This window comes from Kitasatospora sp. NPDC059648 (genome assembly GCF_042734825.1).
In the GTDB taxonomy this organism is placed as follows: domain Bacteria; phylum Actinomycetota; class Actinomycetes; order Streptomycetales; family Streptomycetaceae; genus Kitasatospora.
Window position 1 is genome coordinate 163482 of sequence record NZ_JBHWDU010000003.1, and the last position, 55050, is coordinate 218531.

At 73.5% G+C, this 55050-nt stretch carries 52 protein-coding genes and 1 tRNA gene (1 of these 53 cut by a window edge); 36 read left to right on the top strand and 17 right to left on the bottom strand.

All coding sequences use genetic code 11. The annotated features are described in order from the left end of the window. Positions 1–144 precede the first annotated feature (144 nt). The 3 genes from gcvH to ACFV1W_RS03555 form a co-directional block, all read right to left on the bottom strand. Positions 145–531 carry a glycine cleavage system protein GcvH gene (gene gcvH / locus ACFV1W_RS03545; RefSeq protein WP_380412692.1) on the bottom strand — a complete coding sequence of 129 codons (387 nt, stop codon included), beginning with the start codon at positions 529–531 and terminating at the stop codon, positions 145–147. Positions 532–644: 113 nt separating this feature from the next. Continuing rightward, entirely contained in the window at positions 645–1400 is a 756-nt protein-coding gene (locus ACFV1W_RS03550) for an alpha/beta fold hydrolase (protein ID WP_380412694.1), read from the bottom strand. Positions 1401–1465: 65 nt separating this feature from the next. Continuing rightward, complete coding sequence (locus ACFV1W_RS03555) at positions 1466–2692, bottom strand: FAD-dependent oxidoreductase (RefSeq protein WP_380412696.1); 1227 nt, start codon at positions 2690–2692, stop codon at positions 1466–1468. Positions 2693–2789: 97 nt separating this feature from the next. Here ACFV1W_RS03555 and ACFV1W_RS03560 point away from each other — a divergent pair, with 97 nt between their 5' ends. Together ACFV1W_RS03560 and ACFV1W_RS03565 are read left to right on the top strand one after the other, a co-directional pair. Then, positions 2790–3596, top strand: coding sequence for a TetR/AcrR family transcriptional regulator (locus ACFV1W_RS03560; protein WP_380412698.1), 807 nt, complete (start codon positions 2790–2792; stop codon positions 3594–3596). Next, positions 3593–3736: a VOC family protein gene (locus tag ACFV1W_RS03565; protein WP_380412700.1), complete on the top strand. Its 144-nt coding sequence runs from the start codon at positions 3593–3595 to the stop codon at positions 3734–3736. Before ACFV1W_RS03560 ends, ACFV1W_RS03565 begins: the two co-directional genes overlap by 4 nt. A gap of 90 nt (positions 3737–3826) precedes the next feature. Here the strand turns inward: ACFV1W_RS03565 and ACFV1W_RS03570 are convergent, their stop codons facing one another. From ACFV1W_RS03570 to ACFV1W_RS03580, 3 genes are all read right to left on the bottom strand, one after another. Continuing rightward, positions 3827–5869 carry an LPXTG cell wall anchor domain-containing protein gene (locus ACFV1W_RS03570; protein WP_380412702.1) on the bottom strand — a complete coding sequence of 681 codons (2043 nt, stop codon included), beginning with the start codon at positions 5867–5869 and terminating at the stop codon, positions 3827–3829. A 258-nt stretch (positions 5870–6127) separates the two neighbouring features. Further along, a complete protein-coding gene (locus ACFV1W_RS03575; protein ID WP_380412704.1) occupies positions 6128–6844 on the bottom strand; it encodes an MOSC domain-containing protein in 717 nt (238 codons plus the stop codon). Between the two features lie 85 nt (positions 6845–6929). Beyond that, positions 6930–7679: a cyclase family protein gene (locus ACFV1W_RS03580; RefSeq protein WP_380412706.1), complete on the bottom strand. Its 750-nt coding sequence runs from the start codon at positions 7677–7679 to the stop codon at positions 6930–6932. Positions 7680–7770: 91 nt separating this feature from the next. On the opposite strand from ACFV1W_RS03580, the gene ACFV1W_RS03585 reads away from it, so the two are divergent. The 6 genes from ACFV1W_RS03585 (at position 7771) to ACFV1W_RS03610 (ending at position 13723) form a co-directional block, all read left to right on the top strand. Then, positions 7771–8445 carry a UbiX family flavin prenyltransferase gene (locus tag ACFV1W_RS03585; protein ID WP_380412708.1) on the top strand — a complete coding sequence of 225 codons (675 nt, stop codon included), beginning with the start codon at positions 7771–7773 and terminating at the stop codon, positions 8443–8445. 119 nt (positions 8446–8564) lie between these two features. After that, positions 8565–9023, top strand: coding sequence for an Lrp/AsnC family transcriptional regulator (locus tag ACFV1W_RS03590; RefSeq protein ID WP_030055719.1), 459 nt, complete (start codon positions 8565–8567; stop codon positions 9021–9023). A 3-nt stretch (positions 9024–9026) separates the two neighbouring features. Continuing rightward, positions 9027–9995 carry a threonine/serine dehydratase gene (locus ACFV1W_RS03595; protein ID WP_380412710.1) on the top strand — a complete coding sequence of 323 codons (969 nt, stop codon included), beginning with the start codon at positions 9027–9029 and terminating at the stop codon, positions 9993–9995. Positions 9996–10075: 80 nt separating this feature from the next. Then, the gene (mqnE, locus tag ACFV1W_RS03600) at positions 10076–11239 is read left to right on the top strand and encodes an aminofutalosine synthase MqnE (RefSeq protein WP_380412712.1); all 1164 of its coding nucleotides are present in this window, start codon (positions 10076–10078) and stop codon (positions 11237–11239) included. A 115-nt stretch (positions 11240–11354) separates the two neighbouring features. Continuing rightward, positions 11355–12656: a L,D-transpeptidase family protein gene (locus ACFV1W_RS03605; protein WP_380412714.1), complete on the top strand. Its 1302-nt coding sequence runs from the start codon at positions 11355–11357 to the stop codon at positions 12654–12656. Positions 12657–12778: 122 nt separating this feature from the next. Then, positions 12779–13723 (top strand): beta-ketoacyl-ACP synthase III, encoded by a 945-nt coding sequence (locus ACFV1W_RS03610; protein ID WP_380412716.1) that lies wholly within the window; start codon positions 12779–12781, stop codon positions 13721–13723. Between the two features lie 327 nt (positions 13724–14050). Here the strand turns inward: ACFV1W_RS03610 and ACFV1W_RS03615 are convergent, their stop codons facing one another. Then, the gene (locus ACFV1W_RS03615; protein WP_030284205.1) at positions 14051–14698 is read right to left on the bottom strand and encodes a TetR family transcriptional regulator; all 648 of its coding nucleotides are present in this window, start codon (positions 14696–14698) and stop codon (positions 14051–14053) included. A gap of 416 nt (positions 14699–15114) precedes the next feature. Here ACFV1W_RS03615 and ACFV1W_RS03620 point away from each other — a divergent pair, with 416 nt between their 5' ends. Further along, positions 15115–17535, top strand: coding sequence for a PQQ-binding-like beta-propeller repeat protein (locus tag ACFV1W_RS03620; protein ID WP_380412718.1), 2421 nt, complete (start codon positions 15115–15117; stop codon positions 17533–17535). Between the two features lie 34 nt (positions 17536–17569). On the opposite strand, the gene galE is transcribed toward ACFV1W_RS03620, so the two are convergent. Next, positions 17570–18556, bottom strand: a complete 987-nt coding sequence (gene galE / locus ACFV1W_RS03625) for a UDP-glucose 4-epimerase GalE (protein ID WP_380412720.1) — start codon at positions 18554–18556, stop codon at positions 17570–17572. Positions 18557–18805: 249 nt separating this feature from the next. Here galE and ACFV1W_RS03630 point away from each other — a divergent pair, with 249 nt between their 5' ends. After that, positions 18806–19876, top strand: coding sequence for a S1C family serine protease (locus ACFV1W_RS03630; protein WP_380412827.1), 1071 nt, complete (start codon positions 18806–18808; stop codon positions 19874–19876). A gap of 101 nt (positions 19877–19977) precedes the next feature. Here the strand turns inward: ACFV1W_RS03630 and ACFV1W_RS03635 are convergent, their stop codons facing one another. Continuing rightward, complete coding sequence (locus ACFV1W_RS03635; RefSeq protein WP_380412722.1) at positions 19978–21198, bottom strand: sensor histidine kinase; 1221 nt, start codon at positions 21196–21198, stop codon at positions 19978–19980. A 285-nt stretch (positions 21199–21483) separates the two neighbouring features. Between ACFV1W_RS03635 and ACFV1W_RS03640 the strand changes: the two genes are divergently transcribed. From ACFV1W_RS03640 to htpX, 11 genes are all read left to right on the top strand, one after another. After that, positions 21484–21900 (top strand): NADH-quinone oxidoreductase subunit A, encoded by a 417-nt coding sequence (locus tag ACFV1W_RS03640; protein ID WP_380412724.1) that lies wholly within the window; start codon positions 21484–21486, stop codon positions 21898–21900. Then, a complete protein-coding gene (locus ACFV1W_RS03645; protein WP_380412726.1) occupies positions 21891–22535 on the top strand; it encodes an NADH-quinone oxidoreductase subunit B in 645 nt (214 codons plus the stop codon). The genes ACFV1W_RS03640 and ACFV1W_RS03645 overlap by 10 nt, the downstream gene beginning before the upstream one ends. Beyond that, complete coding sequence (locus ACFV1W_RS03650) at positions 22532–23626, top strand: NADH-quinone oxidoreductase subunit C (protein WP_380412728.1); 1095 nt, start codon at positions 22532–22534, stop codon at positions 23624–23626. The genes ACFV1W_RS03645 and ACFV1W_RS03650 overlap by 4 nt, the downstream gene beginning before the upstream one ends. Then, a complete protein-coding gene (gene nuoH, locus ACFV1W_RS03655) occupies positions 23623–24582 on the top strand; it encodes an NADH-quinone oxidoreductase subunit NuoH (protein WP_380412730.1) in 960 nt (319 codons plus the stop codon). The genes ACFV1W_RS03650 and nuoH overlap by 4 nt, the downstream gene beginning before the upstream one ends. Then, positions 24579–25136, top strand: coding sequence for a NuoI/complex I 23 kDa subunit family protein (locus ACFV1W_RS03660; RefSeq protein WP_380412731.1), 558 nt, complete (start codon positions 24579–24581; stop codon positions 25134–25136). Before nuoH ends, ACFV1W_RS03660 begins: the two co-directional genes overlap by 4 nt. Then, positions 25133–25846 (top strand): NADH-quinone oxidoreductase subunit J, encoded by a 714-nt coding sequence (locus tag ACFV1W_RS03665; RefSeq protein ID WP_380412733.1) that lies wholly within the window; start codon positions 25133–25135, stop codon positions 25844–25846. Before ACFV1W_RS03660 ends, ACFV1W_RS03665 begins: the two co-directional genes overlap by 4 nt. Then, entirely contained in the window at positions 25846–26223 is a 378-nt protein-coding gene (nuoK, locus tag ACFV1W_RS03670; RefSeq protein WP_380412734.1) for an NADH-quinone oxidoreductase subunit NuoK, read from the top strand. Before ACFV1W_RS03665 ends, nuoK begins: the two co-directional genes overlap by 1 nt. After that, positions 26220–28280 carry an NADH-quinone oxidoreductase subunit L gene (locus ACFV1W_RS03675; protein WP_380412735.1) on the top strand — a complete coding sequence of 687 codons (2061 nt, stop codon included), beginning with the start codon at positions 26220–26222 and terminating at the stop codon, positions 28278–28280. Before nuoK ends, ACFV1W_RS03675 begins: the two co-directional genes overlap by 4 nt. A 53-nt stretch (positions 28281–28333) precedes the next feature. Further along, the gene (locus ACFV1W_RS03680) at positions 28334–29962 is read left to right on the top strand and encodes a NuoM family protein (protein ID WP_380412737.1); all 1629 of its coding nucleotides are present in this window, start codon (positions 28334–28336) and stop codon (positions 29960–29962) included. A 56-nt stretch (positions 29963–30018) separates the two neighbouring features. Further along, the gene (locus tag ACFV1W_RS03685) at positions 30019–31596 is read left to right on the top strand and encodes an NADH-quinone oxidoreductase subunit N (protein ID WP_380412829.1); all 1578 of its coding nucleotides are present in this window, start codon (positions 30019–30021) and stop codon (positions 31594–31596) included. Positions 31597–31771: 175 nt separating this feature from the next. After that, positions 31772–32635, top strand: a complete 864-nt coding sequence (gene htpX / locus ACFV1W_RS03690; RefSeq protein WP_380412738.1) for a zinc metalloprotease HtpX — start codon at positions 31772–31774, stop codon at positions 32633–32635. A gap of 55 nt (positions 32636–32690) precedes the next feature. Here the strand turns inward: htpX and ACFV1W_RS03695 are convergent, their stop codons facing one another. Beyond that, positions 32691–34145: a PLP-dependent aminotransferase family protein gene (locus tag ACFV1W_RS03695; RefSeq protein ID WP_380412740.1), complete on the bottom strand. Its 1455-nt coding sequence runs from the start codon at positions 34143–34145 to the stop codon at positions 32691–32693. Between ACFV1W_RS03695 and ACFV1W_RS03700 the strand changes: the two genes are divergently transcribed. From ACFV1W_RS03700 to ACFV1W_RS03710, 3 genes are all read left to right on the top strand, one after another. Further along, positions 34144–35055 carry a DMT family transporter gene (locus ACFV1W_RS03700; RefSeq protein ID WP_380412742.1) on the top strand — a complete coding sequence of 304 codons (912 nt, stop codon included), beginning with the start codon at positions 34144–34146 and terminating at the stop codon, positions 35053–35055. The genes ACFV1W_RS03695 and ACFV1W_RS03700 overlap by 2 nt on opposite strands. Before the next feature lie 136 nt (positions 35056–35191). Beyond that, on the top strand, positions 35192–35617 hold the full coding sequence (locus tag ACFV1W_RS03705; RefSeq protein ID WP_030284173.1) for a BlaI/MecI/CopY family transcriptional regulator: 426 nt from the start codon (positions 35192–35194) through the stop codon (positions 35615–35617). Between the two features lie 3 nt (positions 35618–35620). Then, positions 35621–36580 (top strand): M48 family metalloprotease, encoded by a 960-nt coding sequence (locus tag ACFV1W_RS03710; protein ID WP_380412743.1) that lies wholly within the window; start codon positions 35621–35623, stop codon positions 36578–36580. 92 nt (positions 36581–36672) lie between these two features. Here ACFV1W_RS03710 and mug read toward each other — a convergent pair whose 3' ends face one another. The 5 genes from mug to ACFV1W_RS03735 form a co-directional block, all read right to left on the bottom strand. After that, positions 36673–37215 carry a G/U mismatch-specific DNA glycosylase gene (gene mug / locus ACFV1W_RS03715; RefSeq protein WP_380412745.1) on the bottom strand — a complete coding sequence of 181 codons (543 nt, stop codon included), beginning with the start codon at positions 37213–37215 and terminating at the stop codon, positions 36673–36675. Between the two features lie 17 nt (positions 37216–37232). Next, entirely contained in the window at positions 37233–38231 is a 999-nt protein-coding gene (locus ACFV1W_RS03720; protein WP_380412746.1) for a phosphatase PAP2 family protein, read from the bottom strand. Between the two features lie 139 nt (positions 38232–38370). Continuing rightward, positions 38371–39450, bottom strand: coding sequence for a M24 family metallopeptidase (locus ACFV1W_RS03725; RefSeq protein WP_380412831.1), 1080 nt, complete (start codon positions 39448–39450; stop codon positions 38371–38373). Between the two features lie 131 nt (positions 39451–39581). Then, the gene (locus tag ACFV1W_RS03730) at positions 39582–39716 is read right to left on the bottom strand and encodes a hypothetical protein (protein WP_380412747.1); all 135 of its coding nucleotides are present in this window, start codon (positions 39714–39716) and stop codon (positions 39582–39584) included. A 234-nt stretch (positions 39717–39950) separates the two neighbouring features. Next, on the bottom strand, positions 39951–41264 hold the full coding sequence (locus ACFV1W_RS03735; protein WP_380412749.1) for an MFS transporter: 1314 nt from the start codon (positions 41262–41264) through the stop codon (positions 39951–39953). A gap of 138 nt (positions 41265–41402) precedes the next feature. On the opposite strand from ACFV1W_RS03735, the gene ACFV1W_RS03740 reads away from it, so the two are divergent. The 11 genes from ACFV1W_RS03740 (at position 41403) to ACFV1W_RS03790 (ending at position 52732) form a co-directional block, all read left to right on the top strand. Continuing rightward, positions 41403–42062 (top strand): ArsR/SmtB family transcription factor, encoded by a 660-nt coding sequence (locus ACFV1W_RS03740; RefSeq protein WP_380412751.1) that lies wholly within the window; start codon positions 41403–41405, stop codon positions 42060–42062. Between the two features lie 42 nt (positions 42063–42104). After that, positions 42105–42593: a hypothetical protein gene (locus ACFV1W_RS03745; protein WP_380412753.1), complete on the top strand. Its 489-nt coding sequence runs from the start codon at positions 42105–42107 to the stop codon at positions 42591–42593. A 136-nt stretch (positions 42594–42729) separates the two neighbouring features. Then, positions 42730–43068, top strand: coding sequence for a hypothetical protein (locus ACFV1W_RS03750; RefSeq protein ID WP_380412755.1), 339 nt, complete (start codon positions 42730–42732; stop codon positions 43066–43068). A 429-nt stretch (positions 43069–43497) separates the two neighbouring features. Beyond that, complete coding sequence (locus ACFV1W_RS03755; protein ID WP_380412757.1) at positions 43498–44751, top strand: MFS transporter; 1254 nt, start codon at positions 43498–43500, stop codon at positions 44749–44751. After that, positions 44748–46019 (top strand): ATP-grasp domain-containing protein, encoded by a 1272-nt coding sequence (locus ACFV1W_RS03760; protein ID WP_380412759.1) that lies wholly within the window; start codon positions 44748–44750, stop codon positions 46017–46019. Before ACFV1W_RS03755 ends, ACFV1W_RS03760 begins: the two co-directional genes overlap by 4 nt. Continuing rightward, positions 46016–47236 (top strand): lysine N(6)-hydroxylase/L-ornithine N(5)-oxygenase family protein, encoded by a 1221-nt coding sequence (locus ACFV1W_RS03765; RefSeq protein ID WP_380412761.1) that lies wholly within the window; start codon positions 46016–46018, stop codon positions 47234–47236. The genes ACFV1W_RS03760 and ACFV1W_RS03765 overlap by 4 nt, the downstream gene beginning before the upstream one ends. Positions 47237–47256: 20 nt before the next feature. Beyond that, the gene (locus ACFV1W_RS03770) at positions 47257–47625 is read left to right on the top strand and encodes a cupin domain-containing protein (RefSeq protein ID WP_380412763.1); all 369 of its coding nucleotides are present in this window, start codon (positions 47257–47259) and stop codon (positions 47623–47625) included. Then, entirely contained in the window at positions 47622–48713 is a 1092-nt protein-coding gene (locus ACFV1W_RS03775) for an FAD-dependent oxidoreductase (protein ID WP_380412765.1), read from the top strand. The genes ACFV1W_RS03770 and ACFV1W_RS03775 overlap by 4 nt, the downstream gene beginning before the upstream one ends. 26 nt (positions 48714–48739) lie before the next feature. Further along, entirely contained in the window at positions 48740–50344 is a 1605-nt protein-coding gene (locus ACFV1W_RS03780) for a class I tRNA ligase family protein (RefSeq protein ID WP_380412767.1), read from the top strand. Between the two features lie 26 nt (positions 50345–50370). After that, positions 50371–51606 (top strand): acetyl-CoA carboxylase biotin carboxylase subunit family protein, encoded by a 1236-nt coding sequence (locus ACFV1W_RS03785; protein WP_380412769.1) that lies wholly within the window; start codon positions 50371–50373, stop codon positions 51604–51606. A 64-nt stretch (positions 51607–51670) separates the two neighbouring features. Further along, positions 51671–52732 carry a threonine aldolase family protein gene (locus ACFV1W_RS03790; RefSeq protein ID WP_380412770.1) on the top strand — a complete coding sequence of 354 codons (1062 nt, stop codon included), beginning with the start codon at positions 51671–51673 and terminating at the stop codon, positions 52730–52732. A 90-nt stretch (positions 52733–52822) separates the two neighbouring features. On the opposite strand, the gene ACFV1W_RS03795 is transcribed toward ACFV1W_RS03790, so the two are convergent. Beyond that, positions 52823–53311, bottom strand: coding sequence for a YajQ family cyclic di-GMP-binding protein (locus tag ACFV1W_RS03795; RefSeq protein WP_380412772.1), 489 nt, complete (start codon positions 53309–53311; stop codon positions 52823–52825). A 217-nt stretch (positions 53312–53528) separates the two neighbouring features. Here ACFV1W_RS03795 and ACFV1W_RS03800 point away from each other — a divergent pair. Then, a tRNA-Tyr gene (locus tag ACFV1W_RS03800) sits at positions 53529–53609 on the top strand. 151 nt (positions 53610–53760) lie between these two features. Here the strand turns inward: ACFV1W_RS03800 and ACFV1W_RS03805 are convergent. Next, positions 53761–55050, bottom strand: the 3' portion of a protein-coding gene (locus tag ACFV1W_RS03805; protein WP_380412774.1) for a tyrosine-type recombinase/integrase. The gene runs 102 nt beyond the window's last position; 1290 of the gene's 1392 nt are visible here — the last part of the coding sequence; the start codon falls outside the window, past its right edge — the gene reads right to left on this strand; the stop codon is at positions 53761–53763.

Below are 55050 nucleotides of genomic sequence, written 5' to 3' on the forward strand. Positions count from 1 at the left end.
ACACCACTCCTCGTGGGGGGCTCGTTTCTTTTGTTTTATACTTCTGTGGCCCCCCGTGGCCCCCGGGCGCGCCCGGGGGCCCGCCCCCCCCCCCCCGCGCCCCCCCCCCCCCCGCGCGGCCCCCCGCGCCTCCGGGGCAGGCGGCTACTCCTCCTTGAGGTAGGCCTCGTACTCGGCCGCGGTGAGCAGCCCCCTCAGCTCGTCGGTGCCGCTGAGCGTCAGCTCGATCATCCAGCCGTCGCCGTACGGGTCGCTGTTGACGTCCTCCGGGGCCTCGTTCAGGTCCTCGTTCACCTTGGCGACCGTTCCGGACAGCGGGGCGTAGAGCTCGCTCACCGACTTGACCGACTCCACCGAGCCGAACGGCCGACCGAGTTCGAACTTGTCCTTCTCCTTGGGGAGTTCGACGAAGACGATGTCGCCGAGCTGCTTCTGCGCGTAGTCGGTGATGCCCACGCGGGCGGTCTTGCCCTCCACCCGGACCCACTCGTGGTCCCTGGTGTACTTGAGGTCGGCGGGGACGGCGGACATGGCTTCCTCTTTCGGTCGGGTGGTCGGTCGGGTGATCGGTCGGTTACGGGAGGAGCCTGCTACACATCCCGGCTCCCGACCGTGAACTCACCCGAACGAGTGAAGCCCGCGCGTCAGTTGTGGAGGAAGGACTCCAGCGACGAGGCCAGGGCGACCGGCGCCTCGTACATCGGGTAGTGCCCGCTGCCGCCGAGCTCCTCCAACTCCGCGTTGGGGTAGTGCTCCAGCCAGGTGCCCCGCATGACGTCGGCGGTCAGGGCGAGGTCGTGCTCGCCGACGATCACCTTGACCGGTACGGGGTTCCCGCTGATCCGGCGCTCCAGGTCGGCCGTCGCCCAGTCCCGGACGTACCCGCCGAAGGCCTCGGCGTTCGACAGCCGCAGCGACTGGTCGACCATCCGGTCCAGCCAGACCCGGCCGGCCCGCTGGCCGGTGACCAGGTCGAGGATCGCGTACCGCTTCTCCCGGTCCTCGGCGGCGCCGTAGAACAGCGCGGCCCCGGCCTCGTCCAGGGGGTAGGCCCCGGCCGGGACCGGCGCCAGGCCGACCAGCTTGCGCACCCGCAGCGGAGCCTCGGCGAGGACCTGCTGGGCCGCCTTGCCGCCCATCGAGTGGCCGACCAGCGAGAAGCGGTCCCAGCCGAGCTGGTCGGCGAGGGCGAGCGCGTCGGCGGCGATCTCGGCGAGGGTGTACGCGCCGGTGACGTCCTTGCGCTCGCCGTAGCCGCGGTAGTCGAGGAAGGCGTAGCTGAAGGCCCTGCCGTCGAGGTAGTCGAGGAAGGGGCCCCAGCCCGCGCTGGTGCCGAACCAGTCGTGCAGGACGAGGACGTGGTGGTCGCCGGTGCCGGTCACTCGGTGAGGGATCGTCATGCCGGTGGTCGTTCCCCGGAAACCGCCCGTCCGAACGGCCGGTCCGGGAAGCGCCGTTCGCCGGGTCAGGCGGTGGGCCGCCGGGCGAAGGCCGGGGCGTGTTCGGGGCGCGGCCCGAGGGCGATCAGGCGGGAGAGGGCGAGCCGGACGGCGGGCACCCGGCGGGAGAGCACGGCGAAGCCGGCGGGCGGGCCGGAGCGGCGGCCGGAGAGGACCGGGGTGAACATGACGCCGTGCAGGATCCGCTGGAGCCGCTGCATGACCACGGTGGGCCACCAGCGGCGCCGCTGCACCCGGGCCAGGGCGGCGACGGTCGGGCGGCCGCGCCGGAGTGGTTCGGCGAGCAGGGTGGCGGCGGCGACGGCGTCCTGGACGGCGAGGTTGATGCCGACGCCGCCGGCCGGGGACATCGCGTGGGCGGCGTCGCCGATCAGCAGCAGTCCGTCGGCGTACCAGCGGTCCAGCCGGTTGAGCCTGACGTCGAGCAGGTGGACGTCGTCCAGGCTCGCCAGCTGGTCGACGCGGTCGGCGTACTGCGGCAGGACCCGGGCGATCCGGGCGCGGAAGCGTTCGATGCCCTCGGCGCGCAGCCGGGCGTCGGAGCCCTTGGAGTTGAAGTACGCGATCTGGAAGAAGTCGGCGCGGGTGAGGCTGAGCGCCATCTCGCGGTCCCCGAAGCCGGGGGCGAGGTTGGGCGGCGCGGCCTGTTCGTGGGCGTGCCGCGGGAGGCGGAACCACCAGACGTCGAAGGGCACCGGGTACTCCTCGGGGATGAGGCCGGCCTCCCGGCGCAGGGTGGAGTGCCGGCCGTCGGCGGCGACGGTGAGGTCCGCGCGGATCTCGCCCTCCTCGCCGTCCCGGGTGCGGTAGCGCACGCCGACCACCCGTCCGCCCTCCCGCAGCAGTCCGGTCGCCTCGGTGTTCATCCGCACGGTGAAGGTGGGCTCCTGCTTCGCCTCCTCGGCCAGGAAGTTGAGCAGGTCCCACTGCGGCATCATCGCGATGTAGTTGTACGGCGCGGGCAGCTCGTCGAAGGCGCTCAGCGCGACGGTGCCGACACCGGGCAGCGGCAGCACCAGGTTGCCGAGCCGGCTCTGCGGCAGTGCGGCGAACTTCCGGCCGAGACCGAGTTCGTCCATCAGCCGCACGGTGGAGGCGTGGACGGTGTCGCCGCGGAAGTCGCGCAGGAAGTCGGCGTGCTTCTCCAGCACGGTCACCTCGACGCCCGCGCGGGCCAGCATCAGGCCCAGCATCATCCCGGCCGGTCCGCCCCCGGAGACGACGACGCTCATGGCTTTCTCCCCTCGGTCCCCTTGCCGGTTCCGTTTGGAACTCGTATATAGAGCATCTGTGGAACCGTCTCAGGTGTCAAGTAGTAGGATGTTCCACATGGAGGATCTGGTGGCGGCCGCCCTCGGGGCGGCGAAGGAGCGGGGACAGGACGTCGCGGACGTACCGCTGACGGCGATCGCGACGGCGGCCGGCATTTCGCGCAGCACGCTGCTGCGCCGGCTCGGCGGCTCCCGGGCCGCGCTGGACGAAGCGGTCCGGCGGGCGGGGGTGGACCCGGGCGGGCGGCGGCCGGTGCGCGAGCGCGCGATCGAGGCGGCGGCCCGCCTGGTGGCGGAACGCGGCCTCGGTGCGATCACGCTCGACGCGGTCGCGGACCGCGCCGAGTGCTCGCTGCCCAGCCTGCACGCCGTCTTCGAGGGCCGGGACGGCCTGCTCGCCGCGGTCTTCCTGCAGTACGGCCCGCTGCCCGACCTGGAGGCGCTCGCGGCCGACCCGCCCGAGCGCCTGGAGGACACCGTCCGGGCGCTCCACCGCACCTTCCTCGCGAGCCTCTCCGACGAGCCGCGGATCATTCCGGCGGTCTTCGCCGACCTGCTCAGCCGCCCCGACGGGCCCGCCGCCCGGATGATGGCGGTCCACATGCCGCGGATCATCGACGGCCTCGGCCGGCTGCTGCTGCCACAGGTCGAGGCCGGCCGGATCCGGCCGCTGCCGCTCCCGGTGCTGGTGCAGCTGCTCCTGGGCCCGCTGCTCAGCCGCGTCCTGATGCGCCCGGTGCTCGAAACCGCCCTCGGGGCCGGCCTGCCCTCGCTGGACGAGTCCATCGACCTCTTCACCGAGGCCTACCTGCGGGCGGTCGCCCTGCCCGGCCCGGCCCTGGAAGCACCCGGAGGAGAAGCGTGATCGGCGAACTGCAGTGCCTGGTGCTCGACTGCCCGGACCCGGCGGCGCTCGCCCTCGGTGCCGTACGGCTCCACGACGCCGGCGGCTGGCGGGTCTGCGCCGACCCGGCCGGGCATCCCTTCTGCCTCGTCAGGAGCTGAAGCGCCGCGCCCTCGTCATGGACCGGAAACGCCGAGCCCCGGCCCCGGACAGTGCCGGGAGCCGGGGCTCGGTGCTCTTCGGAGCGGGGATCAGGCGGTGCGGCGGCGACGCGCGAAGAAGATCGCGCCGATGCCGCTGGCGAGCAGGCCGGCCGCGGCCGCCGCGGCCGCCAGCATGCCGTCCGAGCCGGTGTGGGCGAGCGAGCCGTCCGCCACCTGGGCGTCGGTGGTGGTGCCGGTGGTGGTGCCGGCGGCGTCGGAGCCGTCACCGGAGGTGGTGGTGAGGCCGGCCTTGACGGCGCTGGTGCCGCCGTCGGCGGCGCCCTTGTCGGTGCCGGCGGCCGGGGTGGTGTTGACGTCGACCGGGAAGGCCTGGGGGCCGATGGAGGCGGAGTAGCCGCTGTCCTCGCCGAGGACGGCCACGGTGTTCACGTAGGTCCGGCCGAGCGGGGCGCCGTCGGTGAAGCCGAGGCGGACGTGCTTGGTGACGGTGGTGTCGGCGGGCAGGTCCTTGTCCGCGGTGAGGTGGTAGACGACCTGGTCGGCGCCCGGCCGAGGGGTCGGAACGCCGGTGATGTTCTCCCAGCTGCCGTCGGCCTTCTGCACCTGGAGGGTGCTGCGCCGGTCGGTCTGGACGACGGGCGACACGTTGTCGTAGGCCGAGGCGCTGGAGTTGGTGAAGCTGATGTCGAACTCGGCCGGGGCCCCGCCGGGGACGGCGGTGGTGGGCGCGCCCTTGGTCCGCACGTCGAGGGCCTTGAGCGCGACGTCCTTGGTGCTCTCGGCGAGGACGTGCTCACCCGTGTTGTCGAGGACGGCCGAGGCGAGCTTGACGGTGCCGCTCTGGCCGGCCCAGTCGTTGTTGAGCGGGGCGGCGAGGCGCAGCTGGACCGTCTTGGTGCCGTGGGCGGGGACGGTCACGCCGTTGAGCGAGCCGATGAAGTGGAACCCGTCGGGCTGCTGCTTGAAGGTGAGCCCGACCGGCTTCCAGTTGCCGTCGGCGTCGCGGGACTCCAGCGTGATGCGGCCGTCGCTGCGGGCGTTCGGGTTGCTCGCGTCGAGCTTGAGGTTGAACGGCGCGTCGGAACTGCCCGCGTTGGTGACGGTCTCGGTGAACTCGACCGGCTTGCCGCCGTTGCCGATCGACGCCGGCTCCTGCACCGACAGGCCCAGGGCCGAACCGGTGAGGTTGATCGCGATGTACTGGGGGCCGACCGAGACGGGCGAGTAGTTGCTGCCCTGGTCGAGCAGCGCCCGCGGGTGGACGTACGTCGTGCCGACCTTGGCGTCGCCGGTGAAGCCGAGGCGCAGGTGCCGGGTGAAAGTCTCGCCCGGCGCCAGGTTCTGGTCGTCCGCGAGCTGGTAGAGGAGGTCTCCGTCGGCGTGGGGGAGGGAGGTCCCGGTGAGGGTCTGCCAGCTGCCGTCGGCCTTCCGCATCTGGAGCGTGCTGGACTTGTCGGCCTGCAGGACCTTGGAGACGTCGGTGAAGCGGGAGGCGCTGGGGTTCTTGATGGTGACGTCGAACTCGACCGGCGCGCCGCCGATGACGGCGGTGGTCGGAGCGTTCCCGACCTCCAGGGTCACGTACCTGGCCGAGACCTCCTTGGTGTTCTCGGCGAGGACGGTGCCGCCGGTCGCGTCGAGGACGGCGGAGCCGAGCTTGACGGTGGACACCTGGTCGGTCCAGTAGGAGTGGAGCCCGGTGGTGAGGCGCAGCTGGACGGTCCGGGTGGCACCGGCGGCGACGGTGAGGCCGGGCACCGTGTCGGTGACGGGCTTCCAGGTGCCGTCCGCGTCACGGTACTCGACCTTGATGACCTGGTACGCGAGGGGGCTGGCGTCGGTCGTGGCCTTGACCCGCAGCTTGAACGAGGCGTCGGTGGTGCCGGAGTTGGTGACGGTCTCGCTGAACTCGACCGGCTCTCCGCCGCGGCCGACCGTCGCGGGCGCGTCGACCTGCAGCGACAGCTTGTCGGCCGTGGCCTTCGCGGTCGGCTCCGCGGAGGCGGTGGCGGAGGCGGCCGGGGCGTCGGCGGCGTAGGCGGCCGGGGAGGCCACGACGGCGCCGGTCGCCAGCAGGACACCCAGGGTGGCGGCGGTGAGAACGGTGGAGCGGGAACGACGTGCGCGCACGGCGGACATTCTGAATACCCCCCAGGGTGTTGCACCGGCAGCGTCCTGCCGCCGGTCGATCAGTACGGTCATGGTCGGACCCGAGGTCCGGGGTGGTGCCCCCGGTGTCGCCTGCGGGCCGCTCCGGCGGGCTTCCCCGCCGCTCACTCACATAGACGTGCGAGGGGCAGGGGGGTTGCAGGTGGGTTCGAAGTTTTTTCGGAGAATCTTAGAAACCCCTCTGACCTGCGAATTCGTCCCGCGCTCCGCCCCGGCGGATCAGTCCAGCACCAGTCGGTCGCCCAGCCGCAGCCGCCCCGGGGCGGCCACCTCGGCGAGGGCGTCGAGCCGGCCCCCGTGGGCGTGCACGATCGCCTTGAGGATCTCGGGGGCGTGCGGCAGCCCGGGTTGCGGGGCGCCGCTCATCGCGCAGCGCTCGCTGGAGGTGACGAAGGCCAGCCGGGCGCTGTCCGGGGCCTCGCCGTGGGCCCGGCGGCCCAGCCAGGCGTCCTCGACGAAGGGCGGGGTGCCCGGCGGGGTGCGCAGCACGATGTTGGGGCGGAAGCGGCGTTCGTCCACCACGGCGAACGGGACGGCCTCGCGGAACCAGTCCAGGGTGGCGGTGGTGAGCAGGCTGACCGGCAGTCGGTCGACGTGCGGGACGGCGTCCTCGCGGGCGAGTTCGACGTCCTCGCGCTGCAGGTAGGCGCGCAGGAAGGCGGTCGGGTGGTCGACGGGGCGCCCGAGCGGGTCGAACAGTTCGGGGCCGTCGATCCGGTGGCCGAGGCGGGCGGAGAGCCGGAGCAGGCCGTCCATCCGGCGGAAGCGGCGGGTGGACTTGCCCGAGCCGAGCTTGCCGGAGGCGTCGCGGACGGCGTAGAGGCGGTCGCCGGCCAGGCCGCGCAGGTCCACGTCCACGGCGTCGAGCCGTTCACCGCCGGTGGACTTCACGGGGTAGCGCCAGAGTCGCTCGACCACTCCGATGATCTCAGCCATGGCCGGACAGCCTAGTGGCGCCACCGGGGGATGGTCTAGACCAAGTCCCTTGCCGGAGAGGCTCCCCGCGGGACCGGCCCGGCCCTCAGCCCAACCGCGCCACCGCCCGCACCGGCGCCCCGTCCGCCGCCACCAGCCGCAACGGGAACAGCGAGACCTCCACCGGCCGGCCGGCCTCCTGCGCCTCCAGCAGCGCCCGCAGGTCGGTCAGGTTCTCGGCGATCACCCCGCCGCCCTCCGCCCCCAGCAGCACCCGGTGGGCCGCCAGCGTCGGTTCCTCCACCGCCGAGTCGGGCCCGTCGTGCTCGTCGGTGAGGTCGGCGAGCAGCGCGGCCACCGCCCGGTCGTCCGGCCCCGGGTCGGGGGTGGGGTCCACGCTCAGCGCGTCCACGCCGACCGTCCGCACCCCGGCGGCCACGATCGCCTCGGCGGCGACCGGGGTCAGGCTGGGATGGGCCAGGTAGGCGTCGGTGCCCCAGTGCCGGGCCCAGCCGGTGGCCAGCAGCAGGACGGAGCCGTCCCGGCAGCGCTCCAGCGCGGGCGCCAGCAGTGCGGGGGTGACGGCCGTACGGGGCTCCAGCCCGCGCAGGTCGGCCACCACGGCCGGGCCCGTGAACCGCTCCAGCGGCAGCCCGTCCAGGGTCGGCCAGGTGACGTCGACGTGGTACGGCGCGTCCACGTGCGTCCCGGACTGCGAGCCGAGGTGCAGGGCCAGTACGTTCACCCCGGCGGTGGCGGTGGTGAGCGCGGGCTCCAGCAGGACGGCCGGATCGCCGGGATAGACCGGCATCGCGGTGGTCACCTGATGGGTGAGGTCGACGAGGGTCGCTGCCATGGGGCCCATCCTCCCAGGGGGCGCGCCGCCGCGGGCCCGCTCGGCCGTCCCCGGCCCGAAGCCGCAGGTGGGGGCGGGACAGAATTGCCCCATGGGAACTGCGAAGCGTCAGCCGTGGGTGGTCGGGGTCTCGGGAGCGTCGGGGACGCCGTACGCGGCCTCGGTGATCCGGGCGCTGCTCGTCGCCGGTGAGGCGGTGGACCTGATCGTCAGCCGGGCGGCCCGGCTCACCATCCTGGACGAGACCGGCATCTCCTTCCGGGACGCCCACTGGCGCGCCGACCTCGCGCGCTGGCTGGGGACGGAGGACGGCCTGGACGACGTCCGCTACTGGCCGGCCGGGGACTTCGCGGCCGGCCCGTCCAGCGGCTCGTACCCCGCCAAGGGCATGCTGGTGGTCCCCGCGACCACCGGCGCGGTGGCCGGGATCGCGCTCGGCCTGAGCAAGGACCTGCTGCAGCGGGTGGCCAGCGTCACCCTCAAGGAGCGCCGTCCGCTGGTCGTGTGCGTGCGCGAGACACCACTCAACGGGGTGACGTTGAAGCACTTGGTGGAACTGGACGCGCAGGGCGCGGTCGTGCTGCCGGCCTCGCCCGGTTTCTACGCCGGCGGCTCCACCGTGCGCGAACTCGTGGATTTCGTGGCCGGCCGGGTGCTGGACGCCGTCGGCGTGCCGCATTCCCTGTACCTGCGCTGGGAGGGCGAGTTGGGCGCGGCCGCCCGCAAGCCGGAGGGCGGGGAGGGCGATCGGGCTGAGGGGGAGTAAGGAGACCGAGGGCGGGAGAGTATGTTCTCTGCGATATCCGGGTCGGTCAGCGCACGGCGCCTTTGAATCCGGATAATGATCTGTGGGTCTGGTGAGGTTCGGAAGGACGCGGACGGTATATGGACACGGTGGACAGGCAGCTCATCCAGGCGCTCCGGGAGAACGGCCGCGCGTCCTACGCCGAGCTGGGCCGACTGGTCGGACTCTCCGGCCCGAGCGTCACGGACCGCATCAACCGCCTGGAGCAGGCCGGTGTGATCACCGGCTACCGCGCGACGGTCAACCCGGCCTCGCTCGGCTTCGGCGTCACGGCCCTGATCGGCCTTCAGCTCACCGACGCGGCCGACCACGAGGACGTCGCGTTCCGGCTGAAGGACCTCAACGAGGTCGAGGACTGCTGGTTCATCGCGGGTGACGACTCCTACATGCTCAAGGTCCGGGTGGCCGACGTGGCCGGCCTGGAGTCGGTGGTGAAGCGGATCTCGGGCACGAAGGGCGTGGCCAGAACGCGCACCACCGTCGTACTCTCCACGAAGTGGGAGAACCGGGTGAGTGAGCTTCCTCCTGTAGGAGAGTGACGCATGGCACTGGTCGGTCTGGAGGAGCTGCGCGCTGCCCGGCAGCGGATCGCGGGGGTGGCCGTACGCACCCCGCTGGTCCCCGCCCCCTGGGCGTCCGAGGGCGAGCGGCGGCTCTGGCTCAAGCCCGAGAACCTCCAGCCGACCGGGGCCTTCAAGACCCGCGGTGCCTACAACCGGCTGGCCGCGCTGACCGCCGACGAGCGCTCCCGCGGTGTGGTCGCCCAGTCCAGCGGCAACCACGCGCAGGCGGTCGCGTACGCGGCGCAGCTGCTCGGCGTCAAGGCCGTCATCGTGATGCCGGACACCTCGCCCGCGGTGAAGGTGGAGGCCACCCGCTCGTACGGCGCCGAGGTGGTCCTGGTGCCGCCCGCGGAGCGTGACACCCTGCCCGGCGAGCTGGCCGACCGGCACGGCTACGTCTGGGTGCCGCCGTACGACGACCCGTTCATCATCGCGGGGCAGGGCACCGTCGGCCTGGAGATCGCCGAGGACGCCCCGGCCGAGCTGGACACCGTCCTGGTGCCGGTCAGCGGCGGCGGACTGATCGGCGGGACGGCGGCCGCGCTCAAGCTCACCCGCCCGGGCGTCCGGGTGATCGGCGTGGAGCCGGAGCTGGCCGCCGACGCCCGCGCGAGCCTGCGCTCCGGCCGCCGGGTGGAGTGGCCGGTCGCGGACACCTACCGGACGATCGCGGACGGGCTGCGCACCCCCTCGGTCGGCGTGCTGCCGTACGAGCACATCACCACCTACGTGGACGACATCGTCACCGTCACCGAGGACGAGATCCGCGCCACCGTCGCCCTGCTGGCCCGCCGCGGCCGGCTGGTCGCCGAGCCCTCCGGCGCGGTCGCCCCGGCCGCGTACTTCCACCGGGCCGCCGAGACGGGGGGTCAGACGGTGGCCGCCGTGGTCAGCGGCGGGAACATCGAACCCGCGCTGCTGGCCGAACTGCTCTCGGCACAGGTGTAAGCCCTCGCAGAGCTGCCCGCGCCATAGGCGTAACCTCGTCTCCGGCAAGGAATCGAATGTCGGAGGAGGCGGGTCACCGCATGGACGCAGGGCTCAAGCGAGAGCTGGAGGCGAAGGTCTACGCGGGTGAGCGACTGACCCGCGAGGACGGGATCGCGCTCTACGAGAGCGACGACCTGGCCTGGCTGGGCGGGCTGGCCCACCACGTGCGGACGCGGAAGAACGGCGACGTCGTCCACTTCAACGTCAACCGCCACCTCAACATGACCAACGTGTGCAGCGCGTCCTGCGCGTACTGCTCGTTCCAGCGCAAGCCGGGCGAGAAGGACGCCTACACGATGCGCATCGAGGAGGCGGTCCGCCTCGCCAAGGCGATGGAGAGCGAGTCCCTCACCGAGCTGCACATCGTCAACGGCCTGCACCCGACCCTGCCGTGGCGCTACTACCCGCGGTCGCTGCGCGAGCTGAAGGCGGCTCTGCCGAACGTCTCGCTGAAGGCCTTCACCGCCACCGAGATCCACTGGTTCGAGAAGATCAGCGGCCTGTCCGCGGACGAGATCCTGGACGAGCTGATCGACGCCGGCCTGGAGTCGCTGACCGGCGGCGGCGCGGAGATCTTCGACTGGGAGGTCCGTCAGCACATCGTCGACCACGACACCCACTGGGAGGACTGGTCCCGGATCCACCGCCTCGCCCACAGCAAGGGCCTCAAGACGCCCTGCACCATGCTGTACGGCCACATCGAGGAGCCCCGCCACCGGGTCGACCACGTGCTGCGGCTGCGCGAACTGCAGGACGAGACCGGCGGCTTCCAGGTCTTCATCCCGCTGCGCTACCAGCACGACTTCCACGACTCCAAGGACGGCGTCGTGCGCAACAAGCTGATGGCCCGTACCGAGATGGCCACCGGCGCCGAGGCGCTGAAGACCTTCGCGGTCTCCCGGCTGCTCTTCGACAACGTCCCGCACGTCAAGGTCTTCTGGGTGATGCACGGCGTCACCACCGCCCAGCTGGCGCTCAGCCACGGCGCGGACGACATGGACGGCTCGGTGGTCGAGTACAAGATCACCCATGACGCGGACAACTTCGGCACGCCGAACAAGCTCGGCCGCGAGGACCTGCTCGGCCTGATCCGGGACGCCGGCTTCCGCCCGGTGGAGCGCAACACCCGCTACGAGGTCATCCGCGAGTACGACGGCCCGGACCTGACGCGTCGCGAGACCCCGCAGGCGATGCGCCTCTGACCTGCGCACTCCCCGCCGCCCGGCCCGCACCCGCGGCCCGGGCGGCGGCGTCTTCACGGGCCCCGCACGCGACCCGGGTTTACCAACGGGTACGGCGTTTGGCAGGATCGACGGCATGTCCGGTTCTCATCGCGCCACCGAGTACCCGCCGTACGAGCCGATGCAGGAGCCGGTGCACGGGGTGCCGCAGCAGTCGCACGACGCGCCGTACAGCCCCTACGAGCCCTACCAGCAGGGCTACCGGGGCGAGTACCGGCAGCAGCCCTCCGACGGGTACGACGGGTACTTCGGGGCGTACGACCAGCCGTTCCAGGCGTACCCGGCCGATACCCAGCCGGTGTACCAGGCGGACCCGGAGTACCAGGAGCCGGTCTACGAGCCGTACCCGGAGCCGGCCCACGAGCAGCAGCCGGCCCACGAGGTGCACGGCTACGAGGAGCGGGCTTACGAGGAGCGGGCTTACGAGGAGCGGGCCCACGAGGAGCTCGCGCCCGTGGTGCCGCTCGCCTCCGTCACCCCCGCCGTGAGCCCCGCCCAGGGCGGTCGGGCCGCAGCCCGGGGCCGACGGCGCAAGGCCAAACAGAAACGTCACGGCAAGGCGGTGATGGCCGGCACCGCGCTGCTGGTCGCGGCCGCCGCCGGTTGGTACACCGTCGGCCAGGACGGCGCCAGGTCCGTCGCCGCCGCGGCCGACGGCCCCGGGCCGGAGGGCGTGAGCAAGCCCGACCACCCCTCACCGCCCGCCCCCGCCGCCGTCCAGGCCGCCACCGACCGGCAGTCCGCGGCCCCGGCCGCCGGCCGGAGCGAGACCCGCCCGGACGGCTCGCTGGCCGCGATACCCGGCCTCGGTGCCGCCTTCACCGCGAAGATCCCCGCCGCGACCACCCAGGTCGTGGTCGCCAGCGGCCAGGGCAAGGACACCGACAGGAACAGCGTCACGCTGTGGACCCGCACCCCCGAGGGCCGCTGGCTGGCCGGGGAGACGTGGCAGGGCCACAACGGCAAGAACGGCTGGACCACCGACCACAACGAGGGCGACCTGCGCAGCCCGATCGGAGTCTTCGACCTCACCGACGCCGGCGGCCGCAACGACAACCCCGGCAGCAAGCTCCCGTACGACAAGGACCCGAGCTTCGTGGTCTCCGGGACTGGCTTCTTCGGCGACCAGCTGGCCGGCTCCTTCGACTACGTGGTCGCGATCAACTACAACCGGGTCGCCGGCAGCTCCCCGCTCGACATGCGCCGCCCGATGGGCGCCAAGAAGGGCGGCGGCATCTGGCTGCACGTCGACCACGACGGCCCGACCCACGGCTGCGTCTCGATACCCGAGGACAAGATGGCCCAGTTGATCCGCACGCTGGACCCGGCCGCCCACCCGGTGATCGTGATGGGCGACGCCGCCTCGCTGGCCGCCTGACCTCGGCGGACGCCCGGACCCAGGCGCCCCAAGGCCCTTGTGGAGCTTCTACAGATCGGCGGTGCGGATCCTGTAGCCGGTCATGCCCGGCTGACCAGCGGGTAACCCGGTTCCATGGCAGCATGAGCGGTTCGCGCATTGTGGCACTCGGCCACTACCAGCCCCCCAAGGTCCTCTCCAACGACGACCTGGCGGCACTCGTCGACACCGACGACGAGTGGATCCGCACCCGCGTGGGCATCCGCACCCGGCACATCGCCGAGGGCGAGACCCTCGTCGACCTCGCCACCGAGGCCGCCCAGAAGGCCCTGGCCAGGAGCGGCCGGACGGCGGCGGAGATCGACCTGGTCGTCGTCGCCACCTGCACCGCGATCGAGCGCAGCCCCAACACCGCCGCCGCGGTGGCCGCCCGGCTGGGCGTCCGCTCGCCCGCCGCGTACGACATCAACACGGTCTGCTCCGGCTTCTCCTACGCTCTGGCCACCGCCGACCACGCGATCCGGGCCGGAGCGGCTCGGCGTGCCCTGGTGATCGGCGCCGAGCGGATGTCCGACACGCTCGACTGGACCGACCGCTCCACCTGCGTGATCTTCGGCGACGGCGCGGGTGCCGCGGTGGTCGAGGCCCAGGAGGAGGGCGCCGAGCCGGGCATCGGACCGGTGGTCTGGGGCTCCGAGCCGGAACGGGGCGACGCCGTCGTGATCACCGGCTGGGATCCGGTGATCAGCCAGCAGGGCCAGTCGGTGTTCCGCTGGGCCACCACCCAGCTCGCCCCGCTGGCCCGCGAGGCCTGCGAGCGGGCCGGGCTCGACCCGTCCGAGCTGAAGGGATTCGTCCCGCACCAGGCCAACCTGCGGATCATCGACGCGATCGCCGCCAAGCTGGGCCTCGCCGACGCGGTGGTGGCCCGGGACGTGGTCGACTCCGGCAACACCTCGGCCGCCTCCATCCCGCTCGCCTTCTCCAAGCTTGTCGAGCGCGGCGAGCTCTCCCCGGGCGACCCGGTCCTGCTCTTCGGCTTCGGCGGAGGCCTCGCCTACGCCGGCCAGGTCGTCCGCTGCCCCTGATCCGCCCGCTACCCCTGGTTCGCCCGCTCGTTTCCGGGGCGCTCCGGACCCGGTGCCGACGGTCGGCGCTCCCTCGCTCCTCCGTCGCTCCCTCGCTTCTCCCTTTCGGCACGGGCGAGCCCCTTCGGCTCGGGGCGGGGATCCCGCTGGCTGGGGCCGCACATGCCGGTGGGCGGGCACCCTCACACAGGGTGCCCGCCCACCGGCATGTCTGGCGCGCGTGCGGTACGTCGGCGGACCTCCCCCGAGGACACGGCCGCCGTCCGTCGGTCCCCGGACAGGAGGCCGGGGCTGCGCGCGGAGCGGATGGTGGATCGAACGGAGGTTTTACTTGGGCGCCTTCTTCCCGGTGACGCCCAGGTACACCAGGGGAGCGAGGTTGGGCTTGAGGTCCTTGACCTTGACGCCCCAGGAGGTGAAGGCCTTCTGATGCTCGGCCGCCGAGGCGAGCAGCGAGACCAGGGCTCCGGAGACGGCGTTCGGGTCGAGCGACTTGTCGGCCTGACCCTTCGCCTGGAGTTCCTTGACGGCCTCGGCGAGCGGCTTGGCGACCGAGTTGAGGACGGTCATGCGGATCTTGAAGAACCGCTTGTCCCCTTCCGCGGCACCGAGCGTGACCACTCGGAGAATGGCGTCGTTCTTGCGCCAGAAGGCGAGGAATCCGTCGACCAGTTCTTCCGAAGTGGTCGGTCCGGACTTCCCTGCCCAGGACTTTCCGGCCACCAGCTCTTTGAGGGTGTCGGAGTCCTTGGCCATTTCCTCGGCGATTTCGAGGACTGCGCCCTCGACATCCGGGAAGTACTGGTAGAAGGTCGCGGGGGAGGTACCCGCCATACGGGCGACGTCGATGACCTTGACGTCCCGATACGGCGACGTGCTGAGCATCTCGCGGAGGCAGTCGAGCAGCTTCTGCCGCGTCTCCTGTCCGCGTCGCCCGGCGACGCGACCGTCGACGGTGCGAACTTGTCCTGTCATGCCGTCAGCTTACCGTGGCAAGATCTTGGCGCGATTCGGTGATGCGACTATTACTCCGCACGGGGGGCTGCTATAGGGCTCCGAAGCACTTCGGACGGATATTCACCGGGCCTCGAAGCCGCTGTTGAAGCCCCCCCGTGTGCTTTTGACCCCATAGCGTGACGGCGAGTCCGCTGAGGGTTGGTTGGGTGACAGAGCGTGACCGGCTGGACGGTTTGACGAGCCGACGGTCCGGGCCCCGGGGTGCAAGCCGCGGCCGGAACGGGCGTCAGAATCCGGCCGTTCCGTCATCGCTGACCAGCGGAGCGTCCGGCGCCCGTCTCCCGGTGGGGGAGGTTGGAGATGCGCCGGGCGGCATTGGAGAATCGGGTCCGGCACCACGCGGCGGGTGCGGACAACGGGGAGGTGGCTGCGGAGTGGACCAGCTGACGGCGCACGATCCGAGGCGGATCGGGCCCTTCGAGGTGCTGGGGCGGCTCGGCGCGGGTGGGATGGGGCTGGTCTACCTGGCGCGCTCCGCCTCCGGGCGCCGGGTGGCCATCAAGACCGTCCGGGGGGAGCTGGCCGAGGACGAGCTGTTCCGCGTCCGCTTCGCGCGCGAGATCGCGGCGGCCAAGACGGTCGGCGGCTTCTACACCGCGGCCGTGGTGGACGCCGACGCGGACGCCCGGGTGCCCTGGCTGGCCACCGCGTACATCCCGGCGCCCTCGCTGGAGGACCTGGTCGAGGAGTGCGGCCCGCTGCCGGTGGAGGCCACCCGCTGGCTGGTCGCCGGCATCGCCGAGGCGCTGCAGTCCATCCACGCGGCCGGGCTGATCCACCGCGACCTCAAGCCCTCCAACGTCCTGGTGGTCGAGGACGGCCCCAAGGTGATCGACTTCGGCATCGCCTCCGGGGTCTCCAGCACCCGGCTGACCATGACCAACGTCGCCGTCGGCACCCCCGCCTACATGTCCCCGGAGCAGGCCCGGGACAGCCGGACCGTCCGGGGCGCCAGCGACGTCTTCTCGCTCGGCTCGCTGATGGTCTTCTGCGCCACCGGGCACCCGCCGTACCGGGGCTCCAACCCGGTCGAGACGGTGTTCCAGCTGCTGCGCGAGGAGCCGGACCTGACCGGCATGGCGCCCGAGCTGATGGACCTGGTCCGCGCCTGCATGCAGCAGGCTCCCGAGCGCCGGCCCACCCCGGCGCAGATCCAGGCGGAACTGGCCCCGCACCTGTTCTCCCGGGACGACGCCTCCGGTGAGGCCGGCGACTGGCTGCCCGCCCACGCGCTGGAGCTGATCGAGCGCAAGCGCGGCCGCCGCCCGAGCGCACCGGCGCCCCGCCCGTACCTCGGACCGGCCGAGCCGCCGCAGCAGCCGCCGCTCCAGGCCCCGCCGCAGCAGCCGCCCGCGCCGCCGCAGCCCGTCGGCGCGGACGACCCGCGCACCTATCCGGGCGCCGGACACGCGCCGCCGGCCGGGCCGGTGCACGCCGGGCCGCGCCCCGGGGTCGGGGACGGCGAGATCCCGACCGCGAAGATCCCCTCCAAGAACAAGCACCGGGCGCCCACCGGCGGCGTGGCCGTCGAGGTGCAGCTGTCCGGTGCCTCGGTGCGGATAGGCCCGGGGCCGCGGGCCGAGCACGAGCAGCCCGGTCCGAGCACCGCCCCGGCCGCGACCGACTGGGTCCGCCGGGCGGCGCCGACCCCGCCGCCGGCGCCCCCGCTGGCCCCGGCCCCGCAGCCCTCTCCGGCTCCGGCAGCCCGCTGGCGCCCGTGGCGGTTCCGGATGTCCAACGACGTCTGGGGCACCCCGGTGGTCGCGGACGGCACGCTCTTCGTCTCCAGCTTCGAGGTGCACGCGCTGGACATCGGCTCCGGAGAGCGCCGCTACAAGACCCGGGACGTCGCCTGGGCGCTCGCGGTGGACGCCGGCCGGGTGCACGCCGCCGACGGGCCGCACCTGTACACCGTGGACGTCGCGGACGGCACCGAGCGCTGGCGCACCTCGCTGGACGGCTGGGTCTACTCGCTGTCCGCCGCCGACGGCGTGCTCTGCTGCGGCGTGCGCGGCGGCGGCGTCCAGCTGCGCGCGGCCGCCACCGGCGCGGAGCTGTGGCGCGCCGACGACGCCCAGCAGGACTACGAGAACCCGCAGTCCGGCCCGGTCCTGGTGGGCGGCTCCGCCTACTACTACGGCGCCGGGCGGCTGCGCTGCGTGGACCCGCGCGGCGCGGGCCTGCGCTGGTCCTTCCAGGTCGGCGAGGACGTGCCCTCGCACCCGGTCGAGCGCGGCGGCGTGCTGTACGTGACGTCGGGCACCCGGGTGTACGCGCTGGACGCGGCCAGCGGCGCCGAGCGCTGGCGCTTCGACGCGCCGGTGGTGCTGTTCACCCCGCCGGCGCTGGACGGCGACGCGGTCTACGTGGCCGACTACCTGGGCACCGTCTACGCGCTGGACGCGGCCACCGGCCTGGACCGCTGGCGCGGGGTCACCGGCAGCCGCCAGGGCGCCGAGCCGGTGGTGGTCGGGGACGGCATGGTGCTGGTGGGCAGCGGCGAGGTGCTGTACGCCTTCGAGGCGGCGACCGGCCGGGAGCGCTGGCGCTACACCGCGCGCGGCGAGATCGTCGGCTCCCCGGCGGTGGCCGACGGCCTGGTGCACCTGGGCAGCCGGGACCACTCCCTGCACACCCTGGACCTGGCGACCGGTCAGCTGCGCTGGGAGCTCGGCACCAAGGGCGAGCTCACCGGCTCCCCGGTGGCGGTCGGCGGCCGGGTCTTCGTCGGCTCCAAGGACCGCTGCGTCTACGCGCTGGACGCCTACTACGGCACGGCGGTGCCCGCCCGCTGAGCGGGGCGGACACCGCCGTGCCGGTGGTGGGACGTCAGGCCTTGCGGGCCCCGGGGTGGCGGCTGCACCAGCCCTCCCAGGCGGAGGAGACCATGTCGGCCACGTCGTGGCTCGCGCTCCAGCCCAGCTCGCGGTGGATCAGGTCGGCGGAGGCCACCACCCGGGCCGGGTCGCCGGGGCGGCGCGGGGTCACCGCGGCGGTGGTGTCGTAGCCGGTGACCTTGCCGATGACCTCGATCATCTCCTTGACGCTGACGCCCTCGCCGCGGCCGATGTTGAGCACCAGCGCGGTCTCGCCGGCCGGGTCGGCGGCCAGCCGCTTGGCGGCGGCGACGTGGGCCGAGGCGATGTCGGAGACGTGGATGAAGTCGCGGACGCAGGTGCCGTCCGGGGTCGCGTAGTCGTCGCCGAAGATCCGCGGCGCCTCGCCGGCGGTCAGCCGCTCGAAGACCATCGGGATCAGGTTGAACACCCCGGCGTCGGAGAGCTCGGGCGAGGCGGCGCCGGCCACGTTGAAGTAGCGCAGGGCCACGGTGGACATCCCGTACGCCTTGCTGGCCGCGGCGACCAGCCACTCGCCGGCCAGCTTGGTCTCCCCGTACGGGCTCATCGGCGCGCAGGGGGTGGACTCGGTGACCAGGTCGACGTCCGGCATGCCGTAGACGGCGGCGGAGGAGGAGAACAGGAAGCGCTTGACGCCGCCCCCGGCCGCGGCCTCCAGCACCGTCTGCAGGCCGATCATGTTCTCGCGGTAGTACAGGAACGGCTGCTCGACCGACTCGCCGACCTGCTTCTTCGCGGCGAAGTGCAGGATGCCCTCGATGCCGTGCTCGCGGATCGCGGCGTCCAGGACGGCGCGGTCCAGGGTCGAGCCCTCGATCAGCGGGACGCCGGCCGGCACCCGGGAGACGTCGCCGGTGCTCAGGTCGTCCAGGACGGCGACGCGCTCACCGGCGTCGAGCAACTGGCGGACGACGTGCCCACCGATGTAACCGGCACCGCCGGTGATCAACCAAGTCATGGGGCAATCCTAGGCGTTCGAATTCGGGCCACCCGGTGCGGGCGAGTCGGGACGGTGATCCGGACAAATCGGTGAAATGCTGACAAAGATTCCCTTGCTCTCATGCCCGCGCCCTCGGCGTGGTGACGAACCGGAGGCAGCCAGGTGAGCCGCACGAAGGAACACGACCGCCCGCTGCCCGCCGGTCCCCGGCCGACCGGCCCCGGACCGGCGCGGGGCCGGCCGTCCGCGCCGGTCGTGGTCGCGGTCATGACGGTGCTGGCGCTGGCCGGGTGCAGCAGCTCCGCCGCCCCTCTCTCCTCCTCGGCCGCCTCTCCCGCGGCCGGCTCCCCGTCCGGCACCACCAAGCAGCCCTCCTCCGCCCCCGGCGCCCAGCCGGGCGGTGACAACCAGCTGCAGGACGCGTACCAGAAGGTGATCCGCGACGTGCTGCCCTCGGTGGTCCAGATCACCACCGGCGAGAGCCTCGGCTCCGGGATCGTCTACGACGACAAGGGCGACATCGTCACCAACGCCCACGTGGTGGGCTCCGCGACCACCTTCACCGTCACCCTGGCCAACAGCACCAAGGCGCTGGACGCCAGCCTGGTCGGCAGCTACCCCGACGCCGACCTCGCCGTGATCAGGCTCAGCAGTCCGCCGAGCGGCCTCAAACCGGCCACCTTCGGCGACTCCGGCAAGGTCCAGCTCGGTCAGATCACCCTCGCCATGGGCAGCCCGCTCGGGCTCTCCAGCAGCGTCACCCAGGGCATCGTCTCGGCCACCGGGCGGACCGTCTCCGAGCCCAGCGGCAGCGCGTCGCCGGGCGCCACCATCGGCAACATGGTGCAGACCTCGGCCGCGATCAACCCGGGCAACAGCGGCGGAGCGCTGGTCAACCTGGACAGCCAGGTGATCGGCATCAACACCCTCGCCGCGACCGAGCCGCAGTCCAACGGCGCGGCCGCGCCGGGCATCGGCTTCGCCATCCCGGCGTCGACCATCACCAGCATCGCCGATCAGCTGATCAAGCAGGGCAAGGTCACCAACTCCGGCCGGGCGGCGCTCGGCATCACCGCCCGGACCAGCTTCAACCAGCAGTTCCAGCCGGCCGGCGCGGTCATCGTGGCGGTCGTCCAGGGCGGCCCGGCCGCCTCGGCGGGGCTCCAGCCCGGCGACGTCATCACTCAGATCGGCGACACCCCGGTCGACTCGCTGAACGCGCTCACCACCGCGCTCGCCTCGCTCACCCCGGGCACCAAGGTGACCGTCACCTACATCCGGGACGGCAACAGCAAGACCGCCGACGTCACGCTCGGCACGCTGGGCAGCGGCTCCTGACCCGGCTCTCCCTCCGGAGACCCCGGTACGCCGGGCGGCCCCGTCCATCGTGCAAGGGTTCCGCGGGCCGTCCGGCGCACCGGACCGGCGCCGGACAGGCCCTAGCGGCGGGCGGTGCGGGTGCGCCAGGGCAGCTCGACGGTGACGGTGGTCGGGCCGCCCTCCGGGCTGTTCACCAGGAAGACGCCGTCCACCGCCCGGATCCGGTCGGCCAGCCCGCCCAGGCCGCTGCCCGGGTAGGGGGCGGCCCCGCCCTTGCCGTCGTCGTGGACCAGCACCATCAGCTGGTCGTCGGAGCGCCAGACGTCGACCGAGGCGCTCTGGGCGCCCGCGTGCTTGGAGACGTTGGTCAGCAGCTCGCTGACGGTGAAGTAGGCGATGCCCTCGACCGCCGAATCCGGGCGCTCGGGTTCGCCGCCCGGTCCGGCCAGGTCGACGTTCACCTTCACCCCGCCCGGGACGGTGCAGCGTGCCGCGACCGCGGACAGTGCCGCGTCCAGGCCGCGGTCGGTGAGCACCGCGGGGTGGATGCCGCGGGCCAGGTCGCGCAGCTCCTGCAGGGCCAGCTTCACCTCGCCGTGCGCGTTGTCGACCATCCGGGCGGCGGCCGCCATGTCCTCCTGGGTCTCCACCTCGCGCAGCCGCTCCTTGGCCATGCCGAGGTCCATCGCCAGCGCGACCAGGCGGGCCTGGGCGCCGTCGTGCAGGTCGCGTTCGATCCGCCGCAGGTCGGCGGCGGCGGTGTCGACCACCGTGCCGCGGTCGTCCTCCAGCTCGCGCACCCGTTCGGCCAGCGCGCCCGGGAAGAGCAGCGACTCGATCAGGATCCGGTCGACCGCCGCCATCGCACGCACCACCACGGGCAGCACCGGCCACAGCGTGATGACCGAGGTCAGGGCCAGGGTGAAGCTCAGGATGCCCCAGGGCAGCATCAGCACGTTGTAGAGCGCCGAGCGCCAGTTCAGCAGGTCGGTGAGGTGGGCGATGGTGTACGCGACCATGCCCGGGCGGCGCGGCTTCACCGGCTCCGGCTCGTCGATCCGGGAGCCGTACACCGAGCGGGCCCGGTTGCGGCCCAGCGCGCCCAGCGCGCGGGAGCCGGCCAGCCCGGCGGCCAGCACCGGCAGGCCGATCACGGTGACCGACAGGCCCAGGCCGACCGCGAGCGCGGTGACCGAGAGCACGAAGCCGGCGATGCCCAGCGGGAGGTTGAGCATCAGGTGTCCGACCTGGCGCCACATCCGCGCGCCGTACAGCGGCGGGCGTTCCATCCGAGCGTCCTGCTCCCTGATGGCGTCCACGGCGCGGTTCAGCGACTTCATCGGATCATCCGTCCCCTCGTTCGAGCTGGCGGACCAAGCTTCCCGAATCGGGGGCGGGATGTGCCATGGGGGTGATACATCTTCCCGACCGGGGGTTATCCCCACCCCCGGCCGGTCCCCGCGCGTTCATCCGGGTGTCCACGGGACGTCTTGCGGAGCGGGCAGGTTTCGGGGGGAGTGGAGCCGTCCCCTTAGACTCACGCATTGGCCACGGTTAAGACCGTGTGGGTAAAAGTCGTAGAACTGTCTTGAGGGCGGATTCGCGGCCGAGGTGGAGGCGAAGGCATGGAGTGGCAGCAGACGGCTGCCGTCGCGGCCGACCCGGCGGTCGGCAGCGGCTACTTCGACGCGTACGCCGCGATGGGCCTGCTGGCCGTCGTCGGGGTGCTCTTCGTCACCGTGGCGTTCACCGCCAACCGCCTGCTGCGGCCGGTGGTGTACTCGCCGGAGAAACTGCTCGCCTACGAGTGCGGGGTGGACCCGGTGGGCGAGGACTGGGCGCACACCCAGATCCGCTACTACGTGTACGCCTTCCTGTACGTGATCTTCGCGGTCGACGCGATCTACCTGTTCCCGTGGGCGACCGTCTTCGCCAGTGCCGGGTACGGCGCCGGAACGCTGATCGAGATGTTCCTCTTCATCGGCTTCCTCGCGGTCGGACTGCTCTACGCCTGGAAGAAGGGCGTTCTGGAATGGACGTGACGCACACCCACTCGCACGGTGCCCAGGGCGGTCCCGTCCCGCTCGGACTGCCCGACCCCGCGCACCCCGGCGCCGTCGAGCGCCGCGGCCTCGGCCCGCTGGCCCGGCTCGCGCCGGACCCGGTCAAGGTCGTGCTCAACTGGGGCCGCCGCTACAGCCTCTGGTGCTTCAACTTCGGCCTGGCCTGCTGCGCGATCGAGTTCATCGCCGCGTCCATGGCCAAGCACGACTTCATCCGGATGGGCGTCATCCCGTTCGCGCCGGGCCCCCGCCAGGCGGACCTGATGATCGTCTCCGGGACGGTCACCGACAAGATGGCGCCCGCCGTCAAGCGCCTCTACGAGCAGATGCCCGAGCCCAAGTACGTCATCTCCTTCGGCGCCTGCTCGAACTCCGGCGGCCCGTACTGGGACTCGTACTCCGTCACCAAGGGCGTGGACCAGATCATCCCGGTCGACGTCTACGTGCCCGGCTGCCCGCCGCGGCCGGAGGCGCTGCTCCAGGGCATCCTCAAGCTGCAGGAGAAGATCGCCGCCGAGTCCCTGCCCGGCCGCTACGCCGCGCCCGCGGCGGCGCTGCGCCGTCCGCTGGTGCCGGGGCCCTCGGCCGACTCGTCCGAGGGAGGGGTCTCGTGACCACGCCTGAGCAGTACGCGGCGTCGGTCGGGGAGTGGGCGACCGGCGCCGAGGCGTACGGGCTGATCACCGTCGACGTGCCGGCCGAGCGCTGGATCGAGGCGCTCACCAGCGCCCGGGACGTGCTGGGCCTGGGCTTCTTCGACTGGCTGAGCGCCGTCGACGAGCTCGCCGAGGGCTTCTCCGTGGTCGCGCACCTGGCCGCCGCCGAGGCGCCGGGGGTGCGCCACCTCGCGCTGCGCACCCGGGTGCCGCGCGACGGCGCCGCGCTGCCCAGCGCCGTCGCGGTGTACGCGGGCGCCGCCTGGCACGAGCGCGAGACGCACGAGATGTTCGGCATCGACTTCCCCGGGCACCCGTACCTGGCCACCCTGCTGCTGCCGGACGGCTTCGAGGGGCACCCGCTGCGCAAGGAGTTCGTGCTCGCGGCGCGGGTCGCCAAGGACTGGCCGGGCGCCAAGGAGCCGGGCGAGTCGGACCACGGCGGCGGGCCGGCCCGGCGCAAGATGCAGCCGGCCGGTGTGCCGGACCCGAACGAGTGGGGGCCGCTCAAGGGCACCCTGCCGCCGGTCGCCGAGCGGCCCGCGCGCGGTGCGCGGGCGGCGGGCGCGGCGGCTCGCACGCCCCGGGCCGGTGCGGCCGCAGCGGCACCGGCCGGTGCCGAGGGTGCGCCGGCGGTGCGGGCGGACCGGCCGCGGCGGACCCGGTCGGTGTCCGAGGGGTCGGCGAGCCAGGGCGCTGCCGAGGCTCCGGCCGCTCCGGCCGCTCCGGCTGCTGAGGGTGCGCCGGCGGTGCGGGCGGACCGGCCGCGGCGGACCCGGTCGGTGTCCGAGGGGTCGGTCAGCCAGACGGCCGACGAGGCCCCGGCCGCCACCGGGGCTCCGGCCGAGCCCGCGGCTCCGGCACGGCCCCGGTCATCCGACGCGCCCTGGCACAACCCGGTGCCGGCCCACGACGAGAAGCCTCCGGCGGAGCAGCCGTCGGCCGAGGAGCCGTCGGCCGAGGAGCCCCCGGTCGCGGAACCGGGCGGGGCGACGGAGAAGGACCAGAACTCGGCCGGAGCGGCCGACCAGGACGGAGACGGCGCGTGAACCTGCTCGACACGGTGCTCCGCTGCGTCGCCACCCTCGTCGTCTTCCTGGTCTTCCCGCTGGTCATCGGCCAGACCGAGCACAAGGTCATGGCGCACATGCAGGGCCGGCTCGGCCCGATGTACGCGGGCGGCTTCCACGGCTGGGCGCAGCTCGTCGCCGACGGCGTGAAGTTCGCGCAGAAGGAGGACATCGTCCCCGCCGGGGCGGACCGCCGGATCTTCCAGCTGGCGCCCGCCGTCTCGCTGCTGCCGTACCTGTTCGTACTGCTGGCGATCCCGGTCGGGCCGAACGGCTTGGTCGGCCAGGCGATCGACGCCGGGCTGTTCTTCGTGCTGGCCGTGATGGGCGTCGGCGTGATCGGCAAGCTGATGGCCGGCTGGGCCTCGGCGAACAAGTTCTCGCTGCTCGGCGGTCTGCGCACGGCCGCGCAGCTGATGTCCTACGAGCTGCCGATGGTGCTCGCGGCGGCCTCGGTGGCGATGGCCGCGGGCACCCTGTCGCTGCCCGGGATCCTGGACGCCTGGCAGTGGTACTGGCTGCCCTGGCAGATCATCGGCGCCTTCGTGTTCTTCACGGCCGGCCTGGCCGAGCTCCAGCGGCCGCCGTTCGACATGCCGGTCGCCGACTCGGAGATCATCTTCGGCGCGTACACCGAGTACACCGGTCTGCGCTTCGCCCTGTTCCTGCTGTCCGAGTACGTGGGCATCCTGGTGGTGTCGGCGCTGACGGCGGTGCTCTTCCTCGGCGGCTGGCACGGGCCGATGGCCGACCAGCTCGGCTGGCTGTGGATGCTCCTCAAGACCTTCGCGCTGGCCTTCGTGGTCATCTGGCTGCGGGTCACCTACCCGCGCCTGCGCGAGGACCAGCTGATGCGCTTCGCGTGGGTGGGGCTGATCCCGCTCGCGCTCGTCCAGCTGGCCCTCACCGGCATCATCAAGGTGGCGATCTCATGAGTTTTCCCGGTGTCGGTCTGGCGAAGGGCCTGGCCGTGACGCTGCGGACGATGACGAAGAAGAGCGTCACCGCGCAGTACCCCGACGTGCAGCCGGTGCTGCCGCCGCGTTCGCGCGGCGTCATCGCGCTGCTGGAGGAGAACTGCACGGTGTGCATGCTCTGCGCGCGCGAGTGCCCGGACTGGTGCATCTACATCGACTCCCACAAGGAGACGCTGCCGGCCGCCGAGCCGAACGCGCGGGCCCGCACCCGCAACGTGCTGGACCGGTTCGCCATCGACTTCTCGCTCTGCATGTACTGCGGGATCTGCATCGAGGTGTGCCCCTTCGACGCGCTGTTCTGGTCGCCGGAGTTCGAGTACGCGGAGACCGACATCCACGAGCTGACCCACGAGCGGGAGAAGCTCCGGGAGTGGATGTGGACCGTCCCGGCGCCGCCGGCGCTGGACCCGGCGGCCGAGGAGCCCAAGGAGATCACCACCGCGCGCAAGGCGGCGGACAAGCTGGCGGCTGCGGCTGCGGCCGCCGCCGAGGAGGAGGGTGACGACGCATGACGGGCGCTGCCACGCTCCTCGCGGCGACCGGCTCGTTGGAGCCGGCCGCCCGTTCGTTCCTGTCCCCGACCGGCCAGGAGATCGTCTTCCTGCTGGTCGGCATCGCGGTGCTCGGCTCGGCGGTCGTCTCCGTCACCACCAGGCAGCTGGTGCACGCCGCGCTCTGGCTGGTGGTCGCGCTCGGCGGGCTGGCGGTGGAGTTCCTGCTGCTCACGGCGGAGTTCATCGCCTGGGTGCAGGTGCTGATCTACCTGGGCTCGGTGGTCGTCCTGGTGCTGTTCGGGCTGATGCTCACCAAGGCGCCGATCGGGCGCTCGCCGGACGCCGACTCGAAGAACCGCTGGGTCGCGCTGGTCGTGGCACTGGCCTCGGCCGGGACGCTGGTGACGCTGGTCGTCGACGCCTTCCGGACCTCCTGGATCGACCTCGGCGCGGGCGGCGGCTCGGCCGCCGTCACCGGCGCCAGCCTGTTCCGGAACTGGGTGCTGCCCTTCGAGGCGCTGTCCGTGCCGCTGCTGGCGGCGCTGGTCGGCGCGATCGTGCTGTCCCGCGGGTCCCGGCGCCGGGTGCCGGCGCCGCGGGCGGGCAAGCTGCGGGCCGGTCGGCCGGTCGGGTCGAACGGGACCGTCGCCGCGACCGCGCCCCGCACCGCTCCGGAGGCCGCCGACCCGTCCGCGCCGTCCGCGCGGTCCGTGACGGAGGAGAGCTGATGCACCTCGCCTACCCCGTCGTCCTCTCCGCGCTGCTGTTCAGCGTCGGCGTGTACGGCGTCCTCGCCCGGCGCAACGCCGTCCTGGTGCTGATGTCCGTCGAGCTGATGCTCAACGCCGTCAACCTCAACCTGGTCGCCTTCGACGCCTGGCTGCGGGACTCGCTGCACGCCGGGCAGGCGCTCACCCTGTTCACCATCACCGTCGCCGCCGCCGAGGTCGGGCTGGGGCTCGCCATCGTCCTGCTGCTGTTCCGGACCCGGGGCACCGCGGACATCGACCGGGCCACCGCGCTCGGCGACCCGGCCGAGCCGTACGCCACCGTCGAGGAGGAGCCGGCCGCGGCCGAGGCACTGAAGGGCCGGGCCACCGCATGAACCTCGCCCTGCCCGTCCTCGTCCCCGCGCTGCCCGCGCTCGGGGCCGCCGCGACCCTGGCCACCGGCAAGAAGGCGCCCGGGCTGACCCGGCCGCTGGCGATCGTCCCGGTCGCCGTCTCGGCCGTGCTCGCCCTGGTGGTCGCCCTCCAGCTCGGCACCGGCCAGACCCTGGACGCGGCCACCCGGCTCACCCCGACCGGTGGCCCGGACATCTCGCTGGCCGTCCACCTGGACGGCTTCAGCTCGCTGATCTCCGTGCTGGTCGGCCTGGTCGCCACCTGCGTCCAGGTCTACTCGACCGCGTACCTGAAGGAGGACCCGCGCTACCCCTCGTACGCGGCGCTGGTCTCGCTGTTCACCGCGGCGATGTTCCTGGTGGTCTTCTCGGGCGACCTGGTCGTGCTGCTGGTCGGCTGGGAGGTCATGGGCGTCTGCTCGTACTTCCTGATCGGCCACCACTGGGAGACCGCGGACGCCCGCTCGGCCTCGCTCAAGGCCTTCCTGGTCACCAAGCTCGGTGACGTGCCGTTCCTGTTCGGGATCTTCCTGCTCGGCGCGAACGCCCACAGCTTCCGGATCCCGGACGTGCTGGCGGCCGCGGGCGAGGGCAGGCTCGGCCACCCGACGCTGGTCGCGCTGCTGCTGCTCGCCGGCGTGGCGGGCAAGAGCGCCCAGTTCCCGCTGCACACCTGGCTCCCGGACGCGATGGCCGGCCCCACGCCGGTCTCCGCGCTGATCCACGCCGCCACCATGGTCGCGGCCGGCATCTACCTGGTGGCCCGGCTGATGCCGGTGTTCCTGCAGTCGGGTGCGGCCCTGGTCGTGCTCGCCGTGATGGCCGCCGTGACGATGATCGGCTCGGCGCTGTGCGCGCTCGCCCAGGACGACCTCAAGCGGGTGCTCGCCTACTCCACCGTCGGCCAGCTCGGCTACATGGCCGGAGCGCTGGCCAGCGGCGACCGCGAGGCCTCGGTGTTCCACCTGGTCAGCCACGGCGCGTTCAAGGCGCTGCTGTTCCTGGCCGCCGGCGTGGTGATCCACGCCGCGCACACCAACTCCATCTCCGCGATGTCCCGGATCCCGGGGCTGCGCAAGCGGGTGCCGGACGCCTACTGGACGACCGGCATCGCGCTGGTCGCGCTGGTCGGGCTGCCACCGTTCTCCGGCTTCTTCAGCAAGGAGGCGGTGCTGACCGCCGCCGAGCACGCCGCCAACGGCGAGGCGCTGACCAACGGGCTCGGCCCGGTCTCGGGGGTGCCGCAGGCGGCCGGCTGGATCGTGCTGATCTCGGCCGGGCTCACCGCGCTGCTCACCGGCGCCTACGCCACCCGGCTGTTCCTGGTCACCTTCCACAGCCCGGCCGGTGCGGCCGCGGCGGCACCGGAGGTGCTGCCCGCTGCCGACCGGGCGACGGTGGTGGCCGACCACGAGCCCGACGCGCCGTACTCGCCCGAGCTGGACGAGGCCGACCCGGCCACCGCCGAGCCGCCCGCGATGCGCTGGCCGCTCTGGGTGCTGGCCGTCCCGACCATGGGCTTCGGCGTCGCCGGGCTGCGCCCGGACTGGCTGCCCGCGCTGCTGGACGGCGGCTCGCTGCGCCCCGCCGGCGTCACCGCCGTGACCGGCGTCGGGCTCGCCGTGGTCGGGGTGCTCGCCGCCTACGGCGCCTGGCGCTCGGCCACCGCGCGGCTGGCCACCGGCCGTCCCGCCCCGGCCGCCGTCGGCCGGGTGCCCGAGCAGGGCGGGGCCCCGGCTGCCGAGGTGATCGTCGCCGACCCCGGGCGCACCCTGCTCGGCCCGCTGTTCGGCCCGGCCCGGCACGGCTTCGGCGTCGACCGGCTGTACCACGTGCTGTTCGTCCGCCCGGTGGCCGCAGCCGCCCAGCTGGTCCGCTTCCTCGACCGCGAGGTCGTCGAGGGCTACGTCCAGGGCAGCGGGATCGGCGCCAACCTGCTCGGCCGGGCCGTCCGGCTCGCGCAGACCGGCAACGCGCAGACCTACCTCAGCGCGCTGCTCGCCGGGGTCGTCCTGCTCGCCGTCCTGGTGGCGGTGTAGCCGGTGCCGCTGTCCTCCACCCCCGTCCCGTTCACCGCCGCTGGGAGTCCCCGATGAACGCGGTCCTCATCGCCCTCCTGGTGCTGCCACTGCTCGGCGCCGCGCTCACCCTGGCGCCGGTGTTCGGGCCGGACCGGGCCGTCGCCGACCGGCGGGCGCTGCGACTGAACTCCGTGGTCACCGGCACGGTGTTCCTGGTCTCCGTCGCCCTCGCGGCCGGTTTCGACCACGGCTCGCCGGCCCGGATGCAGGCCACCACCGACGTGTCCTGGATCCCGGCCCTGCACGTGCGCTTCCACCTCGGGGTGGACGGCGTCTCGCTGCCGCTGGTCGTGCTGACCGCGCTGCTCACCTTCCTCTGCGCGCTGTACTCGGAGAAGCGGCTGCCGGACGGGGGCGCCCGGGGCGGAGCCCCTGACGAGCACCGTCCCACGGCGCAGGCCTTCGTCGGGCTGTTCCTGCTCCTCGAAGTCGGCATGCTCGCCACCTTCGCGGTCCTGGACCTCCTGCTCTTCTTCCTGGCCTTCGAGATCGTGCTGATCCCGATGTACTTCCTGATCGCCCGCTGGGGGAGCGGTGCGAAGACCCCGGCCGCCAACCGGTTCATCCTCTACACGCTGCTCGGCTCGGCGGTGATGCTGCTCGGCTTCCTGCTGGTCGGCAGCAAGGCCGGCACCTTCGACATGCAGGCGCTGGCCGCCGCGCACGGCAACGGCCTGAGCCACACCACCCAGGTGATCGCCGCACTGGCGATCATGGTCGGACTGGCGGTCAAGGCCCCCGCCTGGCCGCTGCACAGCTGGCTCCCCGACGCGCACACCGCCGCCCCGACGGTGGGCTCGGTGCTGCTCGCCGGCGTGCTGCTGAAGATGGGCACGTACGGCCTGGTCCGCGTCCTGCTGCCGGTCGTGCCGGACGGCACCGCGACACTCGCCCCCTACCTGGGCGCCTTCGCCGCCGTCGGCATCGTCTACGGCTCGCTGGCCTGCCTGGCGCTGGCCCTCCCGTCGCCCACCGCCACCCTTCTGTCGAAGCGCTCCGCGCCCTCTGGCTCCGGATCCAGGGGCGACCTCAAGCGCCTGATCGCCTACTCCTCCGTCGGCCACATGGGCTTCGTGCTGCTGGGCATCGCCTCCCTCACCCCGGTGGGCGTCAACGGCGCGCTGTTCGCCAACATCGCCCACGGTCTGATCACCGGCCTGCTGTTCTTCGTCGTCGGCGCGCTCAAGGACCGCTACGGCACGGCCGACCTCGACACCCTCTCCGGCGCCACCGGCGCCGCCCTGTACGGGCGGGCACCCCGGATCGGCGCGCTGCTCGCCTTCGCCGCCGTCGCCAGCCTCGGCCTGCCCGGGCTGGCCGGCTTCTGGGGCGAGGTGCTCGCCATGTTCGGCGCCTTCGACCCGGCCGCCGGCCTGTCGCGCCCCGCCTTCGTCACCTACATGGTCCTGGCCGGCCTCGGCACCCTCCTCACCGCCGCGTACCTGCTGATCGTGGTCAAGCGCGTCTGCATGGGCGACCCCGCGCAGCCCGCACCAGTGGACCGGCTGCCCGACCTGCGCCCGTACGAGGCCGTCAGCTGGACGCCGCTGGCCGCGCTCACGCTGGTGGCCGGCCTCTGGCCCGCCCTCCTGCTCGGCCTCTCCGACCCTGCCGTCAAGCACCTCCTCGGAGGTGGCTGACCGTGCTCGCAGCCCACACCGCCGCACTCGGACCTCACTTCACGGGGCAGCACACTGTGACCTCCCTCGCCGTAGCCAACCCGGGCAGCCTGATCCAGTCCGTGGACTGGGCGGCGATCGCGCCCCCGCTGATCGCCGCCGTGGCCGCCCTCGCCGTGCTGGTCACCGACCTGTTCCTGTCCGAACGGCACAGGAAGTGGCTCGGCCGCCTCACCGCGGCCGGACTCGCCCTCGCCCTCGTCGCACTCCTTCCGCTGACCGGCGGGTCACCCCGAGCGACCTTCTGTGTCCGGAACGTAGCAGGGGCCACTGACAGCGCAGGCTGTTCCTACGTCGCCGACCACTTCGCCCTGGTGTTCCAGCTGCTCGCCCTCGGCGGCGCGCTGATCGCCGCGCTGCTGTCGATGCACACCGTCGACCGCGCGGCGTCGACCGGCGGCTCCGCCGCGGGGCTGCCGGGCGGCGAGTACTGGTTCCTGCTGCTCTCCAGTGCCACCGGCGCCGCGCTGCTGCCCGCCTCCCGCGACCTCGCCACCATGGTGATCGCCCTGGAGGTCGCCTCGCTGCCCGCCTTCGCCCTGGTCGCGCTGCGCCGGGACGGCCGGGGCGCGGAGGCCGCGCTCAAGTTCTTCGTCTCCTCGGTGACGGCGACCGCCGTGATGCTGCTCGGCATCGGCTTCGTCTACGCGGCCGGCGGCAGCCTGCACCTCGGCGCCGTCGCCCAGGGCCTGGAGCACGCACCCGGCCGGCTCAAGCCGCTGGCCGAGACCGGGGCGGTGCTGACCCTGGTCGGCTTCGCCTTCAAGGTCGCCGCCGTCCCGTTCCACTTCTGGGTGCCCGACACCTACACCGGCGCCCCGCTGCCGGTGGCCGGCTACCTCTCGGTGGTCGGCAAGGCGGCCGGCCTGTCCGGCCTGGCGCTCGCCACCACCATCGCGTTCCGCCCGTACGCCCACACCTGGGGGCTGGTGCTCGCCGTGCTGGCGGCCGCCACCATGACCGTCGGCAACGTCGGCGCGCTGCGGCAGCGCTTCGACACCCGCTACAGCGCGGTGCGGCTGCTCGCCTGGTCCTCGGTCGGCCAGGCCGGGTACCTGCTGGTGCCGCTCGCCGCCGCCGGGTACGCGCCCACCGGCGCCGACCCGCTCGGCGCGACCGCCGCGTACGCGCTGATCTACGGCGTGGTGAACCTCGGCGCCTTCGGAGTGGTCGCCGCGGTCGGCCGCCGGGCCGGGACCAGCGTGGACGACTTCCGCGGCCTGTTCGCCCGCAACCGCTGGACGGCGCTCGCCCTCGCCTTCTTCCTGCTCTGCCTGGCCGGGCTGCCGCCGGGCGTGATCGGCCTGTTCGGCAAGGTCGTGGTGTTCCGCGCGGCGGTGGACGCCGGGCTGGGCTGGCTGGCCGTGGTGATGGCCGTCAACGTGGTCGTCGCCCTCTACTACTACCTGATGTGGACGGCCCGGCTGTTCGCCCCGGCGGACCCGGCGGCGGACCCGGCCGCGGTCGCGGACGGCGCCGAGCCGAGGCTGCCGGTCAGCCTGACCGCCACGCTGGGGCTCACCGCCTCGGCGGCGGTGGTGCTGTCGGTCGCCCCGCAGCTGGTCCTCCAGGTCGCCGGCGGCAGTCTGTTCTGAGCCCGGGCCCGGGCCGAGCGCGAGCCCTCGGCCCTGGGGCCCTCCGGGTGGTGCGGCGGTGTCGCGGCGGTGTCGCGTCGGTCACAAGGGAACAAGGTCCCCGGCCCCACCCGTTGACCGGGCAAGAGGGACGAGGCGGAAAGGGCTTCCCCACCGCACCACTGGAGGGCCTGACGTGCACAGCCGGCACAACGGACTGAGGACCGCCGTCCTGCTCGGTGGCCTCTCGGCGCTGATCCTGGTGATCGGCAGTTTCTTCGGCCGGACCGGCTTCGTGATCGCCCTGCTGGTCGCCCTCGGGACCAACGCCTACGCGTACTGGAACAGCGACCGGATCGCCCTGCGGGCCATGCGGGCCCGCCCGGTCAGCGAGTTCGAGGCCCCCGGGCTGTACCGGACCGTGCGCGAGCTCTCCACCTCGGCCCGCCAGCCGATGCCCCGGCTCTACATCTCCCCGACCCCGGCCCCGAACGCCTTCGCCACCGGCCGCAACCCGCGCAACGCGGCGGTCTGCTGCACCGAGGGCATCCTGCAGATCCTGGACGAACGCGAGCTGCGGGGTGTGCTCGGGCACGAGCTGAGCCATGTCTACAACCGGGACATCCTGATCTCCTCGGTCGCCGGGGCGCTGGCCTCGGTGGTGATGTTCCTGGTGAACTTCGCCTGGCTGATCCCGTTCGGCCGGGACGAGGACGACGACGGTCCGGGGCTGTTCGGGATGCTCGCCATCATGATCCTCGGGCCGATCGCCGCCGGGCTGATCCAGATGGCGGTCAGCCGCTCCCGCGAGTACCAGGCCGACGCCGACGGTGCCCGGATCACCGGCGACCCGCTGGCCCTCGCCGGCGCCCTGCGCAAGCTCGACGCCGGCACCCGCCAGCTGCCGCTCCCGCCGGAGCCCCAGCTGCAGACCGCGAGCCACATGATGATCGCCAGCCCCTTCCGCCCGGGCGAGGCCGGCACCCGGCTGTTCTCCACCCACCCGCCGATGGCCGAGCGGATCGCCCGGCTGGAGCGGATGGCGGGGTACCGGCGGTGAGGGCCGCTGCGCAGGGCAGGGCGGGGCACCGGCGGTAACAGCGCGCGCGGGCCTTTCAGGTCGCCAGCCCGTCGTACGCCGTCCGCAGGCGGTGGACGCCCTCCGCCACCTGGGCCGGGCTGTCGGCGGCGGCGTAGCTGAGGCGCAGGTGCGGGGCCGGGGGTTCGGCGGCGTGGTACGGGCGGCCGGGGGTGACCTGGACGCCCGCCCGCAGGGCGGTGGCGGCGAGGGCGTCGTCGTCGGTGCCGTCCGGCAAGCGCAGCCACAGGTGGTAGCCGCCGGGCCGGTAGGCGTCGAGCACGCCGGGCAGCTCCCGGTGCAGCGCGGCGACGGCGGCGTTTCGGCGGTCGCGCAGTTCGGCGCCGAGGGTGCGCAGGTGGCGGGCCCAGGCCGGATCGGCGACCAGCTCCAGCGTCGCCTCCTGCAGCGGCCGGGGCACGAAGAAGCTGTCCACCACCTGGGTGGCCCGCAGCCGGGCGAGCGCCGGGCCGCGCGCGGTGAGGGCGCCGACCCGCAGGTTGGGGGAGGCGGCCTTGGTGAGCGAGCGCAGGTGCACCACCACGCCGTCCCGGTCGTCGGCGGCGAGCGGGCGGGGCAGCGCCGGGGCGTCCGCGTGGACGAGCAGCCGGGCGAAGTCGTCCTCGACCACGAAGGCCCCGGCCGCCCGGGCGATCCGCAGCACCTCGGCCCGCCGCGAGGGCGAGAGCACCGCCCCGGTCGGGTTCTGGAACAGCGGCTGGCAGACGAACACCCGCGCCCGGGTGGACTCGAAGGCGTCCGCCAGCAGGTCGGTGCGGACCCCGTCGGCGTCGATCGGCACCGGCACCGGCCGCAGCCCGGCCGCCCGGATGACCGCGAGGATGCCCGAGTACGTCGGCGACTCGACCAGCACCGGTGAGCCCGGCGCGGCCAGCGAGCGCATCGCGACGGTGAGGCCGCCCTGCCCGCCGGAGGTGATCAGGACGTCCCCGGCGCTGATCGGCCCGGCGTGGCCGCCGATGTCGCGGGCGAACCAGCCGCGCAGCTCGGTGAGGCCGTCGGTGGGCGGGCGGTCCCAGGCTCCGGGGCGGCGGCCGGCCCGGGCGAGGGCGGCGGCGAGCAGCCGCTCGGGCAGCAGGGAGGCGTGCGGGTAGCCGCTGTTGAGGTCGATGACGTCCGGCGGGGGCACCCGGAGGGTGGCGAACACCGGGGCGGCCAGCAGGTCGCGCGGGCCGGAGTCGGTGCTGAGCGCGACCTCCTGCCAGGAGAGGTCGCCGGGGCGGGCGGCCGGTGCCGCGCGGCCGCCCGGGGCCGCCGCGAAGGCCGCCGCCCGGAACACCCCCGCGCCGGGCCGGGAGACCACCAGCCCCTCGGCGACCAGCACCGCGATGGCGCGCGAGACCGTCCCCGGGCTGACCTGGTGGCGTTCCACCAGGGCCCGGCTGGACGGGAGCTTCCGCCCCTCCGGGTAGCGCTCGACCTCCTGCCGCAGGCTTTCGGCGAGTTCGGCCACGCTGCTACGCTCGTTCATGACGGAACAGGATAGCGCTACCCATTCGTTGGCGGTAGCAGCGCAGCACCGCGACCGAGCCTCCGGCACCGCCCTCGCCGCCCTCGGGGTGGCCTCCTTCTCGTTCAGCTTCCCGGCCACCGCATGGTCCCTGACCGGCTTCGGCCCGTGGACCTCGACCGGGCTGCGCGGCGCCGTGGCCGGGGTGCTGGCCGGGCTGTACCTGCTGGCCACCGCCGCCCCGCCGCCCGAGCGGCGGCAGTGGCCCGGCCTGCTGGTGGTCTCGGCCGGCTGTGTGGCGGGCTTCCCGCTGCTCACCACGCTCGCCCTGCGGACCTCCTCGACCGCCCACTCGGCGGTGGTCATCGGCGTCCTGCCGCTGGCCACGGCGGTGGTCGCGGCGCTGCGCACCGGCCGTCGGCCGTCCCGGGTGTTCTGGGCGGCGGCGCTGGCCGGGGCCGCGGCCGTGCTGGCCTTCACCCTGGTGCAGAGCCACGGCCGGCCGACCCTCGCCGACCTCTACCTGTTCGTCGGCCTGCTGGTCTGCGCGGCCGGGTACGCGGAGGGCGGCCGGCTGTCCCGGGAGCTCCCGGGCGCGCGGGTGATCGCCTGGGCGGTGGTGGCCGCGCTGCCCGCGATGCTGCTGACCTCCGGGTACGGGCTGGCCGCGGAGCCGGTGCACCCCGGTGTGAAGGCGCTGGCCGGTCTGGCGTACATCGCGGCGGTCTCGCAGTTCGGCGGGTTCGTGCTCTGGTACCGGGGGATGGCCGCGATCGGCGTGCCGAGGGCCAGTCAGCTGCAGCTCGCCCAGCCGCTGCTGACGCTGGTCTGGTCGGTGCTGCTGCTGGGGGAGGACCTGCCGGTGGCGGCGCCGGTGACGGCGGTGGTGGTGCTGCTCTGCATCGCGGTCACCCAGCGGGCCCGGGTCTAGGGCGTGTCCGAGTTCCCGGCGACGTCGTGCGCCCGCGAACCCTGGCACCGGCCCGTACGGAGGAGCCGCCGCTCGTTAGGATGAGCCCGCGCCGCGCGTCGGTCCGGGGCGCGGCATCCGGAGGGAGTGGGCCGTCATGGCAGACGAGAGGCACGCCCCGGCGTCCGGGGACGCGCCGGCCCGCAGGCGCGGCCAGGGCGAGCTGGAGGCGCAGGTGCTGGCGGTGCTCCAGCAGGCGCCCGGCCCGGCCAGCGCGGGGTGGGTCCAGGAACGCCTGGAGGGCGATCTCGCGTACACCACGGTGATGACCATCCTGTCCCGGCTGCACGCCAAGAACGCCGTCTCCCGGAGCCGCTCCGGCCGCTCCTACCTGTGGCAGGCCTCCTCCGACGCCGCCGGGCTGGCCGCGCTGCGGATGCGCCGGATGCTCGACGGCGAGGCGGACCGGGACGCCGTCCTCGCCAGCTTCGTCACCGCGCTGCTGCCGCACGACGAGGAACTGCTGCGGGCGCTGCTGGACGCCGCGTCCGCGGATCCGGCAGCGGCCGACCGTGAGAGCTGATCCGTGGGCTTCTTCGTCTTCCTCCCGCTCATCCTGCCGCTGACCGCGGTGCCGATCGCCCGGCTGACCGAGCAGCACCTGCACCCCCGCGGTGCGACCCGGCTGATGACCGTGATCAGCGCCGTGATGGCGGTGTGCAGCGTGCTCTGCCTGGGCCTGATCGGCGTGGTGGGCACCGCGCAGATCCCGGGCAACCCGCTGCCGGACAGCTGGTCGGACCCGGTGGTGCGGCACGCGCTGCCGTACCACGAGACGGTCGGCACGGCCGCGATGTGGCTGCTGGTGCTGGTCGCCTTCACCTGCTGCCGGACGGTCCTGCGGCACCTGCGGGTCCGCTCCCGGGCCCGGCGGGCACTGACCGGGCTGCCCGAGGGGCCGGCCGGGGAGGAGGGTCTCGCGGTGCTGCCGGACCGCAGCCCGTACGCCTACGCGCTGCCCGGCTCGCCCGGGCGGGTGGTGGTCTCCACCGCGATGCTGGACGGCCTGGCCGAGGACGAGCGGGAGGCGTTGGTGGCGCACGAGCGGGCGCACCTGCGCCACCGCCACCACCGCTACCTGCTGACCACCCAGCTCGCCGCCTGCGTCAACCCCTTCCTGCGGCCGCTCCAGGCGGCGGTGGAGTTCAGCGCGGAGCGGTGGGCGGACGAGGAGTCGGCCCAGGTGGTCGGGGACCGGCGGATCACCGCCCGGGCGGTGGCCCGTGCGGCCCTGGTCTCGCACGCCGCCCCGGCGCCGGGCTTCGCGGCCTTCGCCGCCCCGGCCGCCGCCCAGCCCGGCCCGGTGCCGCGCCGGGTGGCGGCGCTGCTCGGCCCGGTGCCGACGGCCCGCAACTGGCCGCCGGCCAAGACCCCGGCGGGCCTGGCGGCGATGGTCGCCGCAGTCGGTACGGCGGCCTCGGCGCTGTGCGCGCTCAACGCGGCGGTGGCCCTGCTGGTGGTGCTGAAGGCCGTCACTCCCCTGTAGGGCCCGGGTCCGGACGATCATCGTGCCGGTGCCGCCCAGCCGCTTCGTCGGGCACGTCACCACGCGCCCGAGCCGGCCGGGCCGAGCGCCGCTCAGTCCTCGACGCTCCGACGGAGCTTGCGGAACTCGGCGGCCAGCGCGTCCAGGGTGTAGTGGGCGTTGAGGCCGCTCGGGTTGGGCAGGACCCACACCTCGGTGTCGCCGATGCCCTCCGGCTGGCGGCCGATCGTGGCCTGCCGCTTGCCGAAGGCCGTCCGGTAGGCGCCGATGCCGAGCACCGCGAGGACGCGGGGCCGCAGCAGCAGCACGCGTTCGCGCAGCGCAGCGCCGCCCGCGCGCAGCTCCTCGGCGGTGAGCTCGTCCGCCTTGGCGGTGGTGCGCGGGACGACGTTGGTGATGCCGAGGCCGAGGGCGGGCAGCTCGCCCTGCTCGTCCGGGCGGTACTGGCGCCCGGTGAAGCCGGAGCGGTGCAGGGCGGGCCAGAACCGGTTGCCCGGGCGGGCGAAGTGGTGCCCGGTGGCGCCGGACCACAGGCCCGGGTTGATGCCGCAGAACAGCACCCGCAGCCCGGGCCCGGTGACGTCCGGAATGACGGTGTCCTGGGCGGCCAGCAGCTGCTCGGGGGTCGGCTTCATCGGTGGCGGTGTCGGCTTCACCCGGCCAAGTCTGCCGTGGCCGCCGCCCGCGCCGTGCGGCGGTCGCGCAGCACGCGCAGGCCGAGGACCACCACGGCCGCGTACGTCCAGCCGATGAGGACGTCGACGATGAAGTGCTCGGCGCCGTAGACCAGGGTCAACGCCATCGCGAGCGGATAGGCGACCAGCAGCGCCCGCAGCTTGCGCCCGGCGGTCGGCCAGAACAGGAACAGCAGCATCGCCGGGTAGGCGGAGTGCAGCGAGGGCATCGCGGCGACGTCGTTGGCGAACTGACTGCCGTTCTCCAGCAGCGAGTCGGCCTGCGGCAGGCCCATGGTGGAGATGGTCTCCCAGACCACCCGGTGCAGCGGCGGCAGGTCGCCCTGCTGGGCGACCAGCCACGGCGGGTCGGCCGGGTAGAGCAGGTAGGTGGCGAAGCCCGCGAAGGTCAGCGTGAAGTAGCAGGCGAGCAGCTGCCGGAAGCGCTCGTGGGCGCGCCGCCAGAGCACGGCGAGCAGGACGAAGACCACGAGGAAGTGGGAGAGGTAGACGGCCGTCGCCGCGTAGTCGTACCAGTGCGGTGAGCCCGGGGCGTAGAGCGCGTGCTGGAGCCGTACGGTCCAGGTCTCGCCGGAGCCGAGCACCTCGTCGGCGCGCAGCTGGGGCAGCCAGTGCGGGGCCCAGGGGGTGTGGGCGCCGTAGCCGCGCAGCAGGGAGTAGACCCAGACCACGGCCATCACCGGGACCCAGTCGCGCAGCACCAGGAGGAAGCCGAGCCGGCCGTGGCCGCTGTGGACGGCGGCGGTCAGCAGGGCGCCGATCAGCCAGAGGAACACCACGTCGTTGGCGAAGGCCATGCCCTGGGTGGTCAGGAACCAGACGAAGGCGGTCAGGTAGGCCGGCCAGGCCAGCATCCGCAGTCTCGACAGTCCGGTCAGGCGGTCGCGGTCGGTCACGGGGCGCAGTCGTCCGGCCCGCACCGGGGGCGGTGGGGCCGGGCTGAGCAGCTTCGTCATGCTCACCGAAACTAGCAACGGAAGCTTGAAGGACTCTGGGTGAAGTATGACCGGCCCGTAAGAAAATCCCGCGGTCGGGTCAAATCCGGCCGGGCAAAGGTCCCGAAACCGGGCGGACGGGGCAGGCGGCGCCTGCGGGTCAGGCCACGGTGCCGAGTTCGTGCGGGGTGTTGTTGAAGCGCCGCCCGCCACTCGCGGTGACGGTCACGATGTCCTCGATCCGCACCCCGAACCGGCCCGGCAGGTAGACGCCCGGCTCGATCGAGAAGCACATGCCGGGCACCAGCGGCCGCTCCTCGCCCTCGACCAGGTACGGCGGCTCGTGGGTGGTGATGCCGATGCCGTGGCCGGTGCGGTGGACGAAGTACTCGCCGTAGCCGCCCTCGGTGATCACCCGGCGGGCGATCCGGTCGATCTCCTGGCAGGTCACCCCGGGCCGGACCGCCTCGAAGGCGGTCTGCTGGGCGAGCCGGACCAGGTCGTGCACCCTCCGCACCTCGTCCGGGACGTCCGGGCCGACGTGCACGGTGCGGGCGGTGTCGGAGCAGTAGCCGTCCTTGAGGCCGCCGAAGTCCAGCACCACGGTGTCGCCGACGCGGATGATCCGGTCCCCGGCCTCGTGGTGCGGGTCGGCGCCGTTGGGGCCGGAGCCGACGACGGTGAAGTCGACCTGGCTGTGGCCGTACTGGATGAGCAGCGCGCCGAGGTCGGCGGCCACGTCGGTCTCCCGGCGGCCGGCGAAGGCGACCTCCAGGATGCCCCGGTAGGCGGCGTCCGCGGCGCCGCCGGCGGCGGCCAGCCGTGCCAGTTCCTCGGGCTCCTTGACCGCGCGCAGCATCGGCAGGGTCTCGGTGAGCGAGGTGAAGGCGGTTCCGGGCAGCGCGGACTGGAGGCCGAGCAGGTGCACCGCCCAGGCGTCGTCGGAGATGCCGTACCGCCCGGCCGGGTCGAACAGCGGGCCGGCGGTGACGTACGGGTCCTCGCCGTCGGACCAGTCGATCAGGTCGACGGCCGGGGCACCGACCGCCTTCTCGGCGTCCGGCCGCGCCAGCTTGGGGACGACCAGCGCGGGCCGGCGCCCGGCGGTGAGGACGAGGGCGGTGAGCCGCTCGGTGATCGCGGTGGGCTGGTAGCCGCACAGGTAGGTCAGGTGGGGGCCGGGGGCGACCACCAGGCCGGCCAGCCCGGCGGCCGCCGCCTCGGCGGTGGCCCGGCTCATCCGGGCGGTGTGGTCCTCGGTGGTGAACGGACGGGGCACGGTTCTTCCCTCCTCGGGGCCGGACGGACTGCTTTCTTGGGCTTCCTTCGACGTCCCTCGACGCTCTCCGGAATCCTTCGACCGCACCGGGGTCAGTGGTTGTCGGCGCCCTTCGTCCAGCGCCGGGGGACCGGGACGCCGGTCCGGTGCGGCATCGCGATCGTGATCACGGTGTACGGGCCGCCGTCGGCCGGGGGGTTCACCGCGTACGCGACGGTCGAGGCCACGTACGCCGGCAGCGACGGCAGTAGGAGATCGTCATCGAGAGGTGGCGGGGCCGGCGGTCCCTTCAGGACCGGGCGGGGGTGTGTCCGTGGAACTCATCGGGTCCTCCGGTACGGCCCGATCGGCTGCGCGGGCGCCGCCCGGAGGGGCTCCGGTGGCGGCGGGCCGTACCCGGCCAGTTCACCCGGTTGCCGTGACCCGCGCATGCGGCGTACGGCCGTGCGGGTGACCGACGGTCAGCCGTTCGTCGCCGCCGCGGTGGCGGTGGGCCAGGCGGCGCCGCGCAGCGTGCGGCTCGCGGTCGCGGGCAGCAGCGCGGCGGCGAGCACCCCGGCGATCGGGGCCAGGGCGACGGCGGGGGAGAGGTGGTCCAGCAGCAGGCCGGCGGCGAAGGCCCCGGCGGGCATCCCGGCGGTCAGCAGCGTCACGGTCGCGGCGATCACCCGGCCGCGCAGTTCGTCCGGCACCTGACGGAAGACCAGCAGGTCGAGCATCACCCGCAGGGCCGGGGCACCCGCGCCGACCACGAACAGCGCGACGAAGACGGTGACCGCCCCGCCGGGCAGCAGTGGCGCCAGCGGCACCGGCACGGCGGTCCAGGCCACGGCCAGCAGCAGCACGCCGGGGCCCGCCAGCCGGTGCAACCGGGAGACCAGCAGCGTCCCCGCCAGCGCCCCGACCGCCTCGCCGGCCAGTGCCAGGCCGATCCCGCCGCTGCCGGTGCCGTGCTCGCGCAGCAGCACCATGACGGGCAGCAGCAACGCGGCCCCGGTCAGGTTGAGCACCAGCAGCACGGCCAGGGCGGGGCGCAGCAGCGGGGAGGCGGCGAGGATGCGGAAGCCGGCCAGCGCGCCGCCCTTCTCCCGCTGCCGCGGTGCGGCCGGGCTGGGGAAGCGCACCAGCAGCGCGGACACCAGTGAGACCAGGGAAGCGAACGCGGCGCCCAGGAAGGGCACCGAGCGACCGAGCCCGAACAGGAACCCGGCCAGCGGCGGACCGGCCAGCGCGGCGCCGCTCATCCGGGCCTCGTCCTGGGCGAGCGCCTGCGGCAGCTGCTCCGGCGCGACCACCGAACGCAGTGCCAGCAGCCGGATCGGGCCGGTGTAGGCGACGGTCGCGCCGATCACGGCGGCGACCACCAGGAGGTGGACCAGGGACGGCCGGCCGAGGGCGAGCGCCGCCGGGACGCTGGCGAAGGCCAGCAGTCGGGCGGTGTCGGCGACGAGCAGCACCCGGCGGCGGTCCCGCCGGTCGGCGATCACGCCGCCGTGGACGCCGAGCAGCAGGGTGGTGGCCATCTCGACCGCGCCGAAGGCCCCGGCGGCGGTGGCGGAGCCGGTGAGTGCGAGCACCAGCAGGGGGAAGGCGGTCTCGCCGATCCGCATGCCGAGGGTCGCGCAGGACTGGCCGGTCCACAGGGCCTGGAAGCGCAGGTTGCGCCGCAGCGGTACGGGCGGCGGAGCGTCGGCCTTCCCGTCGTCCGGCGCATGCCCGTCCGGCGCGTGCCCGTCCGTTGCCTGCCCGTCCGTCGCCGTGGTGTGCCCCGTCACGTCCGACCCCCATCGCTCGCACCGCCGTCACCGTTCACGTATGCGTGAATGATGACGCCTATATGAGCGATTGCGCAAGGGTGAGCGCTCACCGGAAGGTGATTGCGTGCGGAGCGGTCGATCTGCGAGGGTGGGCCCGTGGCCGAGTACGAACGGGAACCCGCCGACGGGGACGAGCAGCAGCAGCCCACCGCCTGGGTCAAGGAGCGCCAGGTGGGCGACGTCGCCGTGCTCAAGGCGCTGGCCGACCCGCTGCGCCTGGCCATCCTCGGCGCGCTGAAGACCGCCGACGACCGCCCGCTGACCGCCAAGGAGCTCGCCGCCGAGCTCGGCGAACCGCAGACCAAGCTCTACCGGCACATCAAACAGCTGGAGAAGGCCGGGCTGATCCTGGTGGCCGGCACCCGGCTGGTGTCGGGCATCGTGGAGAGCCGCTACCAGGTCGCCCAGGACTCCATCCGGCTCGCCCCGGAGATGTTCAGTGCCGACTCCCCGGCCCGCTTCGAGGCGTACGACGCCATGCTGGCCGCGCTCGACCGGGTCCGCGGCGAGTTCCGCGCCCACCTCGCCGACGGGCGGCTGGACTTCGGCCTCCCGCAGGGCGATTCGGGTACGCCGTCCGGTCTGTTCGCGGACTTCGCGCTGCGGCTCGAACCGGCGCGGCTGGCCCGGCTGCAGGCCCGGCTCAAGGAACTCCTCGACGAGCTGACGGCGGAAGGTCCGAGTACGGCCGATGACGCCGTGGACGTGACCCTCTTCACCCTGCTCTACGGCCTCCGGCCGGGCACGGAATCATAAATTCCGCGCCGACTGTCGGTGCGGTGGGACAGCATGTCCCGCATGTCGTATGAACTCCAGGCGCTGGTGGGCATGTTGGAGCTGATGGCGGTGGCGGCCGCGGAGGTGCCGGCGGCCCGGGTGGTGCCACTGGCCCAGGGGCTGGCGCTGATCCCGGTCACCGCCGCCGTGCTGTCCGCCCTCCAGGGTGACGCGGCCGTGCACAAGCCCGGCGGCGGGGCGGGATTCGGCTGGCACTCGGACGGCTTCGAACTCCGGCTCGCCGCCTGGTCGAAGGCCGGCCCGATCGCCTGCGTCGAGGCCGAGTACTTCGGCGGCGTCGGCACCCAGCGCGCCGCCGTCTGGTCGGACGGCCGGGTCGTCCTCGGGCCGCTCACCAGCGACGAGTCCGAGCCCTGGCCGGCCGAGGGCACCCCGATCTCCCGGGCCCTGCGATGGCTCGGCGGGTACGTCGAGCCGGGGCGGGTGGACGAGTTCGGCTCGGTCGGGCTGGGGGCGCACCGCAGCACGGCGGGCTGGGCGACCGGCTGAGGCCGCGGGAGCCGACGACGGGTCAAGGTGCGACGCGCCGCCGTTCGGCGTACCTGCGGTGGCTGGGTCCTGACGGCGACCGCACGGTGTGGGGCAGGCGATCCCGCCTGACTCGCACCGAGAGGAAGCGGTACTCATGCGCGCCGCCCGGATGTCCGCCGCGCTGAGCGCAGCGCTCGCGCTGACCATGGTCGCCACGGCGTCCGCCACTGCCGACCGTGCAGCCGCGGCCCCACGCACCACCGTCTCGGCCCCGGTCCCCGCCGTCGCCCCAGCCGACGATCCGGCGCTGCCCGCGCTGCCCGCGCTGCCCGCACTGCCCGCCGTCCCGAGCATCCCCACGCTTTCCGCCGCCTCGGCCACGTCGGATCCCAGCGCGGCCCTCGGGGCGCTCGACGACGTCGTCAAGCTGGTCACAGGCCTGCTCGCCAAGGTGACCTCCGCCGTCCCCGGCCTCGGTGGCGCCGTCCAGTAGCTCCTCGCCGCCCTGCAGAACATCCTGCCGGGCCTGACCGGCCAACTCGCCTCCGTGGCGCCGCCGGTGGCCGCGCCGGCCACCGTCCGGTCTCCCCGGCTCGGCGCTCGCGGGTCTCCAGGAGCGGATCGACGCCCTGCGCACCCAGGCGCAGGCCCTGACCACCGCCGTCCGACCCCGGCCCACCGCCGGCTGACCCGCCCCGCCGAAGCGCACGGCTCCGCTCCCGAACCGGGCGCGGAGCCGTTTCGTCGCCAGGACAGCGTCCTGCAGATCTTCCTGTCGGAGCGTCAGATTGGAGCAGATCTTCAGGCCGATCGAACAAGTGGATCTAGCTTTTCCGTTCTGGACGCACTACGGTCGTGAGCATGCCGGGCTCCGAACAGCCCGGCCAGGGTGGCGATTTCCGAGGTTCACGGGGGAACTTCCATGGCATCCGGCCGTACGGTGGGTTACTTCGCGCTGCGCTCCGTCGGCTGGCTGGTGGACAACCTCCTGGTCTTCGGGATCCCGTTGCTCTGCTACCGGGTGACCGGAGGGCTCACCTGGTCGGGACTCGCCGTGGTGCTGACCTGGACGCCCCGACTGCTCTCGCTCGCCGGAGCCGGCTACCTGGTGGACCGGCTGTCCATCCGTCAGATCTTCGTGGTCAGCGACGCGGGACGGCTCGCCCTGGCCGCGGTCTGCTGCCTGCTGCTTCTGGCCCGGCCGAGCACGGCGGTGCCCGTGGTGCTGGTCTTCGGCATGCTGTCCGGCGCGTTCTTCGAGCAGACCTTCGTCGCAGGTGAGAAGGCCGGCAGGCTGCTCACCCCGCCGGAGCGGGCGGCCCGCACCCAGTCGGTGCTGACCGGACTGGAACAGGCCGCCATCATCGCGGGCCCGGCCCTCGGCGGACTGCTGCTGCTGTTCCCGCCGGTGGTGTTCGTCGCCACCGCGGGCGCCGGCTACGCGGTCAGCCTCCTGCTCGCCCTGACGCTGCCCGCCGGCAAGGCCGACCCGGACGCGGCACCCTCCCCGCTGGCCGGCCTGCGCCGGACCGTACGGGATCCGGTGCTGCGTCGGGTCGTGCTGCTGACCATGGGGCTGAACTACCTGCTCAGCCTGTTGATCGGCAGCGCGCCAGCCCTGGTCGCGACCAGGTTCGGGGTCTCGGAGAGCGCGCTCGGCTTCGTCTACTCCGCGGCCGGTGTCGCCTCCATCGCGGTGGTCGGCATCGCGCCCTGGCTGATCGGGCGGCTCGGGCTGTGGCGCTACGGCATCGGCATCGCCGTCGTCTCGGCCCTGGTGTGCCTGGGGCTGTCCGCGGCCCCGGACCTGGCGCTGTTCGGCGTCGCCCTCGGGGTGTTCCTGGCCCTGGACTCGCTGTTCAGCGTCTACATGCGCACCACCCGCGCCGAGCGGGTGCCGACCGAGGAGTACGGCAGCGCGGTCGCCGCCTTCGGCCTGCTGCTGGTGGCGCCGATGCCCGTCGCCGGGGCCACCCTCGCGCTGGCCGGCTCGTCCGTCGATCCGGCCGTGCTGCTGCGGGCCGCCGCTGTCGGAGCGCTGGTGCTGACCCTCGCGCTGCTGCCCGGGCTGGCCCGGGCCGGCCGCCCCACCCCGGCTACCAACCCCCACCACCCTCACCACCACGGCGCCGAGCCGGCGCCCGTGGCCCAAGAACGGGAAGACATAGCACGATGACCAAGCATTCCGATCGGCGCATCCTGGTGATCGAAGCCCTCTCCGGGGGTGTGCTGCTGGTCGAGGCCGCCCTGGAACTGGGGATCGGCGTCGTGGTCGCCAGCGCGGACACCGAGGACCGGGTGATGCCCGCGCACCTGCGCGACCGCATCGACGAACTGGTGACCGTCGAGACCAACGACCTGCCCGCACTGCTCGCCGCCGTCCGCGAGGTGCACGAGCGCCTGCCGCTGTCCGCGGTCTTCCCCGGCTGCGACGTCTACGTCCCCAATGCCGCGCACCTCGCCGCCGAGCTCGGGCTGACCGGCCTGGACGTGCGGACGGTGGAGCAGGTCCGGGACAAGACCCGGATGCGCGAGGCGGTCGAGGCCGCCGGGCTGCGCAGCCCGCGCTTCCTGGAGGTGACCTCCGACGAGCACCTCCCGAAGGCCGCCGAGCACACCGGATTCCCGTGCGTGGTCAAGCCGGTGGACCAGTCGGGCAGCCTCCACGTGTCCGTCGTCCACGACCTGGACGAGCTGACCGCGGCCTACCGCCGGCTCAGCACCGACACCTTCGTCGACCTCGGCCGTCCCATGATCGAGCGGGCCCTGGTCGAGGAGTACCTCGACGGACCGGAGTACAGCGTCGAGGGCTACGTCCTCGACGGCGTCACCACCGTGGTCGCGGTGACCGAGAAGTTCCTCGCCCCGGAGCCGTACTTCGCCGAGGTCGGCCACCAGCTGCCGGCCGCCCTCCCGGCCGGGGTGTCGGCCGCGATCGAGGAGTACGTGCAGGGCGTGGTGCGGGCGGTCAACCTGACCGTCGGCCCGTTCCACTGCGAGCTGCGGCTCACCGCCGGGGGCCCGGCCCTGGTGGAGATCGGTGCCCGGATGGGCGGCGACCGGATCGCCGAGCTGGCCGAACTCGCCACCGGCGTCAGCCTGCCCAGGGTCTGGCTGGCGGCCCTGCTCGGCCTCGCCCCGCAGGAGACCGGGGCGTTCGGCGAGCCGGTCGCGGCCGTCGCCGGGATCCACTTCTTCACCGCCCCCGGCGAGACCCGCTTCGAGCGGGCCACCGGCCTGGGCGAGGCGGGGGCCCTGCCGGGCGTGCGGGAGGTCCGGCTCGACCTCGCGCCGGGCGACCCGATCCACCCGCACCTGGACGACTTCCGCTGCCGGCTCGGCCAGGCGGTCTTCACCGCCGACTCCCCGGAGGCCGCCGCCGAGCTGCGGAGCACGCTCGACACGACCGTCCGGATCAACCCCCGGGCGGAGGAGGAACGGTGAGCGAACTCCTCGACTACCTGGCGGTCGGCGCCGGCCCGGCCAACCTCAGCCTGGCCGCCCAGGCCGACGCCCACCCGGACACCAAGGGGCTGCACCTCGACCGCCGGGAGGGACCGGCCTGGCACCCCGGCCTGCTGCTGCCGGACGCGACGCTGCAGAACTCCCCGTTCAAGGACCTGGTCACGCCGGTCGACCCGACCAGCCGGTTCTCCTTCCTGGCCTTCCTCGCCGCCAAGGAGCGCTTCTACCAGTTCCTGACCGCCCGCTTCCCGGCCGTCCACCGCGCCGAGTTCAACCAGTACCTGGCGTGGGCGGCGGAGCAGCTGGGCGACACCGTGCGCTACGGCCACGAGGTGACGGACGTCCACTTCCGCGGCGACCACTTCGAGGCGGTCACCTCCCGGGGCACCTTCCGCTCCCGGCACCTCGTCCTCGGCGCGGGCCCGCAGCCGTACCTGCCGCCGGTGCTGGAGGGCAGGACCGGGCCGGCCGTCTTCCACTCCAGCGAGTTCGTGCAGCACGCCGAGGCGCTGGCCGGCCGCCGGGTCGCGGTGGTCGGCGGCGGGCAGAGCGGCGCCGAGATCGTCCGCCACCTGCTGGTCGGCCAGGCCCGGCCGGAGCGGATCACCTGGGTGAGCCGCCGGCCCGGCTTCCTTCCGCTGGACGAGTCGGCCTTCACCAACGACCTGTACCTGCCGGAGGCCGCCCGGGACTTCTTCGGGCGTCCGAAGGAGCAGCGCGCCGCCCTGCTGGCCGAGCAGAAGTACGCCAGCGACGGGGTCAACGAAGGCCTGCTGGCCGAGCTGTACCGGCTCATCTACCTGGCCAGCCACGTCGAGGGACGGCCCGAGCTGGTCCGGCTGCTGCCCGGCAGCGAGGTCGCCGGACTCACCGAGGAGGCCGACGGGCTGCGCCTGACGCTCAAGTCCGCGGAGGACGAGACGCGGGTGGACTGCGACGCGGTCGTCCTGGCCACCGGCTACGTCCAGCGGCTGCCGCAGTGCCTGGGCACGCTGGCCGGCCGGCTGCGGCTGGAGGACGGGCTCCCGGTCGTCCGGGAGGACTACTCGGTGGAGTGGGACGGGCCCGACGAGCACCGGATCTACCTGCAGAACGGCGCCCGGCACGCGTTCGGCATCACCGATCCCAACCTCGGCCTGCTCGCCTGGCGCAGCCGGGTGATCCTCGACAGCATCCGTACGAACGGGGGCTCCTGACGATGAATGAGACTTCGACTGTGGAGACGGCCGCGGGCTACCGCTCCGTCGAGATCCGCTACCTCGCGCCCGACGTCGACGAGACCGGCACCTCCAGTCTGGAGGCCGACCTCGGCGCCGCCGAGGTCCTCGCGGCCGTCGGCCGGGTGCCGGTCGAGATGGCGGTGTTCACCGTCCCCCCGCACTCGGCCACCATGGCCGACAGCCACGCCTCGCAGGAGCTGTGGCTGGTGCAGCGCGGACACGGGGTGATCACCTGTGGCGGCCGGGAGTACCAGGCCGGCCCGGGCGGGCTGTTCGCGCTGCCCGGCGGCGAGGTGCACCGGCTGCACACCGCGGACGAGGAGATGACCGTGCTCTCGATCTGGTGGCGGGGGTCCGAGGCATGACCGGCAGGGTGTACGACCTGGCGGTGATCGGCACCGGCATCGTCGGCGCGACCGCCGTCGGCCTGGCCGCGCTGCGCCACCCCGGGGCCTCCGTGGTCGCGGTCTGCGCGGGCGCCGTCCACGACGGCTCGACCGTCCGCTCGCTCGCGGTGGACATTCCGGCCGGGCGGACCGAGGAGCAGCGGGCGCTGGCCCGCCGCAGCCTGGATCTTCGGTCGGAACTGGCCGCGCTCGCACCGGCGTTGAACGCCGAGTCCCGGCCCTCGTACTGGGTGCTGCCGGCCGGCGGCGCCGCGGAGGTCGACAACCAGCTGGTCGGTGACGCGCTGGCGCCCTGTGGGCCGGAGCAGCAGGAGGCGCTGCGGGCGGTGTTCGGCGGTGCGGTCGGCGCCGCGGGCACCGAACTGCGGTGCTCGGCCGAGGCGACGCTGTCCGAACCGGCCACCGCCGTCGAGCAGTTGCTCCGGCCGCTCGGCGATGGCCCGGACCGCGACCTGGTCGAGGGCTTCGCGGTGCGCGCCATCGAGCCCTGCGCCGACGGCTACCGGCTGGTCGCCGAGGACGGCGGGGAGCTGACCGCCCGCCGGGTGCTGGCCGCGCCCGGCGCCGCAGCCCTGACCGGGCCGTTCGCCGCGACGGCCGAGCGGCACGGCGCCCGGACCAAGAAGATCGTCGCCTACCGGCTGCGCGGCGGCGGGCCCGGCGCGCACCGCCCGCTGCTGGTGCTGGACGAGCCGGACGCCTTCCTGCTGCCGGTCGGCCCGGACCGGGACTGGTGCTACAGCATCACCAGCACCGACTGGGACTGCCCGCCCGAGCGCGCCCTGCTGGCGCCGAACCCGGCCGACCGGGCGCTGGCCGAGGCCGTCCTCTCCGAGCAGCTCCCCGGATTCCAGCCCGAGTTCACCGGCTGCCGGACCGGCGTCGACCTCTACCTCCCGGACTTCGCCCCGCTCGTCACCCCGCTGGACGGCCCGGACGGCGCCGCCCTGGACGGCACCGTCCTGGTGACCGGCGGCGCGGGCTCCGGCTTCCGCCTCGCCCCGGGCATGGCCGAGGCCGCACTCGCCCTGCTGGGCCTCGACTGACCTCCCGACAGCCCCTGAGGACCACCATGCGAACCGACCACACCCCCCGCCACTACCTGCTCGTCCCCCCGGAGCCGACCCCCAACGGGCACCTGCACCTGGGCCACATCGCCGGCCCGTTCCTTCGGGTGGACGCGCTCGCCCGCTTCCTGCGGATGCGCGGCGACCGCCCGGCGATCATGACCGGCACCGACGCGTACGAGCCCTGGGTCGCCATGAAGGCCCGGGTCGACGGCGTCACCCCGGACGAGATCGTCGCCCGCTACCACGAGGTCATGCAGGCCGACCTCGCCGCGCTGCGGATCGGCATGGACGAGTTCGTCAACCCCGCCGAGGAGCCCTGGCACGGCCTGTTCCAGCGCGAGATCGACTCCACCGTGGCCCAGCTGGACGCCCGCGGCGCGGTGAGCACGCTGACCGAGAAGGTCCCGTACGAGCCGACCGGCGGCCGGTTCGTGGTCGGCCCGCTGCTGCTGGGCCGCTGCCCGGACTGCGGCACCGAGGTGGCGAGCTACTTCTGCGAGGGCTGCGGCGCGCACTTCCGCCCGGAGGAGGTGGTCGACCCGCGTCCGCGGCTGGCCACCGACGCCGGGTGGCAGTGGCGGCAGATCCGCACCCGCTTTCTGCACACCGCCGGACTGGCCGAGCTGGAGCCCGAGTTCGACCGCCTCGACCTCGCCGAGCGCTACCGGTCGACGGTCCGGGCGCTGCTCGGCCGGGGCGGTGCCACCATCCGGCTCAGCGTCCCCGAGACGTGGGGGATGGCGCTGGCCGGGGGCGAGGACGGCGTCCCGTCCAGCCTGTTCTCGTACACCGGCGGCTTCATGTTCGCCCGGCTGCTCGGCGAGATCCACCGGCAGCGGATCGGTGCCGAGGCCAACTCCTTCTCGCCCGCCTCCGACGTGGTCACCGTGACCAGCCTCGGCTGCGACAACGTGGTGTCCGCGCTGATCTGCATCAACGCCGTCGCCCTGGTGCACGGGGACACCCGGCCCTACGACCGGGTGCTGATCAACGAGTTCTACCAGCTGGCGGGGGAGAAGTTCTCGACCAGCCGCCGGCACGCGATCACCGCCTCGGCCGTCGCCGCCGTCCGCGGCCTGTCCCCGGACGCCGTGCGCTACCACCTCGCGCTGGTCAACCCCGAGACCGCCCGGACCAGCTTCGAGCCCAAGGAGTTCCTGGACACCGTCAACCAGCGGCTGGCCGGCGCCCTGGAGGACCGGATCGCCGCGGCCTGGGAGCGGCTGCCGGCCGAGCCGGCCGCGATCCCCGGACCGGTGCTGGCCGCGCTCGACGAGCACCTGGACCGGCTGGAGGGCGCGCTGGACGCCCCGACCGTGCGGATGGCCGAGGCCGGCGCGGTGCTGGACTCCTGGATCGACGCCTTCCCGGGCGCCCGTTGCGAGCCCGACCAGGGCTACTGGTGGCTCAAGGGGCTGGCCCTGCTGGCCTTCCCGATCATGCCGGACTTCGGCGCCGAACTGTGGCGTCGGCTCGGCGGTTCCGGCGACCCGCGGTTCGCCGCCTTCCCCGAGCACCCGGCCCCGGCGGCCGCCGAGCACCGGCGGTGGTTCACCCCGGTCACCGCGGCCGACTTCGCCGCCTGCCTGCCGGAAACCCTGAGCTGACACCCACCACCCTTCGGAGTACCCGCGTGCCTTCGCCCGAACAGCCGCACTACCTGGTCGTCAACCGGTACGACGACGAGGACGCCGAGTACCGGCGGTACTGCGCCGGCCAGCCCTGCGACCTCTCGGTCGTCACCACGCCCGACGGCGTCCCCGCGCTCGGCCCGATCGAGCCCGGGCGCGTGGTCACCGTGCCCGACCTGGAGTTCGCCACCGTCCTGGCGGCCGCCCGGGAGCTGGAGCGTCGGCACGGCGCCTTCGACGGCGTGGTCGGCCTGTCGGAGTACGACGTGCTGACCGCCGCGCGGGTGCGCGAGGCGCTCGGGGCCCCCGGGCCTTCCGCCGACCTGGTGCGGGCGTTCAAGGACAAGGTGGTGATGAAGGAGCGGGTGGCCGCGGCCGGGCTGGCGGTGCCGCGGTTCGCCGCGCTGGCGGGCGGTGCCTCGGCCGTCGAGCTGGAGCGCGCGGTGGGGTTCCCGATGGTGCTCAAGCCGCGGGCCCGGGCCGGCTCCTCCGGGGTCCGGATCGTCCACGACTCCGCCGCCCTCGCGGCGGCGCTCGCGGAGACCGACGCCGAGGAGTACGAGTGCGAGGAGTACGTCTCCTCGGAGATCTACCACGTCGACGGGGTGCTCGCGGAGGGCCGCGAGCACTTCGTCAGCGTCTCCGGTTACGTCAACACCCCGCTGGAGTTCACCGAGGGCCGCCCGCTCGGCTCGGTCTTCCTGGACCCGGGCGCGCTGCGCGACGAACTCGCCGCCTTCGCCCTCGCCTGCGTCCGGGCGCTCGGCCTGGAGACCGGCTGCTTCCACCTGGAGGTGATCCGCCGGCCGAGCGGCGAGCCGGTCTTCCTGGAGGTCGGGATGCGCCCGGGCGGCGCCGAAGTCCCGTTCGTCCACCGGGAGGTGTACGGCATCGACCTGATGGCGGAGACCTTCCGCACGGTGCTCGGCCTCCCGCTGGAGTCGGCCGGCCGGGAGTTCGGCCACGCCGGCGCCGGCTGGGTCGTCATGCCCGAGCCCGCCGTCCGCCCCGCCCGGGTGGTGGGCCGCACCCCGATGAAGGGCGTGGTGCCGCAGGTGTACGCCGAGGTGCTCCCCGACCCGGGCGACGTGTACGACGGCACCGGCGGCTACTTCCACGTGCCGGGCCGCTTCCGGCTGGCCGGGCCGGACGAGCGGAGCCTGCGGGCCGCCGCCCGCCGGATCATGGCCGAGTACCGGCTGGACGTCGAACCGGCCGCGGCCCCGGTCCCCTCGTGACCAACCAAGTCCCGTGACCAACCAAGTCCAGCGATCACAAGAACAGTTGAGGAACCGCACGACCATGACCCCGCACCGCCGACACGACCCCGAGTTCCGCGCCTTCGCCAGCGACAACTACGCGGGCGTCCACCCCGAGGTGCTGGACGCGATCGCCGTCGCCAACGGCGGCCACCAGGTCAGCTACGGCGAGGACGTCTACACCGAGCACCTCCAGGAGGTGTTCCGCGGCCACTTCGGCCCGACCGCCCAGGTGTTCCCGGTGTTCAACGGCACCGGCGCCAACGTGGTCGCGCTCCAGGCGATGATGGACCGCCGCGACGCCCTGGTCTGCGCCGAGACCGCGCACGTCAACGTGGACGAGGGCGGTGCGCCGGAGGTGATGGCCGGCCTCAAGCTGCTCACCGTCCCGGCCTGGGACGGCAAGCTCACCCCCGAGCTGATCGACCGCCAGGCCTACGGCTTCGACAACGAGCACCGGGCCCGCCCCGCCGTCGTCTCGATCGCCCAGTCCACCGAGGTCGGCACCTGCTACACGCCCGAGGAGATCCGGGCGATCTGCGACCACGCGCACGGCCTCGGCATGAAGGTCTACCTCGACGGCGCCCGGCTGGCCAACGCCGCCGCCACCCTGGGCGTCCCGATGCGGGCCTTCACCACCGACGCCGGGGTGGACGCCTTCTCGCTCGGCGGCACCAAGAACGGGCTGCTGCTCGGCGAGGCGATCGTGGTGCTCGAACCGGACGCCGTCCAGGGCATGCGCTACCTGCGCAAGACCTCGATGCAGCTCGCCTCGAAGATGCGCTTCGTCTCGGTCCAGTTCGAGGCCCTGCTCGGCACCGACCTGTGGCTGCGCAGCGCCTCCCACGCCAACGCGATGACCCAGCGGCTCCTCGCGGCCGTCCGCGACCTGCCGGGCATCCGGATCGACCGCCCGGTCCAGGCCAACCAGATCTTCGCCGTCCTCCCGCCGGCCGTCACCGAGGCCCTGCAGAAGCGCTTCCGCTTCTACACCTGGGACGTCCAGATCGGCGAGGTCCGCTGGATGACCTCCTTCGACACCACCGAGGCCGACGTCGACGCCTTCGCCGCCGCCATCGCCGAGGAGCTCGCCGCCGCCTGCTGACCCTCCGCGCCGACGCGAACGGCCCCGCCCCCGAACCCGGGAGCGGGGCCGTGCCGTCGCGTCCCCGCGGACGGGGGAGCGGCGGGTCGACTAGCGGTAGTTCACGAACTGGATCGCGAAGTCCAGGTCCTTGCCCTTGAGCAGGGCCTGGACGGCCTGGAGGTCGTCGCGGCTCTTGGAGCTGACGCGCAGCTCGTCACCCTGGACCTGGGCCTTGACGCCCTTCGGGCCCTCATCCCGGATGATCTTCGCGACCTTCTTGGCATCCTCCGTGGTGATGCCCTCCTTGATGTCCGCGAAGATCTTGTACTCCTTGCCGGACAGCTGCGGCTCGGCGGCGTCCAGAGCCTTCAGCGAGAGGCCGCGCTTGACGAACTTCGTCTGCAGCACGTCCAGGATCGCCCGCACGCGCTCCTCGCCGTTGGCCTTCATCTCGATCTTCTCGCCGGAGCGCTTGATCTCGCCGCCCACGCCCTTGAAGTCGAAGCGGGTGGCGATCTCACGGGAGGTCTGGTTGATCGCGTTGTCGACCTCCTGCCACTCGACCTTCGAGACGATGTCGAAACTGGAGTCGGCCATGGGTGTTGGTCTCCTTGATGCTCTGGCTTCACTGGCACGGCCCGCCCCACCGGGCGCCCGCCGCCCAAGCCTATCCAGCGCCACCCCGGCCCCGCCCGTGACAGCCGCGCCGCGGTCCTTGATCGTCACGTGATCTATCGAGTGGCGGAGTACCCCCGGGGATCAGGTATGGTTTACCACGTCGAACGGGGCGAGAGCCCTGGGAGGCGAAAATCCTGGCTGGTTGCCCGAGCGGCCAAAGGGAGCAGACTGTAAATCTGTCGCGAAAGCTACGCAGGTTCGAACCCTGCACCAGCCACAGGATAGAGAAGGGCCCGTGAGCTGCGGAAACGCAGCCCACGGGCCCTTCTGTCATGGTCGAACTGTGATATTGATGTCTGGTTGTTTTGGGTGGTTTGTCTCACCTGGTTCCGCCCGGATCCCGCTGCTGACCAGGGCGTACGGACCAGCTACGGACCAGGATCCGGCGCCGGCGGCGCCGTGCGGTTCCGGTTGAGCCGCTTCGAGATCAACTCGTTCGCGTACTCGACGGTGCCGTGCAGGCACTTCGCGTAGACCCGGAGCATGACGGCGACGCTGTGCCCCGCGCGCCGGGCGACCTCGGTCGGGTCGACTCCGGAGTTCAGCCCGAGCGAGATCCCGGCGTGCCGCAGGTCGTACGGCCGCTTGCCGAGCTTCGTGGCGCAGTCGGCCGGCGACAGCACCTCGGCGCGGGCCCGCTGCCAGACCACCCCGTAGCCGCTCTCCTGCACCATCCCGCCCCGGGACGTCCGGAACAGCCGCCCGTCCGACGCGGCCCCGAAGGCGGCGACGTGCTCCCGCAGGATCGCCACCAGCTCGGGCGGGATCGGAACGCGACGGGTCGCCTTCTCGGCCCGGTGCTTCAGCCCGCGCTTGTCGTGCGACGTCCCGTCGTCCGTCCAGGACGAGCCGACCCGCGGCCGCGTCTCGTCCAGGACCACGTAGCCCCAGCCCTCGGCGGGCAGGTGGCAGCGGGCGAGCGTGAGGAACACAGCCTCGGCCGGCCGCAGCCAGCCGAAGTAGAGGCAGGCGAAGAAGGCCCGGAGGTGGGCGCCGCGCTTCCCTTGGCGTCCCACCGCCTCGATGAGCGCGGCGGCCTGGTCCTCGTTGACCACCAGGCCCGGGTCGACCTCCTCCTCGGACTCCGGCGGCTGCCACTGGACGGTCGGGAGGGGGTTGGCGGCCAGGTAGCCCTCCTCCACGGCGTAGCCGAAGAGGTGGCCGAGGATGCGGCGCTTGCGCAGGATCACCGAGGGAGCGGCCTTCTTGCCGTCCAGCTTCACCGCGAGGGCGTTCAGCAGGCGGCGCACCATCGGCGGCTCCTCGAAGGCGGTGACCGGCACCGACTGCTTCTGCACCCACGCCAAGGCCTTGGCCCAGTCTGCCGGCGGCTCCTCGGCCCACGCGTTCACGTTGAAGGCCCAGCTGTAGAGCGCCCGCCGGACGATCCGCTTGTCCGGCATGCCGGCCTTCGACTTCACCAGCTCGAACGTGACCGTGGCGAGGGCGTCGGCCCAGGTCGTGCGGGTCTTGGCAGGAGCACCCTCCCAACGGGCCTCGACGTACCGCCGGCCGAGCTCGTACCAGCTGATCTGCTTCTCCTTGCGGAGCTCGGAGAGCGGCAGGCCACGGTCGACGTCGAACGGCTGCCCGTCGCGGAGCGCGGAGATCAGCTCGGACTTCCGCCCGTCGGCCGCGGTCTTGGTCAGGAAGGACTC

Excerpts from the sequence above, each read along its gene's own strand:
- ACFV1W_RS03720 (WP_380412746.1), bottom strand. The coding sequence starts at position 38,231 with ATGACGAAGCTGCTCAGCCCGGCCCCACCGCCCCCGGTGCGGGCCGGA.
- ACFV1W_RS03755 (WP_380412757.1), top strand. The coding sequence starts at position 43,498 with ATGGCATCCGGCCGTACGGTGGGTTACTTCGCGCTGCGCTCCGTCGGC.
- ACFV1W_RS03555 (WP_380412696.1), bottom strand. The coding sequence starts at position 2,692 with ATGAGCGTCGTCGTCTCCGGGGGCGGACCGGCCGGGATGATGCTGGGC.
- ACFV1W_RS03635 (WP_380412722.1), bottom strand. The coding sequence starts at position 21,198 with ATGAAGTCGCTGAACCGCGCCGTGGACGCCATCAGGGAGCAGGACGCT.
- ACFV1W_RS03645 (WP_380412726.1), top strand. The coding sequence starts at position 21,891 with ATGGACGTGACGCACACCCACTCGCACGGTGCCCAGGGCGGTCCCGTC.
- mug (WP_380412745.1), bottom strand. The coding sequence starts at position 37,215 with ATGAAGCCGACCCCCGAGCAGCTGCTGGCCGCCCAGGACACCGTCATT.
- ACFV1W_RS03790 (WP_380412770.1), top strand. The coding sequence starts at position 51,671 with ATGACCCCGCACCGCCGACACGACCCCGAGTTCCGCGCCTTCGCCAGC.
- ACFV1W_RS03605 (WP_380412714.1), top strand. The coding sequence starts at position 11,355 with ATGTCCGGTTCTCATCGCGCCACCGAGTACCCGCCGTACGAGCCGATG.
- ACFV1W_RS03640 (WP_380412724.1), top strand. The coding sequence starts at position 21,484 with ATGGAGTGGCAGCAGACGGCTGCCGTCGCGGCCGACCCGGCGGTCGGC.
- nuoK (WP_380412734.1), top strand. The coding sequence starts at position 25,846 with ATGCACCTCGCCTACCCCGTCGTCCTCTCCGCGCTGCTGTTCAGCGTC.
- ACFV1W_RS03580 (WP_380412706.1), bottom strand. The coding sequence starts at position 7,679 with ATGGCAGCGACCCTCGTCGACCTCACCCATCAGGTGACCACCGCGATG.
- mqnE (WP_380412712.1), top strand. The coding sequence starts at position 10,076 with ATGGACGCAGGGCTCAAGCGAGAGCTGGAGGCGAAGGTCTACGCGGGT.
- ACFV1W_RS03665 (WP_380412733.1), top strand. The coding sequence starts at position 25,133 with ATGACGGGCGCTGCCACGCTCCTCGCGGCGACCGGCTCGTTGGAGCCG.
- ACFV1W_RS03575 (WP_380412704.1), bottom strand. The coding sequence starts at position 6,844 with ATGGCTGAGATCATCGGAGTGGTCGAGCGACTCTGGCGCTACCCCGTG.
- ACFV1W_RS03560 (WP_380412698.1), top strand. The coding sequence starts at position 2,790 with ATGGAGGATCTGGTGGCGGCCGCCCTCGGGGCGGCGAAGGAGCGGGGA.
- ACFV1W_RS03780 (WP_380412767.1), top strand. The coding sequence starts at position 48,740 with ATGCGAACCGACCACACCCCCCGCCACTACCTGCTCGTCCCCCCGGAG.
- galE (WP_380412720.1), bottom strand. The coding sequence starts at position 18,556 with ATGACTTGGTTGATCACCGGCGGTGCCGGTTACATCGGTGGGCACGTC.
- ACFV1W_RS03705 (WP_030284173.1), top strand. The coding sequence starts at position 35,192 with ATGGCAGACGAGAGGCACGCCCCGGCGTCCGGGGACGCGCCGGCCCGC.
- ACFV1W_RS03795 (WP_380412772.1), bottom strand. The coding sequence starts at position 53,311 with ATGGCCGACTCCAGTTTCGACATCGTCTCGAAGGTCGAGTGGCAGGAG.
- ACFV1W_RS03745 (WP_380412753.1), top strand. The coding sequence starts at position 42,105 with ATGTCGTATGAACTCCAGGCGCTGGTGGGCATGTTGGAGCTGATGGCG.
- gcvH (WP_380412692.1), bottom strand. The coding sequence starts at position 531 with ATGTCCGCCGTCCCCGCCGACCTCAAGTACACCAGGGACCACGAGTGG.
- ACFV1W_RS03590 (WP_030055719.1), top strand. The coding sequence starts at position 8,565 with ATGGACACGGTGGACAGGCAGCTCATCCAGGCGCTCCGGGAGAACGGC.
- ACFV1W_RS03760 (WP_380412759.1), top strand. The coding sequence starts at position 44,748 with ATGACCAAGCATTCCGATCGGCGCATCCTGGTGATCGAAGCCCTCTCC.
- ACFV1W_RS03680 (WP_380412737.1), top strand. The coding sequence starts at position 28,334 with ATGAACGCGGTCCTCATCGCCCTCCTGGTGCTGCCACTGCTCGGCGCC.
- ACFV1W_RS03775 (WP_380412765.1), top strand. The coding sequence starts at position 47,622 with ATGACCGGCAGGGTGTACGACCTGGCGGTGATCGGCACCGGCATCGTC.
- ACFV1W_RS03695 (WP_380412740.1), bottom strand. The coding sequence starts at position 34,145 with ATGAACGAGCGTAGCAGCGTGGCCGAACTCGCCGAAAGCCTGCGGCAG.
- ACFV1W_RS03615 (WP_030284205.1), bottom strand. The coding sequence starts at position 14,698 with ATGACAGGACAAGTTCGCACCGTCGACGGTCGCGTCGCCGGGCGACGC.
- ACFV1W_RS03630 (WP_380412827.1), top strand. The coding sequence starts at position 18,806 with ATGACGGTGCTGGCGCTGGCCGGGTGCAGCAGCTCCGCCGCCCCTCTC.
- ACFV1W_RS03595 (WP_380412710.1), top strand. The coding sequence starts at position 9,027 with ATGGCACTGGTCGGTCTGGAGGAGCTGCGCGCTGCCCGGCAGCGGATC.
- ACFV1W_RS03585 (WP_380412708.1), top strand. The coding sequence starts at position 7,771 with ATGGGAACTGCGAAGCGTCAGCCGTGGGTGGTCGGGGTCTCGGGAGCG.
- ACFV1W_RS03725 (WP_380412831.1), bottom strand. The coding sequence starts at position 39,450 with ATGAGCCGGGCCACCGCCGAGGCGGCGGCCGCCGGGCTGGCCGGCCTG.
- ACFV1W_RS03700 (WP_380412742.1), top strand. The coding sequence starts at position 34,144 with ATGACGGAACAGGATAGCGCTACCCATTCGTTGGCGGTAGCAGCGCAG.
- ACFV1W_RS03610 (WP_380412716.1), top strand. The coding sequence starts at position 12,779 with ATGAGCGGTTCGCGCATTGTGGCACTCGGCCACTACCAGCCCCCCAAG.
- ACFV1W_RS03750 (WP_380412755.1), top strand. The coding sequence starts at position 42,730 with ATGCGCGCCGCCCGGATGTCCGCCGCGCTGAGCGCAGCGCTCGCGCTG.
- ACFV1W_RS03660 (WP_380412731.1), top strand. The coding sequence starts at position 24,579 with ATGAGTTTTCCCGGTGTCGGTCTGGCGAAGGGCCTGGCCGTGACGCTG.
- ACFV1W_RS03550 (WP_380412694.1), bottom strand. The coding sequence starts at position 1,400 with ATGACGATCCCTCACCGAGTGACCGGCACCGGCGACCACCACGTCCTC.
- ACFV1W_RS03675 (WP_380412735.1), top strand. The coding sequence starts at position 26,220 with ATGAACCTCGCCCTGCCCGTCCTCGTCCCCGCGCTGCCCGCGCTCGGG.